Annotated in this window: 43 protein-coding genes and 1 pseudogene (1 of these 44 running past the window's edge); 23 read left to right on the top strand and 21 right to left on the bottom strand. The window is 36.9% G+C overall.

Annotated elements, in window-relative coordinates:
* The 8 genes from H1P_RS00230 to H1P_RS00190 all read left to right on the top strand — a co-directional run.
* Window positions 1-803, top strand: the final stretch of a protein-coding gene (locus H1P_RS00230) for a peptidoglycan D,D-transpeptidase FtsI family protein (protein ID WP_246141403.1). Its footprint begins 1135 nt before the window's first position; 803 of the gene's 1938 nt are visible here — the last part of the coding sequence; the start codon falls outside the window, past its left edge; its stop codon occupies window positions 801-803.
* A gap of 489 nt (window positions 804-1292) precedes the next feature.
* Window positions 1293-1859 carry an integrin alpha gene (locus tag H1P_RS00225; RefSeq protein WP_144862942.1) on the top strand — a complete coding sequence of 189 codons (567 nt, stop codon included), beginning with the start codon at window positions 1293-1295 and terminating at the stop codon, window positions 1857-1859.
* The gene (locus H1P_RS00220; protein WP_144862940.1) at window positions 1843-3849 is read left to right on the top strand and encodes an FG-GAP repeat protein; all 2007 of its coding nucleotides are present in this window, start codon (window positions 1843-1845) and stop codon (window positions 3847-3849) included. Before H1P_RS00225 ends, H1P_RS00220 begins: the two co-directional genes overlap by 17 nt.
* Window positions 3850-4587: 738 nt before the next feature.
* Complete coding sequence (locus tag H1P_RS00210) at window positions 4588-6069, top strand: MBOAT family O-acyltransferase (protein ID WP_144862936.1); 1482 nt, start codon at window positions 4588-4590, stop codon at window positions 6067-6069.
* 221 nt (window positions 6070-6290) lie between these two features.
* Window positions 6291-6548 (top strand): hypothetical protein, encoded by a 258-nt coding sequence (locus tag H1P_RS00205; RefSeq protein WP_144862934.1) that lies wholly within the window; start codon window positions 6291-6293, stop codon window positions 6546-6548.
* 175 nt (window positions 6549-6723) lie between these two features.
* Window positions 6724-7830, top strand: a complete 1107-nt coding sequence (locus tag H1P_RS00200; protein ID WP_222426879.1) for a DUF1574 domain-containing protein — start codon at window positions 6724-6726, stop codon at window positions 7828-7830.
* Entirely contained in the window at window positions 7823-8611 is a 789-nt protein-coding gene (locus H1P_RS00195) for an SGNH/GDSL hydrolase family protein (protein WP_144862932.1), read from the top strand. Before H1P_RS00200 ends, H1P_RS00195 begins: the two co-directional genes overlap by 8 nt.
* Window positions 8612-8653: 42 nt before the next feature.
* On the top strand, window positions 8654-10384 hold the full coding sequence (locus tag H1P_RS00190) for a TolC family protein (protein ID WP_246141402.1): 1731 nt from the start codon (window positions 8654-8656) through the stop codon (window positions 10382-10384).
* A gap of 335 nt (window positions 10385-10719) precedes the next feature.
* Here H1P_RS00190 and H1P_RS00185 read toward each other — a convergent pair whose 3' ends face one another.
* From H1P_RS00185 to rffA, 10 genes are all read right to left on the bottom strand, one after another.
* Window positions 10720-12567, bottom strand: a complete 1848-nt coding sequence (locus H1P_RS00185; RefSeq protein WP_144862930.1) for a glycosyltransferase family protein — start codon at window positions 12565-12567, stop codon at window positions 10720-10722.
* A gap of 197 nt (window positions 12568-12764) precedes the next feature.
* The gene (locus H1P_RS00180; protein WP_144862928.1) at window positions 12765-13127 is read right to left on the bottom strand and encodes a DMT family transporter; all 363 of its coding nucleotides are present in this window, start codon (window positions 13125-13127) and stop codon (window positions 12765-12767) included.
* Between the two features lie 39 nt (window positions 13128-13166).
* Window positions 13167-14087, bottom strand: a complete 921-nt coding sequence (locus H1P_RS00175; protein ID WP_144862926.1) for a glycoside hydrolase family protein — start codon at window positions 14085-14087, stop codon at window positions 13167-13169.
* A gap of 2 nt (window positions 14088-14089) precedes the next feature.
* Window positions 14090-14875, bottom strand: coding sequence for a hypothetical protein (locus H1P_RS00170; RefSeq protein WP_144862924.1), 786 nt, complete (start codon window positions 14873-14875; stop codon window positions 14090-14092).
* 150 nt (window positions 14876-15025) lie between these two features.
* Window positions 15026-15808 (bottom strand): phytanoyl-CoA dioxygenase family protein, encoded by a 783-nt coding sequence (locus H1P_RS00165; protein ID WP_144862921.1) that lies wholly within the window; start codon window positions 15806-15808, stop codon window positions 15026-15028.
* A gap of 51 nt (window positions 15809-15859) precedes the next feature.
* Window positions 15860-16651, bottom strand: coding sequence for an amidohydrolase family protein (locus tag H1P_RS00160; RefSeq protein WP_144862919.1), 792 nt, complete (start codon window positions 16649-16651; stop codon window positions 15860-15862).
* Entirely contained in the window at window positions 16648-17994 is a 1347-nt protein-coding gene (locus tag H1P_RS00155) for an ATP-grasp domain-containing protein (RefSeq protein WP_144862917.1), read from the bottom strand. Before H1P_RS00155 ends, H1P_RS00160 begins: the two co-directional genes overlap by 4 nt.
* Window positions 17995-19098: a serine hydrolase domain-containing protein gene (locus tag H1P_RS00150; RefSeq protein ID WP_144862915.1), complete on the bottom strand. Its 1104-nt coding sequence runs from the start codon at window positions 19096-19098 to the stop codon at window positions 17995-17997.
* A gap of 733 nt (window positions 19099-19831) precedes the next feature.
* On the bottom strand, window positions 19832-20794 hold the full coding sequence (locus H1P_RS00145; RefSeq protein WP_144862913.1) for a glycosyltransferase family 2 protein: 963 nt from the start codon (window positions 20792-20794) through the stop codon (window positions 19832-19834).
* Between the two features lie 63 nt (window positions 20795-20857).
* Entirely contained in the window at window positions 20858-22084 is a 1227-nt protein-coding gene (gene rffA, locus H1P_RS00140) for a dTDP-4-amino-4,6-dideoxygalactose transaminase (protein ID WP_144862911.1), read from the bottom strand.
* A 1112-nt stretch (window positions 22085-23196) separates the two neighbouring features.
* Here rffA and clpB point away from each other — a divergent pair.
* Window positions 23197-26073 carry an ATP-dependent chaperone ClpB gene (gene clpB, locus H1P_RS00135; protein WP_144862909.1) on the top strand — a complete coding sequence of 959 codons (2877 nt, stop codon included), beginning with the start codon at window positions 23197-23199 and terminating at the stop codon, window positions 26071-26073.
* 175 nt (window positions 26074-26248) lie between these two features.
* On the opposite strand, the gene H1P_RS00130 is transcribed toward clpB, so the two are convergent.
* Window positions 26249-27817: a cation:proton antiporter gene (locus tag H1P_RS00130; RefSeq protein WP_144862907.1), complete on the bottom strand. Its 1569-nt coding sequence runs from the start codon at window positions 27815-27817 to the stop codon at window positions 26249-26251.
* Between the two features lie 203 nt (window positions 27818-28020).
* On the opposite strand from H1P_RS00130, the gene H1P_RS00125 reads away from it, so the two are divergent.
* Window positions 28021-28992, top strand: coding sequence for a calcium-binding protein (locus tag H1P_RS00125; protein WP_144862905.1), 972 nt, complete (start codon window positions 28021-28023; stop codon window positions 28990-28992).
* Between the two features lie 599 nt (window positions 28993-29591).
* Here H1P_RS00125 and H1P_RS00120 read toward each other — a convergent pair.
* Window positions 29592-30140, bottom strand: coding sequence for a pyridoxamine 5'-phosphate oxidase family protein (locus H1P_RS00120; RefSeq protein WP_144862903.1), 549 nt, complete (start codon window positions 30138-30140; stop codon window positions 29592-29594).
* Window positions 30141-30394: 254 nt separating this feature from the next.
* Between H1P_RS00120 and H1P_RS00115 the strand changes: the two genes are divergently transcribed.
* Both H1P_RS00115 and H1P_RS40090 read left to right on the top strand, forming a co-directional pair.
* Window positions 30395-31999, top strand: coding sequence for a B12-binding domain-containing radical SAM protein (locus tag H1P_RS00115; RefSeq protein WP_144862901.1), 1605 nt, complete (start codon window positions 30395-30397; stop codon window positions 31997-31999).
* Window positions 32000-32311: 312 nt separating this feature from the next.
* Window positions 32312-32611 (top strand): magnetosome magnetite crystal formation protein family, encoded by a 300-nt coding sequence (locus H1P_RS40090; RefSeq protein WP_144862899.1) that lies wholly within the window; start codon window positions 32312-32314, stop codon window positions 32609-32611.
* A gap of 407 nt (window positions 32612-33018) precedes the next feature.
* Here H1P_RS40090 and H1P_RS00100 read toward each other — a convergent pair whose 3' ends face one another.
* Window positions 33019-34467, bottom strand: a complete 1449-nt coding sequence (locus tag H1P_RS00100; RefSeq protein ID WP_144862897.1) for an SGNH/GDSL hydrolase family protein — start codon at window positions 34465-34467, stop codon at window positions 33019-33021.
* Between the two features lie 303 nt (window positions 34468-34770).
* Here H1P_RS00100 and H1P_RS00095 point away from each other — a divergent pair, with 303 nt between their 5' ends.
* Both H1P_RS00095 and H1P_RS00090 read left to right on the top strand, forming a co-directional pair.
* Window positions 34771-35247: a low molecular weight protein-tyrosine-phosphatase gene (locus H1P_RS00095; RefSeq protein ID WP_144862895.1), complete on the top strand. Its 477-nt coding sequence runs from the start codon at window positions 34771-34773 to the stop codon at window positions 35245-35247.
* A gap of 51 nt (window positions 35248-35298) precedes the next feature.
* A complete protein-coding gene (locus H1P_RS00090; RefSeq protein WP_144862893.1) occupies window positions 35299-37017 on the top strand; it encodes an ABC transporter ATP-binding protein/permease in 1719 nt (572 codons plus the stop codon).
* Window positions 37018-37062: 45 nt separating this feature from the next.
* Here H1P_RS00090 and H1P_RS00085 read toward each other — a convergent pair whose 3' ends face one another.
* Both H1P_RS00085 and H1P_RS00080 read right to left on the bottom strand, forming a co-directional pair.
* Entirely contained in the window at window positions 37063-38289 is a 1227-nt protein-coding gene (locus H1P_RS00085) for an FHA domain-containing serine/threonine-protein kinase (protein WP_144862891.1), read from the bottom strand.
* 62 nt (window positions 38290-38351) lie between these two features.
* Complete coding sequence (locus H1P_RS00080; RefSeq protein ID WP_144862889.1) at window positions 38352-40361, bottom strand: serine/threonine phosphatase; 2010 nt, start codon at window positions 40359-40361, stop codon at window positions 38352-38354.
* Between the two features lie 984 nt (window positions 40362-41345).
* Here H1P_RS00080 and H1P_RS00075 point away from each other — a divergent pair.
* Window positions 41346-42329, top strand: coding sequence for an NmrA family NAD(P)-binding protein (locus H1P_RS00075; RefSeq protein WP_144862887.1), 984 nt, complete (start codon window positions 41346-41348; stop codon window positions 42327-42329).
* 112 nt (window positions 42330-42441) lie between these two features.
* Here H1P_RS00075 and yddG read toward each other — a convergent pair whose 3' ends face one another.
* From yddG to H1P_RS00055, 4 genes are all read right to left on the bottom strand, one after another.
* Window positions 42442-43356 carry an aromatic amino acid exporter YddG gene (gene yddG / locus H1P_RS00070; protein ID WP_222426878.1) on the bottom strand — a complete coding sequence of 305 codons (915 nt, stop codon included), beginning with the start codon at window positions 43354-43356 and terminating at the stop codon, window positions 42442-42444.
* A gap of 135 nt (window positions 43357-43491) precedes the next feature.
* Entirely contained in the window at window positions 43492-44223 is a 732-nt protein-coding gene (locus H1P_RS00065; protein ID WP_144862883.1) for an AraC family transcriptional regulator, read from the bottom strand.
* 18 nt (window positions 44224-44241) lie between these two features.
* Window positions 44242-45459, bottom strand: coding sequence for a DUF790 family protein (locus H1P_RS00060; RefSeq protein ID WP_144862881.1), 1218 nt, complete (start codon window positions 45457-45459; stop codon window positions 44242-44244).
* A 224-nt stretch (window positions 45460-45683) separates the two neighbouring features.
* The gene (locus H1P_RS00055) at window positions 45684-46709 is read right to left on the bottom strand and encodes a hypothetical protein (protein ID WP_144862879.1); all 1026 of its coding nucleotides are present in this window, start codon (window positions 46707-46709) and stop codon (window positions 45684-45686) included.
* 249 nt (window positions 46710-46958) lie between these two features.
* On the opposite strand from H1P_RS00055, the gene H1P_RS00050 reads away from it, so the two are divergent.
* The 3 genes from H1P_RS00050 to H1P_RS00040 all read left to right on the top strand — a co-directional run bounded on the left by H1P_RS00050 (window position 46959) and on the right by H1P_RS00040 (window position 51153).
* Window positions 46959-47816, top strand: coding sequence for a tetratricopeptide repeat protein (locus H1P_RS00050; RefSeq protein ID WP_144862877.1), 858 nt, complete (start codon window positions 46959-46961; stop codon window positions 47814-47816).
* A gap of 379 nt (window positions 47817-48195) precedes the next feature.
* On the top strand, window positions 48196-49818 hold the full coding sequence (gene prfC, locus H1P_RS00045) for a peptide chain release factor 3 (protein WP_144862875.1): 1623 nt from the start codon (window positions 48196-48198) through the stop codon (window positions 49816-49818).
* 93 nt (window positions 49819-49911) lie between these two features.
* Window positions 49912-51153, top strand: coding sequence for an FAD-dependent hydroxylase (locus H1P_RS00040; protein ID WP_144862873.1), 1242 nt, complete (start codon window positions 49912-49914; stop codon window positions 51151-51153).
* 216 nt (window positions 51154-51369) lie between these two features.
* Here H1P_RS00040 and H1P_RS00035 read toward each other — a convergent pair whose 3' ends face one another.
* Complete coding sequence (locus tag H1P_RS00035) at window positions 51370-52167, bottom strand: FkbM family methyltransferase (protein WP_222426877.1); 798 nt, start codon at window positions 52165-52167, stop codon at window positions 51370-51372.
* Complete coding sequence (locus H1P_RS00030; protein WP_144862871.1) at window positions 52168-52995, bottom strand: FkbM family methyltransferase; 828 nt, start codon at window positions 52993-52995, stop codon at window positions 52168-52170.
* A gap of 425 nt (window positions 52996-53420) precedes the next feature.
* On the opposite strand from H1P_RS00030, the gene H1P_RS00025 reads away from it, so the two are divergent.
* From H1P_RS00025 to H1P_RS00005, 5 genes and pseudogenes are all read left to right on the top strand, one after another.
* The gene (locus H1P_RS00025) at window positions 53421-53693 is read left to right on the top strand and encodes a transposase family protein (protein WP_144862869.1); all 273 of its coding nucleotides are present in this window, start codon (window positions 53421-53423) and stop codon (window positions 53691-53693) included.
* 114 nt (window positions 53694-53807) lie between these two features.
* Entirely contained in the window at window positions 53808-54953 is a 1146-nt protein-coding gene (gene gshA / locus H1P_RS00020; RefSeq protein WP_144862867.1) for a glutamate--cysteine ligase, read from the top strand.
* Between the two features lie 68 nt (window positions 54954-55021).
* Entirely contained in the window at window positions 55022-55495 is a 474-nt protein-coding gene (locus H1P_RS00015; RefSeq protein WP_144862865.1) for a tRNA (cytidine(34)-2'-O)-methyltransferase, read from the top strand.
* Window positions 55496-56957: 1462 nt separating this feature from the next.
* Window positions 56958-57395, top strand: a pseudogene (locus H1P_RS39755) (M23 family metallopeptidase); the annotation flags it as partial.
* Between the two features lie 107 nt (window positions 57396-57502).
* Window positions 57503-57671, top strand: a 169-nt coding sequence (locus tag H1P_RS00005; RefSeq protein ID WP_144862861.1) for a MerR family transcriptional regulator, incomplete at its 3' end; no start/stop codon positions are given.

Below are 57671 nucleotides of genomic sequence, written 5' to 3'. Positions count from 1 at the left end.
CAAAAGAGACTATTGAAGATACAGGAAAAATTAAAATCGGTACAGATACCGTTCGTAACCATGACTATTATGACAAGGGTGCAAGGGGAGAAATGACGATTCCTGAGATATTACAGCAATCTAGCAATGTCGGAATGATTAAAATTATGGAACGTATCGCCCCCGAAAAATATTATCAACGATTAAAAGAATTAGGTATTGAGGATAAATTAGAATTAGAAATTCCTGGCTCTACTGCGGGAACACTCAAAGATGAAATTGAATTTACCGTACGAGAGATAGAACCCGCTACTGCTTCTTTTGGTCAAGGATTTTCTTTAACTCCTCTGAAATTGTTACAGATTCATGCAGCGATCGCAAATAACGGAAAAATAGTTACACCTCATGTAGTAAGAGGTTTATCTGACTTTGACGGTTATCTGCATTATTCTCTTCCCAAACAAGAAACAGAGATTTTTTCGGAGAAAACCACTCGTACTGTTTTAGAGATGATGGAAACAGTAGTGCAAGATGGTAGTGGTAAAGCAGCAAAAATTGCTAATTATCGCATAGCAGGAAAAACAGGAACATCACAAAAAAGCGATCTTACTACAGGATATTATGCAGAAAATGCCAAAATAACCAGCTTTGTTGGTATTTTTCCCGTTGAAAAGCCCCGTTATGCCGTTTTAGCTGTGGTAGATGAGCCTCAAGGAAGGTATACTTTTGGTTCTAATGTTGCTGCACCAGTAGTCGGCGAAGTAATTAAAGCAATTATTGCCCATAAAGGAATTGAACCTGTAGAAAGTGAGAGCAAAAGATAAAAAGCAGATGTTCAGTAGTGAAATTGCTAAAGGCTGACTAGAAGAGATTTAGAGACGCAAAGAGAGAAGCCGACCGATAGCAGAAATATATTGAGGATAGTAAGTAGTAAAACGTTTACACATTTAATTCTGTTTATAGTACTTAATTATTTGACAAATTTATTGACACCTCAAAAACTTTGATGTCTTGAAACTTACAAAAATAACCGTTTTTATCAATCACTTTACAAATGAGCGGTGAAATATCTAATTTACAATAAAGATTTCATCAAAGCCTAAGCAATATTACTCAAATTTTTTAGAGAAAGCGTAAGGTTGAGAATAAAACTTTAAAGAATTGTGCTAATAACTTCTGTAAAAATACTTACTTTGAAGAAAGTAATCGATCACAAAAACACATACGAGGTTTTTTCATCTGAAGTTATTTTTAATTGGCATCGGTAGATAAATCATCAAACTTAACATCAAATTAATTTGAGGTAAAGCAAAATGGCTCTTGATAGATTAAATCTGGCGGAATTGGATGGTGATAGCGGTTTCGTTATTGTTGGTGAAGAAGGCGAATTAGGAAATATCACCGTTAGCAATGCAGGAGATATCAACAGTGATGGTATTGACGATTTAATTGTTGGCGCACCTGGGGCTGAAGAAGCTTATATTGTTTTTGGTAGTACTGAAGATTTTGATAGAGAATTAAATGTTAGCGATCTTGATGGTAGTAATGGCTTTAAGCTAAGTGGTATCGAGGCTTCTGGCGATCAATTAGGAAGCTCAGTTAGCAATGCAGGAGATGTTAACGGTGATGGAATAGATGATGTAATTATTGGTGCATCCAGAGCCGATTCTGAAGATTCTAGTAATGACCAAGGAGAAGCTTATGTCATTTTCGGTCGTAGTAATGGCTTTGACTCTGAGTTAAATGTCAACGCACTTGATGGCAGTAATGGTTTTACTATTCCTGGTATTGATGACGAAGGTGATTTGGGAAGTTCTGTCAGCAGTGCAGGAGACATCAATGGAGATGGTATTGAAGACTTAATTGTTTGGCGCACCTAGAGTTGGAGAAGAAGTTAGTTCTTCTTTCGAGGGCTACGAGTTCACTTATTCCGATCCTAGGGGAGAAGCATACATTATTTTTGGTAGTAGTGAAGGTTTTGACAAAGAATTCGATCTTACTACTCTTGACGGTAATAATGGCTTCAAACTCGGTGGTGTCCGTCGCTTTGATTTCTTTGGTAGCTCTGTGAGCAGTGCAGGAGACATTGATGGAGATGGTATTGAAGACTTAATTGTCGGCGCACCTGGCGCAGGAGAAGAAGTGATTTTCTCTGGATATGGCAGATACTATAGCTATTCCGATAGCCGAGGCGAAGCTTACATTGTTTTTGGTAGCACTGAGGGTTTTGATGCTGAATTAGACCCATCTGATCTAGATGGTAATAATGGTTTTACTATTTCTGGGATTTCAGTAATCAATAATTTAGGTAACTCTGTGAGCAGTGCAGGAGACATTAATGGAGATGGTATTGAAGACTTAATTGTCGGCGCACCTGGCGCAGGAGAAATTGGGTATGAAGGGTATTCAGCTTATAGTAATAATCGAGGAGAAGCATATATTATTTTTGGTCGTACTGAAGGTTTTGATGCAAAATTAGATTTAACCACTCTTGATGGTAGCAATGGCTTTAGATTAACTGGCAACCCCAATAACCGATTAGGAAGCTCCGTAAGTAATGCAGGAGATTTTAATGGTGATGGTTTTGACGATATTCTTGTTAGTTTACCTAATGCCAACACTGGGCAAGTTTATTTAATATTTAGCAGTAGTGATAGTTTTGATGCTAACGTAGATTTAAATAATCTCGATCCAGATGATGGTCTTCTTATAAGCAATACTAACAGCCGTTTAGATAGCCCTGTTAGCGGTGCGGGAGATATTAATGGTGATGGTTTCGACGATATTCTTATTGGTAAGTATGTTGTTTTTGGCTCCGCCCCCATAGACTCAGAATTAAGTGGAACAACAGGCAATGATTCACTTACTGGTACTATTGTTTCAGACTCTTTTTCTGGCTTCGCAGGAAATGACACCCTTGATGGATTAGCAGGAAATGACACCCTCAAAGGTGGCATAGGTAACGATCTTTTACTAGGACGAAGTGGCAACGATTTTATCAACGGGGATGCCGACAATGATACTTTAGAAGGAGGTACAGGAGAAGACACCCTCAGAGGTGGTCGAGGTAGCGATCGCTTGCTAGGGCAAGAAGGGAAAGATACTCTTCGAGGAGGTGCGGGGAATGATACTCTTCAAGGCAATTCCGATAACGATCTCCTCAATGGTGATGAAGGAAATGATACTCTCTTTGGTCAGTATGGAAAAGATACCCTCAACGGTGGTGAAGGTAATGACCGACTTCTAGGACAATGGGGGGATGATACCATCAATGGCAATGAAGGGAATGATACTATTCAAGGTAATTCCAGTAACGATTTGCTCTTTGGTGGAGAAGGTAGCGATCGTATTTTTGGACAATGGGGTAATGATAGCATTAATGGAGGTTCAGGTAGAGATCGCCTGTTTGGACAATGGGGTAATGATACTCTCAATGCTGGAGTAGGAAATGACTATGTGACAGGAGGAAATGGGAACGATGCTCTTTCTGGCGCAGATGGCAATGATACTTTAATCGGGATTGAAACCAACAGTAGTGAATCTAACTTTGGGTTGGCAGAACTTGACACTCTTAGCGGTGGTGCGGGAGAAGATACTTTTGTCTTAGGCGATTCGGATCGGGTTTATTACTCTGATGGAGAATCTGATTTTGCTATGATTACAGATTTGAATACCAGTGAAGATACAATTCAGTTAACAGGTTCGGCAGATTTATATAGTCTCGATTTCGCCGATGATGGAGCAGTGACTACTGATGCGGAGCTAATTTACAATTCAGGAATGGAAACAGAGGGAGAAGTGATTGGTGTTTTGAAAGATGTTTCTTCTGAGTTGAGTCTGGATGATTCGGTATTTACTTTTACGGGTTAACAATTCGCCGAAAAAGATGATGAACACTTAGCAAAGTCAGAAAATGATTGCAAAAGGGGGTGGAAAGTTATAAACAAGAACCCTAATCAAAAAATATTATCGATTATCAAGTTTTTATAGCGTTGCTAATTTTAAATATGAAACGTAAATTGTAGTAAATACAGAAATTTGTCTTTCTTCCCTTGCTCCCCCTGCTCACATCAGGCTCAAACTAAAACCAAACTTAGATTGAGCAACGCTATTTTTATCTTCCTTGGCTATGTAACTTATTATGAAGTCATATACATAGTGGGATTGTGGTCAACTTTTGAACAGTAGAAAAAAGAAATTTTCAGTATCACTCCTGTATAGGATTTTTCTGGCTATGACAGTATTATTACTGAAATAATCTCTGAATCGATGGTAGGTTACATTAATAGTTATCACTATAATCAGGACACAGATAGTTAATGCTAAATTTCTATGATAAAGATATCTTTAAATTCTAATTATTGTCGATCGAGAACACTTCTACTTCCTGCCTCCTGCCTCGCTCAAAATTTAGGTAACCTACGCAAACAGGATTTAGTATTAACTGTAAATAAGATATTCGATTACGATATTGATACTATATTGTCAGAATTATTAGATTTTGCCGTTTTATCTAATTGGAAAAATCTAGAAACTAATTTGTATTAATAGAATCATCAAAATAATCTATTAGTTTTAATTATCATCTGTAGTTTTCTTTTTAATAATATGCTTTTTAATTCTTATATTTTTATATTTTTATTTTTACCAGTTACTCTGATTGGTTATTTTACTTTAGGTAGGTTTCATTTAGTTAAAGCTGCAAGAATTTGGCTTTTAATTACCTCTTTATTCTTCTATGGTTATTGGAATCCTCCTTATCTTTTATTGATGGTAATTTCCATTGTTTTTAACCATCAAACAGGAAACGCGATCGCATCCGTTCAACTGAAGAGTCAAAGGGCTACACTACTATTATGGATTGGTATAATAGTCAATTTAGCTAGCATTTGTTATTACAAATATACTAATTTTTTCCTCTCTTCCGTTAATACACTTTTTGAAAGTAATCTGCCTCTCAATGAAATTTTTCTTCCCCTAGCTATTTCTTTTTATACTTTTACTCAAATTGCTTATCTAGTAGATGCTTATCGAGGAGAAACCCAAGAAAATAAGTATGATTTGATTACTTATAGTTTGTTTGTTGTCTTTTTTCCTCAATTAATTGCAGGGCCTATTTTAAGGCATGATGAACTTATTCCTCAATTAGGTAAGTTGAAAAGTTATTTATTTTCTCATAAAAACTTTGCTTATGGAGTAACACTTTTTAGTTTAGGCTTATCTAAAAAAGTTTTGATTGCCGATAATGTTTCTCCTTGGGTAGGAACAGCTTTTAGCAATATTAACGATCTGACTTTTCTAGAAGCCTGGGTAGGAGCATTGAGTTATACTTTTCAGCTTTATTTTGATTTTTCTGGCTATTCTGATATGGCAATTGGTTTAGGCTTAATGTTTAATATTAAGCTACCGATTAATTTTGATTCTCCCTATAAAGCAACCTCTATTAGTGATTTTTGGCGACGTTGGCATATTACCTTATCTAACTTTTTACGTGATTACTTATATATTCCTCTTGGAGGAAGTCGTCGTGGAGAATTACGTCGTTATACTAATCTAATTACTACTATGTTGTTAGGTGGTTTATGGCATGGTGCGGGATGGACATTTGTTTTATGGGGAGGCTTACACGGTATTTATCTCTCAATTAATCATTGGTGGCGTAAACTCAAAACGCCTTTCCCTGGTTGGTTTGCTTGGGCAATCACTTTTGTAGCAGTAATATTTAGTTGGGTTCTTTTTAGAGCAGCAACTTTACAAGATGGCTTAACAATGATTGCTACTATGACAGGTTTTAACGGTATTACTTTACCAGGAGAGCCTAGCGGAAAATTAGCTATTTTGTCTAATTTTGGCATTCAATTACAACGCTGGCAAAACTTAAAATATTTACCATTATTGGGTGGTAGTAGATTGCTAGCAATCTTATCTTTAATTGGTTTAATTTTTTGGGTAAAATTATTACCCAATACCCAAGAAGTAATGGCAAAAATGAAACCTACATGGTGGTGGGCGATAGCAGTAGGAATAATGACAAGTGTTTGTCTTTTGTCTTTAAATCGGGTATCTGAATTTCTTTATTTTCAATTTTAAAACTTAGTATGCCAATAAAGGATCAAAGATTTAGTTTTCTTTTAATTTTTGCTTCTTTAATTCCTTTAATATTAGATTTAAAGATTTTTATTTCTCCTTCCCATACTACCCAATATGAAACAATCGCAATCGCTGGATTATGAGCGACTGTTGAAGAATGGAAAAGAGAAGTAGTTAAAATTACTCCGATTTGGGATTTTGCCTATCATAACAGTATTTCTATGGAAATTATTGACGAACAGATGATTCACTATATTGATAGTTCCCATTATAGTCAGGATACAGGAAATTTAGTTTTAAACCGCATTTTAAATTATGAATTAGAAAAAGTACCTCAAGACTTTGGAGTGTTGATAACTTCAGAGAATATAGAGTCTCACTTGATAAATAATCGACTGAAAAAAGAGCAATGGCGCAATAATCGCGATCGAGAAGTTAAGCTAGTAGAACAAGTCAAAGTAAAACTAGAGTCAAAATAGATTAATGGACACTATTTTACAGTGAGCTTTCTCTACTAAAAAATACATTAATAGCAATTTGATAATGAGTAACTATCATTCAGCAAAATCTTTTTTCTTTAAAAGAAAAAAAAAGAAAGCAATCCCTCGCAAGAAAAATAAATTTGCTATTTATAACTATTATTTAATAGGTATCATGACAATCCCTGTTTTTTCAGTGGGATTATTTAATTGGTTAATCGATCCTCAAGATATTTTCAAGTCACCCAATTACTGGAAAATTAATCACGAAAAAATCAACAAAGATAACAACGATCGCTTGTTTAAAGCTGTTGATATTATCCGTCTACAACCTGAAAATATTATTATGGGTTCATCCCGTACTAAGCAAGGAATAGATCCTGAATCTTCTGCTTTAGGAAAAGAGCAAAATTTTTATAACTTAGCTATTAATGGTCCTAATTTTTATGAAGCAAGAAGATATATCGAACACGCTATTCACAATCAACCAGAACTCAAAGAAATTATTTTAGGGGTTGATTTTTTTATGTTTAATCAAGACTTAGAGAATCAGCCTACTTTTAATAGTTCTAGGCTAGAAAAAAACCATCTTATCTTTGATGATGCAGTAAAAAACTTGTTTTCTCTTGATGTTGTCAATAATAGCTTAGAAACTATCAAGGCAAGCCAAAATTCTCCTGATACTGTTGATGATGACTATGGCGATGATGGCTTTATGCCTAACCGCAATTTTAATAATGGACAGACTATTTGGCGGTTTAACCAATCAATTAAACTTTATTTCAGTCTTCACTCGAACTATCAATTTTCTGAATCTTATTGGAATGATTTTAAGCAGATAGTTCAATTATGCCGTGAAAATAATATTGAGCTAAAAGTATTTCTTTCTCCAGCCCATGCTACCCAGTGGGAATCTATTTACACGACAAAAAGATGGGATGTTTTTGAACAATGGAAAAGAGAATTAGTCAAAATAATACCTGTTTGGGATTTCTCTGGGTACAACAGCATTACCACAGAACCTATTGCTAAATATATGGACAACTATGTTGATAGTTCTCACTATACTCCAGAGATTGGCAACTTGATTTTGCAGCGTATGTTAGATAAACAAACAGATGAAATACCACAAGATTTTGGTACTATAATAAACCAGGAAAATATCGAACAACATTTAGCAAATATTAAAAGCGATCGCCAAAAATGGCTAAAAAATAATCCAGAAGAAGTAGATTTAGTACGTAAATTTTACGCTGAAATAAATCAAGATCGAAATGAATAAACTCCAGATATTTTGTGTTACTTTATTGCTCTTATTGCTGGCTTCTTTAAGCGCGAATTTAATACTATATCAAGAGCTTAAAAATACCTTTATTAACCTTTATCAAACCAGTCTCAATCCTTTAGGAATTAATAAATACAAAAATCAAGAGCTTCCTAATAATCAAGTTCCTAAAGTGGTATTTTTTGGTGATTCTAGAGCCAATGGTTGGAGATTTCCGCAAAATGAAAATTTTCAATTTATCAATCGAGGTATCAGTGGACAAACTTCTGCTCAAACTCTTTTACGTTTCGAGGAGCATATTGCACCTTTAAAACCGCAAATAATTGTTATTCAATTAGGAATTAACGATCTGAGAATGTTACCCTCAAATTCTAAAACTAGATCTGATATCGTTAATAATTGCCAACAGAATATAGCTCAGATTATTGAACTCTCTCAAAGAATTAACGCTACTGTGATCTTAACTACAGTCTTTCCTTTGGGTTCGGGAAATATTCCCCTAAAATATCGACCATTCTGGGCTAGCCTTAGTGAAATGGAACAAAGCATCAGTGAAGTAAACCAATATCTCAACTCTTTTCAAAACCAGGTAATACTTTTTGATGCTTATGCCTTGTTAAATAGCGAAGATCCAGGTAAGACAAAATACTACAGAGATCTATTACACATTAACCGTCAGGGTTACGAGCTACTTAATCAAGAGTTAAACAAAATACTTACGAAAATACACGCAAAATCGAATATCAAAGGATATATTGATTATGAGACAAATCAATAACGCACAGTTATTGTGATTTCCTATACAGTTGAGGAGTGAGGAGTGAGTAAGATTAATTCTATTTTTCAAATAGCTAGCATTACTACGGTAATTTTATCTGGTTCTCTGACATCTGCTATTGCCAGTAATCCATCGGAGCAACCACCGCAACAAACTGGTACTAATGAACTGGTTTTTCAGCCCAACACTTTATTAAGAGCGAGTTTGAACTCGGACAATTTTGCCAAACAAGTGAAGCGCAATGGGTACAGCGAAGCTAGCGCGTACGAGATAGCAAGTACTAATGAATTACCAGTCAACTTGCTCAAACAGTCCCCCAGTTCATCAAAAATCTTAATCTCTCAGAATACCCCTGAAACAACAGAATCAGAAACTACCACGCCAGAAGCATCCGAACTAGATCTGCTAAATCCCGACCCCGATCAATTAGAAATTCCGACAACTCCTGAAGAAGTCAACATTGATATTAATCAGCCCATAACTCTAGAAGAAGCTGTGGAATTGGCTTTAACCAACAACACGGATTTACGAGAAGCCCAATTAAACTTAGACCGTTCCCGCAGAGAACTACAAGAAGCCAGAGCAGCTCTTTATCCTAGTTTAGCTGTGCAAAGTAATTTTAGTAACAGTGACAATGCCAGTAATAATAGATCGGCTGAGCAAGCTGGTGAAACTCAAACTCTAGATTCTCAATTAGGAGAGGATACAACTACTTTTGACGGTGATTTGACTCTTAACTACAATATTTATACAGGAGGAAGGCGAGGAGCAGATATTCGTCGTGCAAAAAGGCAATTCGAATTTAGCGAGCTAGGTGTAGAAACAGCTACCGAGCAAACTACTTTTGAAGCAAAAAGAGACTATTACAGTTTGCAAAATGCCGACTCTCAAGTAGAGATTGAACAAGGAGCCGTAGAAGATGCTAGTCAAACCCTTAACGATGCTCAACTACTAGAAGAAGCAGGTTTGGGGACAAGGTTCGATGTGTTAAGCGCAGAAGTAGAATTAGCTGATGCACAACAAAGATTAACCAGTGCTAGAGCAGCTCAAGATGTCGCTCGTAGAGTGTTGAGGGAAACTCTTAATTTAGGAGAACAAGTAGATGTACAAACTGCGGATGACATTGCCAAAGTCGGAATTTGGGAATTAGCTCTTGAAGATAGTATTGTTAATGCTTATGACAATCGTGTAGAACTAGAGCAATTTTTACTTCAAAGAGAAATTAACCAAGAACAAAGAAAAATTGCCTTAGCTGATATTCGCCCTCAACTGGGTATTTTTGGGACATTAGATTTTTTAGAAGTATCAGATGATGATATAGATATCCAGTCTGGTTATACAGTAGGCGCACAATTACAATGGACACTTTTTGATGGTGGTGCAGCTAAAGCTAGAGCTAGACAATCAGATGTTGATGTTTCTCTGACAGATAATGGCTTTGCCAATCAACGAAATCAAGTTCGCTTAGAAGTTGAACAAGCTTTTTTTAATCTTCAAGCCAATGAAGACAATATTAATACTACAGAAAAAGCAGTAGAGTTAGCAGAGGAAAGTTTACGTCTGGCTAGATTGCGTTTCCAAGCAGGTGTCGGAACACAAACGGATGTTATTCAAGCTCAATCTAGTTTAACCACCTCTAGAGGAAATTTTCTGGCAGCAATTATTCAATATAATCAATCTTTCAACGAACTACAGCGAGCTATATCTGGCGTCATAGACGATCAAATAAATACACCAAATGGTCAAACAAATACACCAAATGGTCAAAATTAAGCTGTAAGGTGGGCATTGCCCACCCTACCTATGTTTATTTCTTATCTTGTTCAAGATAGTTACTGCTTTTATAGACAAATATGCCTTAAGCATTTATCAGAAAAATCTGGAATGGACAAACTACGTGCCTCGATATTGACTGTCCGTGATGTGTTTCAACACTGGAATTATCAACTACTTTTTTAATGACGTTAACTATTGGAGAGGTACTACTTGAATAACAGAGGTTACGTACACAATAGGTTTCATTAAAGGTAATATAACATCTAAAAACCTAGTATTTCAAACGATATTTTGTCTTTAATTGTCTAAATTTGCCTATAAATTCGATAAAGTTAATCAATACTGTTTTCTTTAGAAGACCACACAGTAACAGTTTTTTTACTCAAAGGACGTATTGCATAAAAAGGATTCTCTACTTCTCCTACTTTATGATAATCTTGAGGAAAATTAATTCCTACCTTTTTCAAACAACCTAATACTAAAGGGTCAATATCATTATTAATTAAAAAAACAGCTTTTTTAGGATTAAAACTAGAATGCAGAATATTATTACAAGTTCGCACTGGTGACTCTGGAAAAACGCTAAAATACCAAGGCGCACCAGGAGAAAATCCCCCCAAAAGGTACACCAATCCAGGCATATCATGTAACGCAATAATCGGGTCACCTACTTGAAAGCCAGATTGATGGACAATATTATGAAGCTGTTCGATAAAATTTGCTGTTAAAGGATCGACTTTTAATCCTCTTGCATGGGGTTGAACAAATTCTAGTAACTCAGTCTGTTGCAGACGATTTTCTAATAGCTTATAAGGGTGGTAAATTTGACTATAACTAATTTTAATGCCCAGCCATACTATTATAGTTAAAGTAAAAAGATAGATAAAGTTTTTAGTTTTGTGGTTTTGATAAAGTAAAGTTAGCAAAATCAAAATTACTGCTAACCAAGGAATAATATTTCTCGCTGCTAATGCTCTAATGGATGTGTTAGTACCGAAAGCTGCACCAAAAGGAAGCAATAATAAAAAAGAACTAACTCCGATTATTTTTCTGAAAGAAATATAATTTTTGAACTTTAAAAAGTAATTATTGGAAGCAGCAAGTATAACCAATAAAAAAATAAAAATTAGTGGATAGTATACTGTAATATTTATTGCTTTAATTAGATGCCATTGTAAGGGTTGAATCAAAGCCAAAATGACAAATGTAGCAAATAGCCAAAGTAAGATACTAAGCAAACGAGTCTTTCGATAATGCTTCAAATAGCTAGAAGAAAAATAAACCTTGGTTAAGCCAAAAGTAGTTAAATAAACTCCGATAATCGTGATGATTATTTCCCATCTGATTATTTTAGAAGAATCCCGATCTTTGCTATAAATATTTTCGACGCTGTAGCTAGTATCAGATGCATCCCCGACCATTAAGGATAACTGTCTTGATAGTAGTTCTTGATACTGCCAAAAATTTTGAAATAAAACAAAGTATGTTAGCAAGCCTAAAAGTCCGCCAGATACAAAATAAATTACAATTCGCAGATAATATTGCCAATTGACATTTTTTGTGTCCAATATTAGTAAAACTCCTAAGAAAACTGTAAACATGACTGCGGATGGAGCTTTATTTAAAAATTGAAATGTTGCTAAAAACCCAACAGCTAGCCAACCTAGTTTAAATTTCCAAGACTTAAGAATTTTACTATCTTCTTGAGCAATTAATATCAATACTAAACTTGCTTGGGTTATGTTTAAAGCATTATTAATGACATCATAATTGAGAATATTATGACGGTCATAATCTAAAACAAAACCACCTAAAATCAAAAATAGAATAATGAAGCTAAGTTTAAAAGGTTGATTTTTCGGTTGATAGATTTTGTTTAGCCAGTAGTAAAAGCTAATAGCAAAAAAAGAAGCAGCCAAAGTAGTTGAAACTAAAGCGATCGCTCTATAAGCCATTAAACTAGGCTCTAACCAACCAAATAATTTATAAACAATTCTATGAAAAGCACTAACAACTTCTAACCTTTCTTGTAATGGTTCATAGCCCAAAACAGCATAAGCTTCATCGGTAATATTAAATCCTTTATCTAATACCCAAATTTTAACACTAGCAACTAAAATTACGGTGATTAATAACACTATGTATGTTATTTTTTCCAGACTTTGAGCAGACTTATACATTTTAAATAAACCAACATAATTAAACTGAAAATAAAATTCGTCGTTTCATCTCAAGTATTAAAAAAATAACTAGATAATAAGTAACAGTTATCTTAAAATATTAGATATTTAGGTAACTACTACCTATTACCTACTACCCATTACTCATTACTCAATGACGAGTTACTCATCACTCATTACTCATTACTCATTACTCATCATCCCTGACTAGCAATAATTACCCCTGCAACAATAAAACCAGTTCCAATTGCTTTGGGAATAGTAATAACTTCGTGAAAAAATAAGGAACTACCAATCAAAATTAAAATAAATGAAAGGCTAGTAAAGGGATAAGCATAATTGATCGGAAACTTAGTCATTGCTGCCATCCAAGTTAATCCAGATAAAAAAGTAGCAGTTAAACCACTGATTACCCAAGGTCGGAATAAAATCTGAATTAAAAAAGTAATTTTATCAATAATTCCTACTGGTAATTCTCCAGCCATTCCCACCTGCCATTTCATAACAAGTTGGCTATAAACGACGAGAATAACGGTTAGAAAAATATAAATGTGATACATAGTTTGTTATGAAATTTGTTATTAAATTAGTTCAAAAAATTATATTTTTAATCTGGCAAGCCCCAGTCCCTCGCGACCATATTCATTACCACAATAAAGTAAATAGAGATATTCTCCACAACGAAAAACATTAGGGTAACATTGAGATTGAGAATCCCATCCTGTATCAGATAAAGTAATTCTTATATCGCGATCGCTACGAGTCCAATTAATGCCATCTTCGGAAAAAGCATAGCCTAACTTATAATAATCACCTCGGTAGCAATACCACATATGATAAAGATTTTGATACTTAAAAATAGTAGGACGACAGATAGAATGTTCCTCTTTATTTTGGATATCAATACATACTTGATTATCTCTTATCCAATTAATACCATCTTCTGAAGTAGCATACTTGATAATGTAACGATGTTTTGCTGCATCTGGCTCATTTCCCCAATTAATAAAACTGGTATACCAAAGCTTCCAAATACCCTCATCAAACTGAACACAAACTGAACCAATAGAGAGGAAATCTTCATTAGTACGCTGCAAAATTGGGGCGCGAGAAAATCGTTGAAAAATATCACCTTGCTGTACTGCCATTCCCAAATGATTTTGAAATGGAGTTAAGACTGTAGGCATCCATCCCGTGTAATAAAGACGAAGTTTATCTTGATGTTTGACTAAACAAGGATAGGAAACACCATTTTCATCAAAAGCTCCCAAAGTACCACAAGATAGAACAGGTTGAGGATCGATATTAATTACTTTCGGATCATCTTGCAAATCCAATTGCACTCTACCAATTAAAGAGCGATTAGAACTATCTCTACCAGTAACATAAACATCAAATAGATATTCTTGCTCTGTAGCAACAGCATAAGAAGCCCCTGTAAAGGTACTCATCCACTCAATTTTGGAGTTTGGGGCTAAAATTCGTCCTAGCTTTTCCCAATTGTTGTTTACTCCTTTCATAATTAAGATTTTTCCTTGATTTCTAAATCCACCGAATCAGAAATAGTCTTATTACTACTGAGCTTGTTAACTGCAAACAGTAGCATCCAGCGACCTTGAAAAGATAGCCAATCAGGTTGAACATCAGGATCGATTCTTTCTACACCATGAAGAATTTGAGCATTAAAATAAACCACATCACCCCAACCACAGAAATCGTCTAGAAAAATGCGATCGCCATTTTCTGGTTCTACATAAGCTCCTCCTTGGTGAAAATCCACTCCTTTTTGCGACAGCATCATTGTGGGAACAGTAAGCTGATGGCTATCCACAGGATCGGTGTGTTTATTCAGTCCTCCTAACCCCGCAGGATAAAATTGAAAAGCTAGTCTTGCAGTACAATCATCTTCTGGAGTTTTACCCAAAAATTTATTAGCAGATAAACCACTAAGTAAATTTTTCATTTGATAAACGGGACGACAGAGATTAAACAAATCAAATACATCTTCATTCCAAGGAAAGAATACAAACTGATGAAAACATCCCTTAACATAGGCGCGGGAATCCCAACGGTTAAGGCGATGAAAATTAGGGCAATTGCGCTCTATTGCTCGATAGTTTGGTAGAGAATTACTACCTATTTGCGTTAAATAGTTTCTAATTTTGCTCAGAGTTTCTTGGGGAATGACCTGTTTAAAAATATAAGTATCCCCTGCTTTAATATCTGCTCTGATTTTGTCTATTTTATCTGGATCGTTTAACACCATCTCATGGTTATCAAGGGTATAAATATCTCTAGCGAATATCATTTTTTTGTTAATTGTTGGTTGCTGATGGCTCGTTGTTTTTTAGCTGTAAGCTATAAGCTCTAAGCTTTAAGTTATTACTTGCTACTTGTTACTTGCTATTCGCTACTTTGTATTTACTCATTACTTACAAAAATCCTCCTTCCTCATCCTTCATCCCTGTCCTGCTTTATACAATCTCTTTTCAGGAGGTAAGTAGAATTCTTTTAAATTCGTAGGGACGCGGACGTTATAGCCAAGGAAAGCTTTACCTCTTTCTCCTAGTTGAGACAAAATATCTTCATTTACCATGCGAGGAAAGTCGAATCTTTGACGCATCCAAGAGCGACAAGCATACACAGTGCAACCCGAACGAATATCCTCAGTTTTATTAGTACCTCCTGCGTGCCATACTCTAGGATGAAAGAAAGCTGCATCTCCTGCTTTGCGCTTTACGCGAACTGAATTGCCATAAAATTCTTCATCGGTAGGTCGTTCTATAGAGCGATGTGAACCTGGTAAATAGTAAGTTGCGCCGTTTTCTTCGGTAAAGTCATCCAGAGCCAAAGTCATTAACAATCCTAGATGGTATCCAGGGATTAACCGAGGCATATCAGTATGAATATTAGAGGTGTAGTGATGCTGATTGGGTATTAACACCGTAGAAGTAAAGGAATAAAGAATACAGCTATCTCCTAAAAAGTGAGAGAAAAAGTGATGCATCTTTTCATTTTCTAACAGGCGCAAAAAAGCCGAGCCTCTAGTTACCAAGTCCAAAACAATAAACTCTTCTTTCCCTGGTAAACCCATGTATTCTTCTGCATCAACTTTAATTGCATCTAAAACTTGGGATTTAAGTTCTGCTATTTCTGTCGTACGTTCGACGATATCGGGAACAATGGTAAAACCGTCGCGATCTAATTCATCAAAATGTTTTTGCCAATCAATTTTTTTCATAATTAAGTATTTTCCAAAAAAAGTTACTAGCTTCTGATAACTGATAACTGTTTACTGTCTAAACCCTTGCCAATCTTGAAATAGTTTTTCTAAATTGCGAAAACAAATATTTTCTAGTTTTTTTGAAGGTAAGTCGGGGGTTAGCTTGAGTAATTGCTGTTTTGCTTGCAATGGCGTGTATTCGGGAAAATCAGAACCTACTGTTAAACGTAAATCGAGGGTGCGACACAAAAAGCTGATATCTAAATCGATAGAGCTACCTGCATAACGCATCATCGTAAAAGAAACATCTAGCAGTAGTTTTTCACGCATTCTGACAATTTCGTAGATATCCAAAAGATGACCGCCTCCACCGTGTAATAAGACAATTTTGGTTTGAGGACATTTAATAGAGATCGCATCTATAACATCCGCAGGGTGACGGGTAATTACTTGTTTTTGGCGAAATAGGGTATCGAGGAAAATTACTAAGTTGTGCTTCCCCGCCATCGATATAGTGGCAATACACCTTTCATCCAACGGATCGTAAGAGTTCAGACGGGGATGGAGCTTAATTCCTGCAAAACCGCGATCGCTAAATGTCTTGATTTCTGACTCTATTTGAGCTAAATCTTTGTATTCTGAAGGGTCAAAGCCCGCAATTGGCACAAAAAGATCGGGATATTTACTGGCAAATTCTGCCAAGGTTTCGTTATCTTGATAACCAGCTATATTAACTAAACAAGCGCGATAGGCTTGCTGCTCCATTTCTCTTAATAAACGGTCTAAACTGGCATCGTATCTTGTTCCGCCTAGCCAAGTGCCATCGGCGGTAGCATGGGTTAGAGAATCAAAAAATTTCATAATTGGTTAGTGGTTAGTGGTTGATTGCTTGTTGTTGATTTTTCCCTATTTATTACATTCTTCATCTTCCTGACTTCTTGATTTTTCCAAGTATTGATTTGAATCAAATTTTTGGCAGTTTCGGCGTTTTGAATAGCTGCGATCGCATTTTTTCCTTTACTAATTACATAACCCACTCTGGCGGTAGCATCTCGTAAGGGTTTGATGAGCTTTCCTGGGGTGACTTCTACAACAACTTCTGTGATTTCTGCAACTTTTTGGGCTGCTGCAACTCCTTGAATATCAATTACTTGACCAGGATCGGGGCGCAAAAAACGAATTGCCGAGCCACAATCTTTAGTTGGTTGCAGATTAGGAGTTTCACCGATGGCTAGTTGTAATGTAGCTTTGACCAAATCCACTCCACAGGAAAGGGGTACAAGATGGGAAGTAATGTAACCACCCCCTAACCGCGCACCGATTTCAATTATGTAAGGGCGATCTCGGCTTCGCTGAGGTGCTAAGCGGTCAGCTTTGCTGGCTCGCTTTGCGAGATCGCCTGAAAAGCGAATTTCTGTGTGACTAGCAGTGTTATCGATTTCTAAAGCTGCAATTCCTGCGAGGGTTAATTGTGTAACCTGTTCTTTTTCCTTTGCTGATAGTTGGCTGGGTTGACTGTGACCGATTTCCACAAAGAAAGGAGCTTCAGTGGTTAGTTTATCGGTGATACGTACAATTTCTGTTTTACCCTTGATAGTAATGGCTTCTACCGAAATTTCTTTTCCTGCAATAAATTCTTCGACCATCACTTTACCCTGTTGACTAAAATTCAGGGCTTTGTAAAAGGCTTTAGATATAGTTTCATCTGTAGTATCACTCTCAATCAAAGTCACACCCCTCCCTCCCGAACTATCTGCGGGTTTGACAATGACCCCACCTTGGAAATTTCTTACTGCTTCTAGAGCTTGGTTAAGTGTTCTGGTTTCTCGCCATTGGGGAATTGTGATTCCTTTTGTTTGTAAAACCTTTCGCATTTGGGCTTTATTCGTAGAAACCATCGCAGCCGTTTTACTTAATCCTGGGATGTTAAGTTGCTGAGATACTTTCGCTACCATTGGTACTGGATAGTCCGCAGCTAAAGTTAAGATGCCATCGATAGAATGCTGCTTTGCCACAGTCAAAATGGCTGCTTCATCTGCTAGATCGTAGTTATAAGAACAATCTGCTAAAGTTAAACCCACAGCATGAGGTGAAGGGTCAATAGCAATTACAAACAAACCTAATTCTCTAGCAGCTTGAAAAGCTGGCAATTGCATCTGTCTTGCACCCAATATCAGTAGCTTTTGTTGGTGATGTTGTTGCATTTATTTGTTTCCCCACAAAAAGTTAGGTATCTCGATACCTTGAGTAGTAACTTGCGCCCAAACAAAATCATTTTTGACCAATAAATTGCTGTTATTACCTCCTCTATGTCCTGCTAAAAGTTCTGTATCGCTAATCAATCTTTCTCCGCGCCACATACCCCCAGTACTAATTAACAGTCCGACACGGGCTAAATCTTTGGGACTCATGACCACCCAACCGCCTCCACCGACACAGGGATTAGCAGCAATTTCGTAGGGAGGATCGATAAAAGCACCGTAATTGGGCATTTCGGGATAAAAATTAACGTTGTCGTGAACTTCTTTTCCTGATAGCCAATCCCATCTGTCCCCAGAAATGTCCATTTTGCTAAACAGTTTTTCATCCAAGACATCTTTGAGACTTCGACCCCAAATAGCAGTCAAAGCTTGGGTTAAACGCCAATAACCGCCACTAGCGTAGGAGTATTCTGTTCCAGGTTCGATATGAGCGTAGTTATCTTGAATTGGATCGCCTGTATAGTTTGCCCATTGGGGGATGTCTTGCTTGTTGAGCCAGTAATAACCATTGCTGATCGGAAAACCTCCTCGATGTTCCCAAAGATGCTTAAAAGTAAGGGAGCGATGATGACCTTGGTTGAGATACTGATGGCTAGCGGTAAGTTGCGTCTCTCCCGTCCAATAATCCCTTACCAGATCGTTTTCACTACCGATCAAACCTTCATCTACAGCTAACTGAAGAGCAATTTTAGTAAATGCTTTGCCCACAGAAGCACTTTGATATAAGTAGTCTGGATTGCCCCAAGTTTGAATTATGTAGCCATTTTTCGCTAAAACTACTCCCCATTGATTCTCATTATGTTGTTCGCCAAATTTACTAGAGCCTTGGGGTTTTTGAGTTTTATTCCACCATTTCCAACGAATAGAATCAATGCCAGCTTCTGCTGGTATCAAATATTGCCATTCTTGTTGGGGAAAATTAGTAGTAGATAACATAACATTACTGTTAGATGTCTGACTGGGATAAAACCGAATCAGAATAATTAAGGTAGCAACAAATAAAATTAATAAGTAGATTATTTGACTTATCGAACTGATTTTTTTCATTTTTCAATAATTAATTAACAACTTTTTAAACTCAATAAATCAGTTATTAAATCTCGACATCTGGCGTTAAATTATCATTTTTTTATATAATATTTAAATACATTTTAAGGTTAAATTATCTAAAGTTTTAGCTTCAGCTTTGGTTGCTAAAGTCATGATTTTATTGTTTTAATTACGATTAGTAAATTGGCTTTACTATTATTTATTTTTAAGGCGATCGCGATTATTTAAATTACTTTTATCTCACCTAATTTGCTTTTGAGCAGTTTGTCTTACTAATAATAAAAATATTGAGTTTATTTTGATAATCATAAAGAGCAAATTTTGATGGACTATAAGATTATTGATTGCTATAAAGTTTTTCTCTTTGGAAATACTTGAAGAAATTAATTAAGTAAGCTTAAGCAGTACTATGCTTAAAAAATATTAATTAAAAAAGAAAATATGATTTATTACAAACTTCAAAAAACAAGATAAATCATCCAACAAAAACTAATAATTCAGTTTACTGTGTTTAAAATTATCAAAACAATAAAAATCTTACAAAAGTCAATTTACAATTAAAACTTATCTTAGGTTATCTATATCCATCTGCGGATAATGTTGAGCTTAATCATTTATGCAAGAAGCCTGATAATTTTGTAATTGCTTCTTAACGTAATATAAAATAAGATAAATCTTGTATAGTAAACTTCAAAAGATATTACTGTTTTTGTGTTTTACTTATTGATTTTTAGTTGTTTGTATTAATACAGTAATCTTGCTCAATATTTGTCTCTTGGTATTCGTGTATTTCCCGAACAACAGTAAAAGGACGTTGTTTAGTTTCAGCAAAAACTTTAGACAAGTAAATCCCGATTAATCCCAAACAAAAAATAGTCAATCCGCCTAAAAACCAAATAGAAACAATCAAAGATGACCAGCCCACAAGAGCCTTATTCCAAATAAGTTTACGGACAATTAATGTTAAACCCGCAATAGTAGCAAAAAGGACAATTATTCCCCCCAAGTAAAAATTAAAAACCAGAGGAGTCGCACTAAAAGTAGTAATTGCATCAACAAATTGAGCAATTTTTTTCTTTAAAGTATAGGTTGAACTACCCTTACTATGTTTTTTCACCTTAACTGGAATCTGTTCAAAGCCCGTAATTGTCCACAAACCAGGAATAAACACTTCTCGATCTTTATGAGCCACCAAACTGCGAACATACCTTTGACTCATTAATCTAGTGACTAATTGATTACCAGGAACATAGTGACTAGATAAAGCATTAAACAATTTCCAGAAGATTGCGCCACTAAGACGTTCAAATAACTCACCTTTACGAGCAATCTGAACTCCGTAAACGACATCTGCGGTAGATTCTTGGAAAATTTGATGAAATTTGCCTAATAATTCTGGTTCTTCTTCTAAATCACAGTCTATAAGTAGTACTAACTTTCCTTTAGCATGGGCTAAACCAGTCATCATTGCTTTATGATGACCAAAGTTACGTGATAAGTCGATTACCTTGACTTTGGGAGCTTGACGATGAAAAGATAACACCAAATCCAAAGAATCATCTGGTGAGCCATCATTGACAAAAATAATTTCGTAGTTACTGGTTATTTTCTCGGCTTCAGCACTAATACGACTATAAAATTCCGTCAAATAAGGCTTTGAATAGTAAAGCGTCGTGACGATTGACAAATCCATTGCTCAAAATGTTACTTACTAAAATGCCTACTCTTTTATTACGTTGATTCATCTCAATCATGCTTATGCAACATCTACATTTAGATTATTTAGATTGTTGCTGTTAAAAATATTGCGATCGCTAGAAGTATGAGAGTAGGCTGCAAAAAACTCTTCAATAATGTTGCTAACACCATACATTTGACTTTCTCTGATGTCGGCAAACATCGGTAATCTTAGTAAGCGATCTGCAATATCATTGGTAACTTTCATCTCACCAACGACTCGTCCAAATTTTTGACCTGCTACAGAGTCATGGAGAGGCACATAATGAAAGACGGCACTAATTCCTTCTCGTTTGAGTTGTTCGATCAAAGCAGTGCGAGTTGCTAAATCTTCCAGTAACAGATAATACATATGACCGTTATGTTGACAATCGTCAGGAATAATCGGGCAATGCAAGATTTCTTCGTATTCTAATTTTTTAAATACCTGATGGTAATAACGCCAAGTACTTAACCTTTTACGGGTAATTCCTTCGGCAAGTTCTAACTGCGCCCACAAAAAAGCAGCATTAATCTCACTGGGTAAGTAAGACGAACCCACATCAACCCAACTATATTTATCCACTTCTCCACGGAAAAACTGACTGCGGTTAGTTCCCTTTTCCCAAATAATCTCGGCTCGCTCTATTAGCTCAGGATCGTTAATTAAAAGTGCGCCACCTTCTCCTGAGATGATGTTCTTAGTGTCGTGAAAACTGACTGCTGCGAGGTGTCCAATACTACCTAGTGGTTTGCCTTTATACCGAGAAACCATGCCTTGAGCAGCATCTTCAATTACTAATAAGTTATGCTTGCGAGCTATTTCCATTATGGTGTCCATCTCACAACTGACACCTGCATAGTGAACGGGAACAATCGCCCTAGTTCTCTCTGTAATTGCTTGTTCTATTTTTGTTTCATCCAGATTTAGGGTATCGGGGCGAATATCGACAAAAACAGGAACGCCACCACGCAACACAAAAGCATTGGCGGTAGACACAAAAGTATAAGAGGGCATAATCACCTCATCTCCTGGCTGAATATCAGCAAGTAGGGCTGTCATTTCCAAAGCAGCCGTACAAGAATGAGTTAATAATGCTTTTTGACAACCAATCCGAGATTCTAACCAGGCTTGACACTTCTTAGTAAATTTACCGTTACCTGACAGTTTTTCTGTGGCGATCGCTTGCTTAATATATTCCATTTCTTTCCCAGTAGTAAAGGGAAGATTAAAGGGAATGCGATCTATTTTGGGGTTTAAATTCATTTTCTTATCCAATCATTTTTAAATCCTGTTGAACCCTTACTATGATCCATGTTGGCTAGTGACTAGGCGTGATTTTTAATCGCGACATCAGAGAGAGCGAGTTTAACAAAACACTAGACACAATCAACAGACAAAAAAAGTCTATTGCTTTTGTATTACTTAGTTTTCTATTAGAGAGATTTTAAAGAGTTAGGTTTTATAAAAAAGAATTAGTGATAATAACTAAGTATTTTTTGATATTTTGATTTTTGTCGAACTTCTCAAGTGAGTAAAGTATTAGCTATTAACTTATTTATCACTTTTCGATTATTGACTATTACTTAGTTATTTCTAATATAAGTTGTTGATTCTTATAGCTTGTATATTCATGATATATTACAATATTATATTGTAACTGATTATACTTAAACTTCATCAAAACTTTAATAAGTTACCATGAAAACATCTACATTTAGTTGATATTACTTAGTTAATATTACTTAGTTGATATTACTAATATTTTCATTTGGAAGTCAACCGCTAGTATTAAAAGTCAACACTCATAGCGAATTTCAGCTTTATTACCTGAACTCCTAATTTTAAACCTTCTTTTGAAGGCTAAACTGCCTGTGCGAATCAAGAAAATGTCTATGAATATAAGACTTCTTGTATAAGTTCGATAAAATATAGTCGAGCAAACAAGAAGGGAAAAAGCGATGTCAACCAAGTGATTGAAAATCACTATGGTGAATGAGTATAAATAAAGACAAATTTGGTTGATTCAGATTTGAAATTTATTTTTGTGTAAGATCGATCTTGTATACGATTTCTCTCGCCAGATTATGCAATAGTGAACAGTACTTCGCCTTTTTACCATCGCGCTTGAATACTCAATTGAGTTATTTATGGATTCGTAACAAAAAGCGACTGCGCCCTACCCGAACTTATATTTGCCCATAACCTCAAGCAATAGAATATAACAGATAAAAGATCGCAAATTGATTTGAAAAAATTGTTTAATATTTTGCCTGTTGCCTATTTGAACTGGCTACTTAAATGTTCAATGATTCGTAACCTTGCTATACTTGGCACTACAATAATTCTATAAGAAGGAATTTATCATAACTTTTAGTATGCAGCCTACAGATTCTAGTAAATTTACCGAACAAGCCTGGGACGGAATTGTTAAGTCACAGGAGATAGCTAAGCAATTTCAAAACAAAGATTTAGAAGTAGAACACGTCATTATTGCTTTACTAGAAGAAGAAGGTTTAGCACAAACCATACTGAATAAGGCTAATGTGGATATTTCCCGTTTAAAACAACAAATTGAAGGTTTTACCAATCGTCAACCCAAGTTGGGTGGTTCACAGCTATATCTCGGTCAAGCATTAGATAGGATGTTAGATAGGGCAGAAGTTTATCGTAGTAATTGGGATGATAAATATATTTCTGTCGGACACATTTTAGTAGCTTTTGCTGAAGATGGACGTATTGGTAAGCGTACTTTAAGAGGCTTTAATGTTAACCCTCAGAGCTTAGAAGAAGCTATAAAATCTATTCGGGGTTCGCAAAAAGTTACCGAGCAAAACCAAGAAGAACAATACCAAGCTTTAGAAAAATACGGTAGAGATTTAACAGAAGAAGCTAAAGCAGGAAAGCTAGACCCCGTAATCGGCAGAGATGAAGAGATAAGAAGAGTAATTCAAGTACTTTCTCGCCGTTCTAAAAATAATCCTGTCTTAATTGGTGAACCTGGAGTAGGAAAGACCGCTATAGCCGAAGGATTAGCCCAACGCATTGTTAATAGCGATGTTCCTGAATCTCTGAAAAACCGTCAGTTAATTTCTCTTGATATGGGAAGTCTGATTGCAGGGGCGAAATACAGGGGCGAATTTGAAGATAGAATGCGAAATGTTTTAAAAGAAATTACCGAATCGGAAGGACAGATTGTACTCTTTATCGATGAAGTTCATACTATAGTAGGTGCTGGTGCAAGAGAAGGCGGTGGCGCGATGGATGCGGGTAATCTGCTTAAGCCGATGTTAGCTCGTGGTGAATTGCGTTGTATTGGTGCAACTACTCTCGATGAATATCGCAAGCATATCGAAAAAGACCCCGCTTTAGAAAGACGTTTTCAGCAAGTATACGTTAAACAGCCCAGTGTAGAAGATACTGTATCTATCTTACGAGGACTCAAAGAACGTTATGAAGTCCATCATGGGGTAAAGATTACCGATTCAGCTTTAGTCGCAGCAGCTAATTTATCCCATCGTTATATTACCGATAGATTTCTTCCTGATAAAGCGATCGATCTTGTGGATGAAGCAGCAGCTAAACTAAAAATGGAGATTACTTCTAAACCTGTCGAATTAGAAGCGATTGATCGCAGAGTAATGCAGCTACAAATGGAAAAGCTCTCTCTTGAAGGGGAAAACCAAAGTCAACGTCCTGGTATTGTGGTTTTAGACCCTGCATCCCGCGAAAGATTAGAACGCATTAAAACAGAAATCCAAAAATTAGAAGGCAAACAAAAAGAGCTATCTTCTCAATGGACATCGGAAAAAGAATTACTTGACGAAATTAACGCCCTGAAAGAAGAAGATGAAAAATTACGCCTCCAGGTAGAACAAGCAGAAAGAGCTTACGATCTCAATAAAGCAGCCCAGTTGAAATATGGTAAATTAGAAGCTCTACAAAGAGATTTAGAAGCTAAAGAAGCTAAGTTATTAGAAGTTCAAGCTCAAGAGACTGCTTTACTTCGAGAACAAGTAACCGAATCTGATATTGCAGAAATCGTTGCTAACTGGACAGGAGTACCCGTAAGTCGTCTTTTAGAATCCGAAAAACAAAAACTACTTCAATTAGAAGGACACCTCCACCAAAGAATTATTGGACAAGAAGAAGCTGTGGCGGTAGTTGCTGCTGCTATTCGTCGTGCTAGGGCTGGTCTAAAAAACCCAGGAAAACCCATTGGTTCATTTATGTTTATGGGTTCTACTGGTGTGGGTAAAACAGAACTTGCAAGGGCTTTAGCAGCCTTTTTATTTGATAGTGAAGATGCTATGGTACGCATCGATATGTCTGAGTACATGGAAAAACACGCCGTATCTCGTTTGGTGGGTGCGCCTCCTGGGTATATTGGTTACGAAGAAGGGGGACAACTATCCGAAGCAGTACGCCGTCGTCCTTACTCTGTTGTGTTATTGGATGAAGTAGAAAAAGCCCACAAAGATGTCTTTAATATCCTACTGCAAGTATTAGATGATGGACGGATTACTGATTCTCAAGGGCGAGTAGTAGATTTTCGCAACACTATTATTGTCATGACTAGCAACGTAGGTAGCGAACATATTCTGAATATATCAGGAGATGATGATACTAATTACGAAGAAGTAAAGAAAAGAGTTGAACAAGCTCTCATGAAACATTTTCGCCCCGAATTTATCAATCGTATTGATGAACAAATTATTTTCCATTCCCTAAAACGCGAACAATTACGAGACATTGTGAAGATTCAAATTAAGAGAGTAGAAAAGCTTTTAGCAGAACAAAAAATCTCTATTCAACTATCAGAAGCAGCTATCGATCGTATTGTAGAAGTTGGTTACGATCCTGCTTTTGGTGCGCGTCCTTTAAACAGAGCTATTCAAAGAGAATTAGAAAACCCAATTGCTACTAAAATTCTCGAAAATGCTTTTGCTGAAGGGAATACAATTTTTGTTGATTGTGTGGACGATCGATTAACTTTTTCTACTAAACAAAAACAAGTATTTGCAGCAAAGCAACCAATAAATCTGGAAGCAAAGAAACGAGAATCAATATCTGTAGAGAAACAACCAATACAAATTGAAGTCAAAGCACAATCACCATCTTCCGATCCAGAATTAGTGCAACCTATGATTGAAGAACCACAAATAGAAGTTACAAAAGATGATGAATATGACGAAGATGATGATTTTATTGAAGTTAAAGAAGTTACCGTAATTCCTCCTTATAGTATGTCTTAATATTCGTTATTACTTTTAGTGTATGCAACTACAGAAAGGGTATATTCACCGAGTATTTATTAAGAACACCTTTAAACTCTGTAGTGACGTTCCATGGAACGTCACTACAATAGTTATTTTATTCTGTTTAACACACAGTAGTCTAATGTCTATGAGATTCAACTAATACAAAAAATCAAGTAAGATCGGCTTCTACCATAATTTCTTGCAGCACTGGGGAAAGATTTTCATTTAATTGACCTGCGCGAATTAATTCTGCATAGGTATCTGCTTCAATATCTAATAATTGCTCTTTTAATTGTTCTCTACTGAGCGATCGCAGATTATCGTGTTCCCGTTTCATTTTGGAGATTCTATCTTCAATTGATTGTAACTCCCCTTTAACTAAACCCTTTTGATAGCGCAAAAATTCAGGATCGATATCATAAACATTATCTGTAATATCAAGATATTCTAGGACTCGTTTCAAGGCTGTCCTACGGGCTAATAATTCTGAGTATTCTTGTTTTAAGGCTTGATCTCCAATCAGATTCAAGGATTCTAACAGCCATTTAGTGCTTAAACCCTGCACTAAAAGAGTAAATAAGACTACTCCAAATACTGTATCGATAATCTCTTGTCTGCCAGTTAAAAAAGCGGGAACACTCAAAGCCAAGGCAATAGATACCGAACCCCGCAGCCCTCCCCACCATAATACAGTTTGTTCTCGCCAATTAGTTTTTACTCCACTAATGAGGTTACTAATATTGCCCAAGCCAAAAATAACGATCGCTCTGGTGATTAAAACTGCTGCGATCGCAACTAGAATAAGATCTAGGTTATTATTTAAACTGGCAAAATTGATCTGATCTCCAATGAGCAAAAAGACAATAGAATTGACAAAAAAGGCTAAAAATTCCCAAAATTCCGAAACCAGCAGCCTAGTACGGGGATTCATACCAATACGCGAGCCAAAATTGCCCAAGATCACCCCAACAGTGACCACCCCGATAACTCCTGAGCCTCCTAACTCTTCTGTTGCTAAATAAGTACCGTAAGCCGATACCAAGGTTAAAGATTGTTCTACCAAAGGAAGATCGAAACGTTGAGTAAGATAAGAAATACCAAAACCAATTACACTACCAATACCCAACCCAATACCGACAAAAGTTACGAATTTCACGATGGTGGTGGGTAAAGAAAACGCTTCAATACCCAAAGGAATTCCTACCAACAGCACAAAAGCAACTACTGCTACACCGTCATTAAATAAACTCTCTCCTTCCATCAGGATAGTTAACCGTTTACTAGCACCCAATTCCCGAAACAATGCCACTACAGAAACAGGATCGGTGGCGGATAAACTTGCTCCCACCAGTAAAGCAGTCGCTAAAGAAAGACTGGTAAAAGTGCTTAATGCCCAAGCCATTCCCAATACAGAAATAATTACTCCCACCACGGCAAATAGAGTAACTGGCACTAAACTATCTTTCAGGCTACGCCACCTAATATTCCAAGCAGCTTCAAACAAAAGGGGTGGTAGAAAAATTTCTAAAATCAATTCAGGGGAAAGATTGACTAGTCGAATGTCAACAAAAGCCAATCCCAAACCCACAATTACTAAGAGCAAGGTGTAAGGAATTTGCCGAAACCAGCTAAAAATACGGGAAACTGTAGCAACAGATAAAGACACAGATAAAACAATCAAAAATTGTTCTAAATTTCCCTTAATTGAAACTTCTGTAATACTCGATTCCAGGGTCATTAAGTTGCTCCCACACAGTCAAAAAAAGCTAAATTCCATCCTATCGTAGCTTCGTCACGAAAAATACTCATAAATTTTGTGTTTCCGAAAATTTTCTTTTTATTTAATATATTTGCCCTGGTTCTAGCTTTTTCGTCGTAATACAACGAGTTTTCCTAGAACTTCATCAATTTGAACCAAATACACTGAAGAGGTATTGCATAGTGGCAAATATTTTAGGAACAGACGGCAGCGATCTCGCCGTTGGCGAGGCGCGTTGCGATCGCTTATTCGGTCGTAACATCAACGATATCATCTTTGGTAGCGATGGTGATGACATTTTGACTAACAGTAATCAAGGAGGAACAATTATTGCTGAAGATGGAAACGATCGCTTAATTGGTCGTGCGGGGAATGATTCTTTGAACGGTGGTAATGGAAATGATTTTCTGACTGGTGGTGCAGGGAACGATACCATCGACGGAGAATCTCCCTTTTCTAATCAAATGGGTGAAGACACTATTTATGGTGATACTGGACAAGATTTGATTTATGGTTATTGGTGTGATGATACTATTTATGGTGGTGGCGATCGCGATAGTCTCTTAGGTGGTACGGGGGATGACTTACTTTTTGGAGAAGGAGGTAACGATCTTTTTTGGGGTGAAGAAGGAGACGATCTTGCCTATGGTGGAGAGGGTGAAGATAGTCTCTTTGGTAGCGATGGTAATGACTATCATGAGGGTCAAAATGGTGATGACTATCTCGAAGGCGGTGTTGGTAACGATACCTTAATTGGGGGTAGTGGTAATGACTTTCTTACTGGTGGTGCAGGAAACGATGTTTTAACGGGTGGTGCAGGCTCGGAGCGTTTTCTCCTAGTTGCTGAAACAGATAGTTTAGGCAATGGGGTAGATCGAGTTACAGATTACAATGTGGAGCAAGATCAAATTTTAGTTAATCGTAATGTTCTTGGTGATACTAATTTAACTAATAATCGCTTTCCCACGGGCGATCAATTCGTCCTTGGTAGTAGCGCGCAGGATGGAGAAGATCGCTTTATCTATAACCGCAGCAATGGTGATTTATTCTTCGATCCTGATGGTACTGGTTCTGCTGGACAAGTCAAGATTGCTCAATTTACCAATAAACCAAATCTAACTAATTCTGAAATTTTAGTTGTATCTAATATTTAGAAAGTATGAGAGAAGTATAGGCGATCTCTTTATTTAAAAAGCAAGTAGATTAACTCACCTAATCTACTATGGCAAAGACAAATTATACGAAATTTCCAATCTAGAGGATTGAATTTTCGCTTTTATTAAACTGATACATTTACCAAACAGAAGTTGAGTTTTCTGGTCTTACTCAATCTCCCAATAGCAATGCTCCCCTATCTACTCATCAATAAGTGGATAGCAGTGGTAACGATCTCAGTAGCTTACGCCCATAATTTGTTTAAATTGTTCTCCCCTATTCAGTCTTCATAGTGTGATAAGAGATGGCGAGTTCTTTTCGTCATTTCTTACACTTTACTTTGTGATTAAGGATACTTTGGAACAACGAATGTAGATTGCTTCGCTTGAGTCGTTTCGTTTGTAGTGTTTAGTCTTTACCAATCATGGAAAGCTTATACACTACTTTCTAATCTCCAGTTCCGATTTCTATTGATCGTATAACACAAGCCAGATTTTGCTATATAAGTTAGATAAAGATTCTGTATCCAAAATGTAAAACTTTGCCCGATAAACCCTGTCTCACACTCAAATCCGTATTTCAATTCAGCAAAGCCTAATTATCTGTAGCTCAATCCTGGTAAACCATCAATACTCAACTGATTTTTCTTTTGCCGATAAGCAACCAATTCTTCGGGGGTTTTCGTCTCTGTCCATTTATCTAAAACATCGCGCTGATCGACATAATCATATAAAGGAACAGAATAACCACAAGAAGTAGCAACTCTATGGACATCAATTTTGATAATAGCTCTTTCCCCTGGATGGGGTCGAAATAATTCTGCTAATTGACCGTAATCAGCAGAATCTTGAAAAATAGGGCTACCTTTGCCATATAAACGAATAATTTGCGGTGCGCCTTCAAAAGCACAAAACATAATGACAATTCTGCCATTTTCTTGCAAGTGGGCAATAGTTTCAATACCACTTCCTGTTAGATCTTGGTAAGCTACTGTGTGAGAATCAATTATACGAAAAGAATCAGCACCTTTAGGAGAACAATTAATATGACCATCAGCAGCTAGAGGCGCAGTCCCCACAAAAAACATTTTCTGCTTACTAATCCAAGATTGAATACTCCGATCTATTTCAGTAAATACTTGACCCATAGTTCCCGCTCTATTTTCACAATCGCACTAATTATAGAACTAATTACAAAAAGCGATCTCGAAGAAATCCGCTTTGCGACCATCGGTGAGTCCTTTAGGGTGGTGCGCCTTTATCTCAAAATCGATCCATAATCTATATGATCTGCATTCATCTGCGTCAAGGGTGTGGACACATTACTAACATTAATCACTTACAAGGTAAAAATTGGTCACAATGAAATAAGAATATTACTCAATATCTTCTCAATTAAAACATGACCGTATTTGACCGAGAACGCCTTTTATTCACTCCCGCTACAGCAGATAATAACGCTATTCCTTTGATCTTTGGCTTTCCCAACGAATACACTATTGGCATTACCAGCTTAGGCTATCAAATTGTGTGGGCGACTTTTGCAATGCGTTCTGATGTGCAGGTTAGTCGTTTGTTTACCGATATTCAAGAGCCTTTACCCAAAAATCCCGAATTGTTGGGTTTTTCTGTTTCTTGGGAGCTTGATTATATTAATATATTTAATTTACTAGAGTCTTTAAATATTCCCCTTCATAGCAAAGAAAGAGACGATAACCATCCTTTAGTATTTGGTGGCGGGCCTGTTTTGACTGCTAACCCCGAACCTTTTGCAGATTTTTTTGATGTGATTCTCTTAGGAGATGGGGAAAACTTGTTAGATAGTTTTATTGATGCTTATCAAGAAGTGCGCCATAGTAACCGCACTACTAAATTACGGCGTTTAGCTCAAGTTCCTGGCATTTATATTCCCAGTCTGTATCAGGTAACTTACCACAGTCGCGATGGCGAAATTGCTGCTATTACACCCATTGATGCAGAGATACCCCCAACAGTACAAAAACAGACCTATCGCGGGAATACTTTATCTGCTTCAACAGTAGTGACAGAAAAGGCTGCTTGGGAAAATATCTTTATGGTAGAAGTCGTGAGAAGTTGTCCTGAAATGTGTCGTTTCTGTTTGGCTAGTTATCTTACTTTACCTTTTCGCACTGCATCTATTACTGATTCTTTGATACCTGCTATCGAGAAAGGATTACAGGTAACTAACCGTTTGGGTTTATTGGGTGCTTCTGTTACCCAACATCCCGAATTTAATACTTTACTCGATTATATTTGCCAACCTAAATACGATGATGTGCGTCTTAGTATTGCTTCAGTGCGTACTAATACCGTAACCGAAAAATTAGCTACTACTTTAGCGCAAAGAGATACTCGCTCTTTAACTATTGCGGTGGAAAGTGGTTCTTCAAAAGTTAGACAAATTGTTAATAAAAAACTAACCAACGAAGAAATAGTCCAAGCTGCGATTAACGCTAAAGCTGGCGGTTTAAAAGCACTTAAATTTTACGGTATGGTAGGTATCCCTGGAGAAGAGATAGAAGATATAGAAGAAACTGTAACCATGATGGAAGCGGTTAAAAAAGCTGCTCCTGGTTTACGCCTTACTCTCGGTTGCAGCACCTTTGTTCCCAAATCCCATACACCTTTTCAATGGTTTGGTGTCAATAAAGATGCTAAAAAACGTTTAAAAAATCTCGAAAAACAACTCAGAAAGCGCGGTATTGATTTCCGTCCTGAAAGTTACAATTGGTCGGTAATACAGGCTTTAATTTCTAGAGGCGATCGCAGATTATCCAATCTGTTACTCTTAACAAGAGAGTATGGAGATTCTGTAGGTAGTTATAAAAGAGCCTTTAAACAATTAAAAGGAGATATCCCTACTTTGGATTATTACGTTCATGATACTTGGAATAATGAGCAAGTTTTACCTTGGCAACATCTCCACGGTGCGCTACCTGAAAAAACTTTAGTGAAGCATTTAGAAGAGGCTAAAGGGTATTTTTAATTCAAAATTAAATACGCCTGATGCTCATAACGCTGTGAGATCCCGCGTTATGCCCTAAAGGACTCACCGATGGTCGCGCGATGCAGAGCGAGTTGCGCAAGGGAATGCAAACCCTAACCCTTCGCTTTAGACTTATTAGTTCGTAGCTATAAGCTTTCTTGCTATAAGCTAAAGATAAATTCACCTTTAAAAAGTCTATAGGTATTATTCTCGCTCTTCTCGTCACTAGAAAAGCTTTCTTTTACGATGATTTAGGCTCTATCAAAAGTAATTTCAATTCACATTAGACGTTAACTAAAAAAGTTGATACTTATGACAAATTCTGAGAACAATCAACTAAATAATGAAACCAATGATTATTGGTGGGCTAATGTTTGTCATATTTCTAGTATAGCTGGATATATTATTGTGGCTAATCTATCCTTTACTCATATCTTTAATTTTAAATTTGCATTTAGTTTTTGGCATAGTATAACAACTAATCTTATTAACTTGCTGCTACCTATAATTATCTGGAAACACAAAAAAAGCTTATCTGACTTTGTTAATCAACAGGGAAAATCAGTTATTAACTTTCAACTATTTTTATTAGGATATAGGTCTTTATTTTGAATAATTTCTTATTTCATTAATTTAAAATATAGTTCTGATTTTATTGATGATGCTTTAAACTCTTTAGAAACCTTTTCTGATATTTTAAAATTGGATATTATTTTTCTGATTGAAATATCTTTTGTATCATTATCTGGGTTATTTTGTATATTACTATATCCATTACATTGGTTCTTCATGATACAAGCAATGCGTAAAATTAAAAATGGTCAATTATATAAATACCCATTATCTATCAATTTGCTTAAACCTTAAAAATTATAATTTCAATCAATACACACTACTCAATTATTTTCTCAATAAATTCAGTAACAATTTATCAAGAAAAACTGTAATTGAAGTTCAAATTAGTTTGCGAACAGCTTCGCTGGCGCAACGAGCGATCGCAATTTTCGTAAGAGGTCTAATTACTCATTACTACTTGATGATTTAATTGGTGTCACTTTTGGTTTTGGTTTTGGTTTTGGTTTTGGTGCCTCTTTAGGAATAACTTGCATTTTGGTCAAAGCAGCGATCGCATAGTAGAATTGTTCTGCTACCATTGCATTAGCAGCCTCAGTAAGATGAATGGCATCAATAAAGCTGGGGGAGGGATATCGATCGCTAAGGTTATATAGGTTTATAGCTTTGACATTTTTGGGGAACACTTTCGCTAAATACTGATTTGCGCCCACAAAACGAGGATAATTAGCTTTAATTGTTTTGATATAAGTTCTACCCAATTGAGTAACAATCTCCCCTTCTGTAGGAGTCAATTTGCTCGGATTGCGACCTGTAATTTCGGGTTGTGTGGCAACAATTACGCTGGCATTAGCACCAGTAGCGAGGGTAACAATTTGTTTATGATTTTGGAAATAGCGATCTATACGACGCTGCAACTCTGTTTGATCTTGAGGGGCAATTGTAGCTAACTCTTGACCAGTCTTGTGGCGGAAAACCAGGGTATCTTTAGTAATATCTTGGGGTTTTAAAACCGAATCCTGTAGTATTTTGACTAGATAGCTTTTATCTTCAATCGGCTTTAAAAATTGATTTGCCGAAGCTAATAAGTAACTAGGAGCATCATCAAGATATTCTTCTAATTGAGGAATTTGGGTGGCTGTTTCATCTCCAGCAAGCATCAAATCTTCATAACCATTGAGCATCAAGATTAAATCGGGTTTGTAGTTGATAATCTGTAATGCTAGTTGAGCTAACTGATTGCCTGAAGTATAACCAGGAACGGCTGCATTAATTACCCGATAAGTTCCTGATTTAAGTTTAGAAGGCTTTTTAAGGGCTTCTACTTTTGCTGTAGCATCTAGGGGTAAAACATCGGGTTTGTAGATTTGAGGGGCATTCTGTTGCTGTTGGAGACGCTCTTGCAAACGGAGTTCCAGCATTTCAGCGATCGCAGTTTGATTACTAGAGCTACCATAACCAAAAGCAGTGGAGCTACCAAGCAAAAAGATTCTCACTTCTCCTTCGGGCTTAGCTACAGGAAGTGGTTCAGTGTCGCGAAAACCTCTTTCGTTAATTTTCCAGTAGGGACTATTTTGATTGTTGACTAGCTTATAACCCACAGATAAACTACGTTGAGCGACTAAGCTACCCTTTTCTGATGAGCCTGGATAGCTTTCTCCTGCTTCATTTAAAAACTTGAGTTGATAAGCATCGTCAATGGTCTGTTCTTCTGTAGTTTGGGCAAATTCTCCTCGTTTTCCTGTAATATCAATAAAAATACGAGTAATCAACTCTAAAACAAGCAACGACAATACTCCAGAGACTAGCAGCCACAACCAGAAAAACTGTCTCTGACGACGTTTTTTTCGGCGAGTCTTAAAAAGATAGCGTTCTTTGGATTTCGATTTAAACATATCTATATTTTCTCTACTTTAATAATTAAGCACTGCTAGTATTGTCAACTAGTATTGTCAACCTCAATCAAGGAAAAAGGCTTGTATTCAGTTTTACTAGACATTTTCTCGCTCAACTTTAGGATTTGTGAATTTATAAACAACGAAACTTTTAACTATAAAAACAAAGTGTAGACTCAAACACAGAATCAAGAGCAAAAGGAAATCATTTCTCCTCGTTCTTCACGACTCTGTGATAAATTTACTCTGACTACCTAGAGTAGAAGAAATAATAAATCGTCAACATTATTTATTTAATTATCTATGGGTTATAAACTACTATTCGTCTGTTTGGGAAATATTTGTCGCTCCCCTTCTGCTGAAAATATTATGAATCATCTGATTGAGGAAGCTGGCTTATCAGATAAAATTACCTGTGATTCTGCGGGAACATCAGCTTATCATATTGGTTCGGCTCCAGATAGACGTATGAATGTAGCAGCAAGGGAAAGAGGAATTGAACTTGTTGGGCGTGCTAGAAAATTTCAACCTATTGATTTTGAACGTTTCGATCTTATTTTAGCCATGGATCGCTCAAACTATCAGGATATTATTTATTGCGATGGAGAAGGCAAATATCAGGATAAGGTCAAAATGATGTGTAGTTTTGCAACTAATCATAATGATACAGAAGTGCCCGATCCCTACTATGGGGGGGAAGATGGTTTCAAAGATGTTATTGATTTACTATTAGATTCTTGTGCTGGTTTACTAGACTATATTGTCAAAGATGAGTTATGACGGTTTAATTATGAGTTTTTTAACAGCATAATGTTGCATGATAAATAAATTATGAATCGATTTAATTTAAAAGTGTTTACAAGATTTTGGGCGATCGCTAAACTTTATTGGTGGGGAGACGAAAAAAAAGGAGCTTTCGCACTTTTAGGTTTATTGTTTGTTTTATTAATTGCCTATACACAGCTTAGTGTCGTTTTAACTCAACAACAAGGGGCAATTATTTCTTCTTTATCAGCTAAAGATGCCGCTCGATTTTGGCGCACTATTCAGATATTTTTAGGTGTCTTAGTGGTTTATGTGCCTCTATTCGCTGGTTTTAGCTATGTTCAAAGCAGACTGGGGATGTACTGGCGCAGGTGGCTCACTCATAATTTTTTGGGACGTTATTTTCAAAACAGAGGTTTTTACGAATTAGGTAACTTTAATACCGATATTGATAATCCAGACCAAAGGATTGCTGAAGATATTAAAGGTTTTACCCAGGATTCTTTACGGTTTATCCTGATTATTATTCAATCAATATTTCAGGTAGTGGCTTTTAGTTTTGTTCTTTGGAGTATATCCCCTAATCTAGTATTTCTCTTGGTTGGTTATTCTCTCTTAGGAACTGTAGTAGCTGTAATATTTTTCGGCAAAAAGTTAGTTGGTATCAGATTCGATCAGCTTAAAAAAGAAGCTAATTTCCGTTTCGGTCTAATTAGAGTTCGAGAAAATTCTGAATCTATTGCTTTTTATCAAGGTGAAGCACAAGAATCAGGAAAACTCAGACAAATTTTCGATACAGTATTTCGCAATTTTAATCTTTTAATTTTATGGCAAGAATTGTACTTTGGATTATTTACTAATGCCTATGAATTTTTACCCTATGTTATCCCTGCAATTATTGTCGCACCAGCAGTATTAGCAGGAGATTTTGAAGTGGGAAAAGTGACCGAAGCTCAAAGTGCTTTTGCACGAGTCTTTTTCTCCCTCAATATTATCGTGAGTAGTTTTGAATCTCTTACTGCCTTTGTAGCTAGTATCGATCGCTTAGACACTTTCGCGGAATATTTAGAATCTATAGATAAAGTTTCTGCTAATGGCGATCTAGAACGTCCTACCATTGACACTTCTAATAGCGATCGCCTTGGGGTTAAGCATCTTACTTTACAAACTCCCAATTATCAACAAACCCTGATAAAAAACCTATCCCTTAATGTAGAACCCCATACAGGGTTACTCATCATGGGACCTAGTGGCTGTGGTAAAAGTTCTTTTTTAAGAGCGATCGCTGGTTTATGGAATTCAGGTACAGGATCAATTACTCGTCCAGAATTGGAAGAGATGTTATTTTTACCCCAGAAACCCTACATGATATTGGGTACACTGCGTAATCAATTAACCTATCCCCACGACAGTTCAGAAATTAGCGATCCAGAATTAGAGAAAGTCTTAAAAAAAGTTAATCTTCCTGATTTAGCAGAGCGTTTTGGCGGTTTAGATGCCGAAAAAGACTGGGCAGATGTTTTGTCCCTCGGAGAGCAACAAAGACTAGCTTTCGCTCGCATTCTGATTAATAAACCCCGCTATGTAATTTTAGATGAAGCCACCAGTGCTTTAGATCTTGCCAACGAAGCAGGTTTATATAGTCATCTCAAGCAAGTAGAAGCTACTTTTGTCAGTGTGGGTCATCGTCCTACCCTAGCCCAATACCATCATCGAATATTACGTTTCTTAGATAAGGATAATTGGTCAATTGAAGATGCACCCCAGTTGAAGCAGAGTAAGTAGGGAGTTAGCGAAAGTTGTTAAAAACAAACTATTAACCACTAACCACTAGATACAACCTTCTAAAGCAATTAATAATTCCTCTGCTGTTTGATAGCGATCTCTAGGTTCTGGTTGACAGGTTTTTTTGAGTACTTTTCTCAATCTAGAGGAGAGATCGGGAATTTTGGCAATATCAAATTCATAGCGATTACTGTCATAGGCATAGTATTGCATTGGGGTTTTTCCTGTTACCAGAAAAATCAAAGTTGTTCCGACACCATAAATATCAGATTGGGTACAGGGTTTTCCTCGATACTGTTCTGGTGCGCTATAGCCTTCTACTCCAATGCGAGTACTCAGAGAAGTTCCTAACTCTTTGACTGCTCCAAAATCGAGCAACATGATACGACTGTCTAAATTGCGCAAAATCAAGTTAGCTGGCTTAATATCCCGATGTACTAGAGAAGGTTTTAAGCTATGGAGATAAGATAAAGTCTGACATACCTGGAGCATCCATTCCACTGCTCTTTTTTGATCGATCGATCCTCTAGAATTGGTAAACTGCTCAAGATTAGGACCGTGGATTAATTCCATAACCAGATACTTATGATTGTCTTCCACAAAAAAATCGTAATACTTAGGAATATTTGGATGAGTGAGGGATTTTAAAACTCTCGCTTCCCTTTCAAACAGTTCTCTTGCTTTAGGAATACGCGCCATATTAGCATTCATTTCTTTTAGTACCAGTAAAAAAGGCGCGCCTTTGATTGTTTTATTTTTATTCCATACTAGGTAGGTAGTTCCCATTCCTCCCTTACCTAAAATGCGCAGAATTTGATAAGGACCAATAAAGCGTTCTTCATCGACTAACGGTTGACCACAATGGATACAAAAAATACTCTCAGGAGGATTATTTTCGTGGGTACAAGATTGAATTACTGACACAGTTACAGGAGAATTTACTGCTGCTTGGCTAATTTCAGTTTCTGCCTCTTGTAACTCAAAGCGAAACAAAGGACCGTTTTCTGCCAATTGAATCAAATCTTGATCTTGAAGAGTTACTCGTTTGACAAAGGCATTATTTACAAATGTTCCGTTAGTACCACTACTAGATAAATGCCATTGATGATTTTTCACGCTAAGTTCTAGATGTTGGCGAGATACTTGAAAATATCCTTTCAAAACAATATCGTTATCTTGAGCGCGACCAATACGAATAGTAGATTGTTCGGGAAAATGCCAACTGTTTAAGGGTTGATTCGTTTGCGATTCTAAAAGAGTAAGAATGACCATAAGAAGATTTAGTTAGAACCAATGGCGCAACCAAGAACATAACAAAATTAAAGCAATCAATCTTAGGTTTCAAAATTAGGTTGTAACTTAATTCTAAGCAGAATGCCAGTTATGTTATCGTGACCATTATAGCGATCGGCGAAGTCTATTAGTTTAAATAATCCTGATTGTATATCTGCACTGGAGCTAATTAAAGGCTTAAGGTAAGTTTTCCAATGTTTTTCCAAAAGATTGTTGTCACATAAACCATCAGAACACAGCAAGATTAAACAATCTTCTTCAATATCAAACAACTCGATAGAAGGTTTAATGTATTTGTTTTCTCTAGGACCTAAAGCTTGAGTCAATTGATAAGCATCAGGACGACCATAGGCAATTTCTGGCTCTACGCCACGATTAATTTCTCTTTGACCTACTTCGTGATCTTGGGTGAGTTGTTCTAAACCTTGGGTGCGGGTTACACGATAAATGCGACTATCTCCGACATGAGCGATCGCTAATTGGGTGTCTTGTAATAAAGCCATAACCAGGGTTGTTCCCATCATGCCATGACCAGAACTTTGATTATCAATGTTTGTCTGATAAATAGTACGGTTTGTTAGTAAGATTCCTTCGTTAATGGTTTCTTCTTCAGGTAATTCATTTTGCCAGTAAGCGTAAAAATAATTTGTCAGAGTATCTACCGCCATTGCGCTGGCTACTTCCCCCGCAGAGTGTCCCCCCATACCATCACAAACTATATATAGCCCTCGAACACTCATAGTTTTATGACTGGGGTTTTCTTCTTGGGTCATGATGGTTTTAGTACCGAAGAAGTCTTCATTATGATCTCTTTGAGAACCAATATCCGTGCAACTAGCTTCTGTAACACTAGCTATTTCCATTCTTAGAGCAGCAGTGGGTTGATCTTCGTCTTTACTGGTATCAAACAGGCTATCTATTTCATTTTCATTTTGCTCTAATGCAAATAAATCCTCTTTTTCATCGCTATCATCTAGCCAATCTGATATCTCTTCTTCCAAGTCCTCGTAATCTATTAAATCTCGCTCTGATGTGGCTAAAGTATAGAGTTCTTGGCGCAATTCTTGAATATTGGTGATTTTTTCAGCGATCGCTTTTTGAATAATTTTCTCTAATGTTAAAGGGTATTTTTCTGGGCAGCGACTGAGCCATTCATGCCATTTTGCAGCTAAATCTAGCAAACTAGGAGGATTATCTTTGGGATCGAGATATAGTTGCTGAAAACCAAAAGACTCGTCTTCATCAATGCGTAGATTATCTTCTATCAGCAAAGTAGTTATACAACCTGTATGTACTAGGGGTATCCAAAATTTGAGCATCTCATTCAAAGACCACAAAATTTGCTCCCAAGGTACATCTCGATCCGACCAAAGAGTAGTTAATAACTGCCAATCAGAACGATCTGAAATTAATAATACACCTAGATTGCTATCCTGCCATGTGTCGTATATTTGAGGAATTACTGGAGCATAATTTTCCAGCATCAAGTAGGGTAAGGCAATGGTTGGAGCTTTAATCTTGTTTGGGTACTGAGCCAGGGATAAATCAGGGTTACTTAATCTTTGTTCTAATTCTGTAAATAATTCTTCCTGTTGTTTTTTGAGAATATCTAGATAGGTTTTTTTCAGAGGAAACTTATCTCTCACATGGGTTTGGACTACCGATGCTTGAGAGGCGAACGGAAATTTTGAGGCTAATTTGCGGTCGGACTCAGAAGAGAAGTAATATCTTTGTTGAGAATCAAGATATTGTTGGTTAATCTCCCAAGAGGATTCGCTATTATGAACCGTTTCTCGATTTTTGCGCTCGCTCTTACTAGGAGTTACCAGATTACTTGCTAATTCCAGCTGTTTGGTAGCTTGACCTTCTGAAACAATAAAAGCCTGAAGTTGTTTGGCATTAGGAGTACCACAGCGATCGCATATTTCAGCAATCAGAAAAATTTCTGCCCCACAATGTTGACAATTAGTATGAACTAAAGAATTCCCACAATGTTGACAAAATCTATTACTATCAGGGTTTTCTGACTGACATTCAGGACAGATTAACATTCTTTAACTTTCCTCTATCTTAGCTATTTGTAACATTTTGTTTCATTATTTTCTTACTGGCAGTTTGTCAGAGACAATTTGACTAAGAAGCTGGTCTGAATAATTAATTTCGAGGGGTTGATTTCCCAATGATTCAGACATTGTTGATTTCAAATATCGCAATTAAAGAATTTTATTAATTTAGCAATTTAGCTAAATTTATCAATAAATATAGATAATAAATAATAATTTTCAAAAATCACGAAGATACTTTTTTGTTAGACATTGTTTGATTATGATATGGCACTAACATAATTATCTCGATTATAAAATGACTTGTCCTTAATTAAAAACACAAATCAAACTCTGTAAATTTTCCTCCTCGTTGATAAAGCATAATAAAGATTTTAACTTAAGATATTTCTTTGACAATCGTTAATTACCAAGATTTTATCTTATATTTTTTACTCATAATTAATCTTAAGTAAAACCACTAACTTTCAATAATTGACTGTTCGATCTCAAAATATGGCTTGATTACTAATACTCAAAGCAATACTAGCTTCAAACAATAAATCTGACATTTTCTGAAATTAAGTAATTTTGCTCAGCAATTTATCCTAGAAAATACGGAAAAATTGATAGTAGTTTTGATTAGTACCTTTATTGGTTTCCAGAGCCAGTGACTTAATCCTGCTAAGCGAAGTATTTTTAGCTGTTCCGTAGCAGTCACCGTTACTCCGCCTTAAAAGCGACGAGACCCCGCTCCGCCTCTCTTCGACGGAATCAGCCCCGAACCGAATGCTCGTCAAGACACGACGGAGACGGCATGTGACCGTTGGTCATTATTCAATTTCAATTTCTGTTTCTTGCATACTTCGGAAGTAACAATTTTCAATAATATTATCTAGATAAGTAAACTTACTGATAAATCCGCCTTAACGAAACACCAGTTTTTGATAGAATCTTAAAAGAACGTTACAAAATATTAACTAAAATTGCTATATGAAACTATTAGTAGTTGGTGCGACTGGTACTTTGGGGAGACAAGTAGTCCGCCATGCTTTAGATAAAGGCTATGAAGTACGCTGCTTAACACGCAGTCTCAGTAGAGCATCTTTTTTAAGTGAATGGGGCGCAGAAGTTGTTAAGGGTGATATCTGCAATCAAGAAACTATTGCACCTGCGCTAGATGGAGTGGATGCAGTGATTGATGCAGCAACTACAAGAATTACTGATACTTTGAGCATTAAAACTGTAGATTGGTCAGGAAAAGTTAATCTAATTCAAGCAGTACAAAATTCTGATGTTGACAGATACATTTTTTTCTCTATTCTGAATGCAGAAAAATACCCTGATGTTCCTTTAATGGAAATCAAACACTGCACAGAGCTTTTCTTAAAAGAATCTGGCTTAAATTACACAATTTTACAGCTTGCTGGCTTCATGCAGGGTTTAATCGCTCAGTATGCTGTTCCCATCTTGGATAATGATGTAGTTTGGGTGAGTGGGGAAAACACTCCCATTGCTTACATAAATACCCAGGATATTGCTAAGTTTGCTATACGTGCTTTGGAAGTACCTGAAACAGAAAAACAAACCTTCCCTGTAGTTGGTACAAGAGCTTGGGGGGCTTATGAGATTATCAACCTTTGCGAGCGATTATCTGGTAAGGATGCCAAAATTTCCACGGTTTCTTTAGCTGTATTGCGTTTGATGCGTCGAGTAACTCGCTTTTTTGCTTGGGGACAAAATACCGCAGATCGTTTAACTTTTGCTGAAGTTCTAGCTAGTGGTAAGCCTCTGGATGCCAATATGGACGAAACGTATGAAACTTTTGGTATCGATCGCCAAGAGATTACTACTATGGAAGAATATATGGATGAGTATTTCACCCGCATCATGAAGAAGCTCAAAGAAATTGATTACCAGAAAAATAAAAATAAGAAGAAGAAAAAACCCACTGTTCCTTACAAGAATCAGTTTTAGTTAATTTTAGGGTGAGCATCAAGAGATGCTCATCTTATACTTTAATTTGTATTATCTCCGATAATGCGATCGCGCACGCGCCTCGCCAACGGCGAGATCGCTTGTTTCGGATTTATTTTTTGCGAGGGCGATCGAGAATATTGCTCTCTGTACCTTTTTTCAAGAAATCTCCTGCTGCGAGAATAGCACCGCCAACGATCAGCAAACAGGCGACTCCCAGCTTCCAACTAGCTTCAGAAAATCCAAAGGCAATTAGCAATAGAGTAGATAACAGGGGTGCTGCATAGGAAAGAGAACCCAAAGCTTTAATATTGCCATTTTTAACCCCATAATCCCAGGTAAAAAACGCCAATCCCACTGGTGCTAGTCCCAGGCAAACGATAGCAAGCCACTCTTTTCCTACAGGAATAACAGTCGGTTCAAACAGCCAATGACAAAGCCAGGCTAAAATTGCCGTAACAACGCAAAATCCAGCAACCGCATCTGTAGATACAAAACCAAAACATCTAGACAAAACCGAGTAACTAGACCAGGTTAAGGCACAAATTAGTGCGGTTAAATATCCTAAGCTATACTGAGCCTCAAATGTTACAGAACTTCCTGCCGTTACTAACAATCCAGCCCCTAAAAATCCAGAAATTGCACCGACAATATGAAACCATCGCAGTTTTTCATTGGGTAATAAAGCTGAAAATAGCACGATAAATAAGGGCCATAAATAGGCAATTAGGCTGGCTTCAACCGCAGGAGCATTTTTAAGGGCAATAAAGTAAAAGCAGTGATAGCCAAAAAGACCAAAAATCCCTAAACCCCATACTTTTTTGGGTAGCTTTAAGGCACAAAGAAAATTATTACCTTTTTTAATCCATAGTGCTAACCCAATCGAAGAAGCAACGGTAAAAGACATTGCCATAAGTTGAAAAGGGGGAACAGAACCGCTTAATTTTGTTAGCAGTGCTAAAGTTGCCCACATCAAGACGGCGGTAAAACCGATTAGTGTTGCTCTAAATCTAGTTTTGTAACTCACATTTTCACCTTTATCGCCTTTAAGAACTTTAATGAGGATGAACATCAAAATTATGGAAATATTTCATCTCTATTTATCTTTGAGATATCAAGATTCTAAAGTGAGGCTCAAGGATTGTGCTTAACGAAATTGTTGCTATTTCTTTGCCAAATTTCGGCTTTGCTGACGATAAATACGTGGTGTTACTTTTTCATGTTGTTGAAACAGACGAGTTAATGAAGCATGGTGTTCGTAACCAACTTGTTGAGCTATTCGGAGAATTGAAAAGTCTGTGTGAGCCAATAATTCTTTTGCCCTTTGCAAGCGAAGAGATTGAATATAAGCTTTAGGTGTCATTCCAGTGTTTTTTTTAAACCATTGGCAATAATAAGTTGGGTTGTATCCTTCCAAATTGGCTAACTTTTGCAGAGAAATTGATTCCTGAAAATTAGCGTTAATGTACTGAATAGATTGGGGAGTATAATTTTTTTGTAAAATACTGTAGGCGTAACGAAACAGATTAGTTAAGTTGTGACTATCTGCTGAAACATAGCCGATCTCTGACAACATTAATAAACGAATTGCTTGCCATCGTTCATCAAATACAATGCTTAAGCCTCCGCAAAGTTTTTCGGTTTCTTTTACCAACATAAAATTAGGAATATCAAGTACTAGGAACTCGTTCTGAGAATTGGCATAAAAAGTATGTTGACATTGAGGAGGAAGGAAAAAAAGCCGAGTTTCTCCTAGTTCAAGCTGATAAGATGCGGTTTTAATAAAGAGCGAGCCTTGAAGGGGCAAAATAAGTTGAGCAAAGGAATGATCGTGGGTATTAGCGAGATTGCTATAGGTTCTGCGCTCTCCTAAAATATTTTTGATATTATTCATACAACTACTAATCTTTGTCTAATCTAAAATTTCTAAAACAGCTTTCGCTTGCAGCTTATTTTTAAACCAAATTACTCTATTAGGTAGCTCAGTAAAATTAACTCCAGCCTTTTCTAAATTAAGTCTTTCTGAAACAGCCAAAATCAAATTAGTAGAGTCTGAATTGCGGACTTGATAAAACTTTTTCTTTAAGTATTCTGGTCGCCAATAACCGACAATTTCGAGTAGAAAATCTCGTCCATCAGGATGTACTAAACGAAAATCGGGAATCATGACACTACCAGGAAGAGGTACTAAATCCACTTCTCTTTCTAATCGCCATTCTGTTTTAGCTCTTGCCCAACTCTTGGCAAAAGATTGTTCTAACATACTGTCGTAAGGCTTTCCTGGGGGATAGTGGCTTACTAAATTACAGCGATCGCTTTCTAGAGTAAATCTTCCTGATTTAACACTACCTGTATAAGGGTCTTTTTGTTGTAATTTGGCTTGCAAACTCCACTTGGTTACATGAAGCAACGCAGGTATCATTTTGGCTAAAGATAAGCCGTAACGAGTACTAGCTTTAAACAAGCTGGTAGGACCATCTATAGTAATAGTAAAACCTGTATCGGAATCTCCTTCAATATATGCCATTAATTGAAATAATTTAAGATAGCGAAACAGTAATTTATATTCCCCTGGATCGTTGCGATGAGCATTAATAATTATGCTGCTAGCACGATAGAAAATACCCTGTACTTGCGACAGATTATAACGATGAATCAAACTATCAGGAATTGGCGCATCAAATTCTATTAAAATACGATTTTCTTGTAAGTCTGCATACAAACCTTTTTCGATTTCTTCAAGGGATACAGTACGCTTTAATTCTGCACCCAAACTTTGAGAAACGGCTTCTAAAGTATCACTACGACAATCAGGAATAGTTTTAGTTTTAGCTGCTTCTGCAAATACTTTTTGTCTTAAAATTTGTGGTTCAAGGGGGCTAACAATTTCAAAGGTAGAAAAACTACTTTTTAAAATATGAGCAAAACCTCGCTTAACCCGATAATCAGGGCTATCTCCCTCCATTTCTAGTAACTTTTGGTCTAACTCTCCCTGAGTTTTACCCTTATATTCCTGAAAACATTCAACGCGATCGCTTGCTATGCCGATAATTCTATCATCAATGGCTAATTTCTTGGGAACAACAGTTTCCCCATTTTGGCGATAAATTAAAAGGTCAGAAGGAAGCATTTTTTCAGTTATTAGTTATTAGCGATCGGTTAACAAGACAAAAGCGATCGCCTTAAGGTTTGTCATAATTATATTGATAAATAATAATTCTCATTTTATCTAACTTTGTCTTAATTTTTTTGATGCATTTCAATTCATGAAAAGTTAGCTTACATTTAATTATAAATATTTTATTTTGGTTTACTAAGGCAAATTTTATGTTACTTACAGAAAACTCTCTATAACTATGACATTTTATTTTTCATCAAATATTCTTGTTTTATTTTCTCAAGAGACTCTAAATCTTTTTCCCATTCTCTAATATGTTCTACATTTACAGAATCATTTTGATCGTGTTTACTATTAATTCCTCTTATTAGCGGATCGCTAAATATTTTTAGCAAATTGTTAATAGCTTCTTCTCTTGATACTAATAAATCATTGTTTTCCCTTTTTGTTAATTTTAAATGTCCTGCATAGCCTTTATATTGCCATTTTATTTGCCAATCCAACCAATAGCGATGAAGTTCATAAAATAGACAGTTATTAGATAAAGGATATCCCCAAAATACATGAATAGTTCTATCTATTTCATCGATATAAAGACATTTATTGATATAAACATAATTATTAACATGAGTACTATCGTCAAAATATATTTCACGAGGTAATGGAGAAGTTTCTTTATTTTGAAGAATTAAAAAGATATCTTTTCCTAGTCTTAAAGTGTCATCAATAAAGTTTACAGTAGTGTAATCTAAAAACTCTCCCTTTAAGTTTCTATGGGTAATAATTGTACCAAGTTCATTATAATAATTTTCACCTTTTAACCACCGATCGAGCCTGTTTTTTCTTCTTTCTTCACTACTTAGTTCTTCAGTGGAAAGTTGAAAAGGTTTACAGACAGACGATCTTGGTTTGCCAAGATATTCCGCCATACTTAACATTCCCCATTTAGCCCAGCGCACATCCCAACCAACCCATCGAGTAGTTTTCATTAAATCTAGTAAATAGGGGATTAGAGGAGTCTCAGACATTAAATAATCAGAACCCCAAAACAGGAGAACTTGGGCATCATAATCTAAAATTACTCCTGCTTCTCCCCAAACTTCATCCATGATGCTAATGACATCACTTCCCCAATCAATCATATTCATGGCACTATCTAAACCATGTAGCAAAGAAGATACTACATCTCCACCTGCATAGCGATCGACTAAAAACCGATCTTTGCCATTTTCCCGAATAACAAAACTTGCGCGACGACCCATATCATCTCAATATTCTTTTAACATTAGTAAAACCAATAATTTGAGTAATTATCTAGTGGTTATCTTTGTAACTTAACATCTTAATTAACTTAAATAATTCAACTCTGCGACTAATATCTGTTGAGACTTTTTCCAATTCTAAAAATCTTTTGTCAGGATTTAAAGAAAAAACTCTATACTGATAATAAATTTTTAATTAACTTGCGGGATAATAAAAGATAGAAACAACAGGAATAACAGGAAACCCTGATGTATAACACTTTAGAATGCAGACCCGACAGCTATCAAGGATGGTATGAGCAAGGAAATAGTTTCCGAAAAGAACATCGCTACGAAGAAGCTCTCGCAAGCTATAACAAAGCTATAGAGTATCATCCTCGTGACTATTGGGCATGGTATCGCAAAGCAGGGGTTCTAGAAATTTTAGGACGTTATAGGGAAGCAGTAGACCATTATCAGCAAGCTGCAACTATGAAACCCGAAAATTATTGGGCATGGTACGAGCAGGGCTGTATTTACCTAGATGAATTAGCACAGTATGAAAATGCGATCGCTTGTTTTACTCAGGCTTTGGCTAAAGAACCTAATGATTACTGGGTGACATACCGTCTCGGAGAGGCTTATCGTTATCATAGAGAATACGAGTTAGCTATTAATTATTACGAACAAGCTATCGAATTACGTCCCGATGATTTTTGGGCTTATTACCGTAAAGCAGAAACCTTACAAAACTGGGAAAAATGGAATTTAGCCCTAGATAGCTACGATAAAGCTATAGAATTACGTCCTCAAGATTTTTGGACTTACTATCAAAAAGGATTGATTTTAGAACAATTAGCTAACTACCAAACAGCTATTGATTGTTATCAAATTGCTTTAGAAATTGACTCGGAACAAGAAGTTTTGCTGTATCGTTTGGGCTGTTGTTATGCTCAACTTAATAAGCCTAATTGGGCAATTACTTATTTAGAAAAAGCCATTAATCATTATCCCTCAAAGTATTTAGCTTTAGCTACTCAAGAGCAAGTTTGGCAGGAATATCAACAAAAACCAGGCTTCCAAGCATTAATTACTAAAAAGAAACAACAGTACAGGGTTAGTGGGTAAGGGCAATTCGCCCTAAAGGACTAGCTTCGCGTCGTGAATCGCCCTTACAATATTTGATTGTTTGTTAGTAGCTGTTTGTCGAGCGTTTTGATGAACTGAGATGGGTTTTGATTTACTGGGTTCGTGTGCTGGTAGTTAGTGGCTCGTTGTTGCTGGTTGCTGGCAATTAGTTATTGGTGGCTAATTCTCATCTATTACCTCCTCATCCCTCATCCTTCATCCTTCATCCCTCATCTTTTATCCTTCATCCTTTATGCGAAGCGGTATCCGTGATAGGCATCCTTCATCCTTCATCCTTCATCCTTCATCCTTCATCCCTCATCTTTTATCCTTATATGTTCGATATAATAAGGCAGACACTACTCCTTAGTACCCTTGCATGAGCGCAGAAATCCTGATTGAATTAGAAAACGCTGTTGAAAGTCGCCGTAACTTTGCTATCATTTCTCACCCTGACGCGGGTAAAACAACCCTGACAGAAAAGCTATTGCTATATGGGGGTGCAATTCATGAAGCGGGTTCAGTAAAGGCGAGAAGAGCGCAACGTAAAGCTACTTCAGATTGGATGGAAATGGAGCAGCAAAGGGGTATTTCGATCACCTCTACAGTATTGCAGTTCAGTTACGATGATTTCCAGATTAACCTGTTAGATACCCCTGGACACCAAGACTTTAGTGAAGATACTTATCGCACTTTAGCAGCAGCCGATAATGCTGTCATGTTAATCGATGCAGCAAAAGGTTTAGAGCCTCAAACGCGTAAATTGTTTGAAGTTTGTCAGATGCGATCGCTGCCCATCTTTACATTTATTAATAAATTAGATCGTCCTGGAAGAGAAGCTTTAGAGTTATTGGACGAGATCGAGCAAGAGCTAGGGATGAAAACCTATGCGGTAAATTGGCCTGTTGGTATGGGCGATCGCTTTCAAGGGGTATTCGACCGAGTTAAAAAACAGATACATTTGTTTGAAAGACGCGCTCACGGAAGTAAAACAGCCCAAGACACAGTAATTGATTTAGGCGACTCCAGAATTGAAGAATTTCTCGACCAGGAGCTTTATTATCAGCTAAAAGAAGAATTAGAGATTTTAGACGAGATAGCCGAAGATTTCGATCTCGAACAAATTCATGCAGGAAAAATGACTCCTGTATTCTTTGGTAGTGCCATGACTAACTTTGGGGTAGAGTTGTTCTTAAAGTCCTTTTTAGACTATGCTCTCAAACCAGAAGGGCGTAACTCATCAGAAGGAGAAATCGAGCCTACTTATCCTGAATTTACAGGGTTTGTCTTTAAGTTACAGGCAAACATGGATCCCAAACATAGAGACAGAGTAGCATTTGTCAGGGTGTGTACTGGTAAGTTTGAAAAAGACATGACTGTCAAACACGCCCGTACAGGAAAAACTGTCAGGTTGTCTCGCCCTCAGAAACTATTTGCTCAAGGTAGAGAATCTTTAGATGTAGCATATCCAGGGGATGTTATAGGTTTAAATAATCCTGGGGTGTTTGCGATCGGCGATACTATTTACAATGGCAAAAAGATTGAGTATGAAGGGATACCTTGCTTTTCTCCTGAAATTTTTTCCTATCTGAAAAATCCCAACCCTTCTAAATTCAAACAATTCCAAAAAGGTATCACCGAATTACAAGAAGAAGGTGCAGTACAAATTATGTACTCTGCTGATGAGTTTAAACGCGAGCCTATCTTAGCAGCAGTGGGACAACTCCAGTTTGAAGTAGTGCAGTTTCGTTTGAAAAATGAATATAACGTAGAAACCAACTTAGAGCCTTTGCCCTATAGCGTTGCTCGTTGGATAGGCGGTGGTTGGGAAGCTCTCGAAAAAGCAGGACGAATTTTTAACACGATGACAGTTAAAGATAGCTGGAATAGACCAGTACTACTGATTAAAAATCAATGGAACGTAGCACAAATTGTCGGCGATTATCCCGATCTTAATTTAAAATCCACTGCACCTGTGGGTTCAGGAATTCAGCCCGATTAAATCATCGTTCATCCAACCAACCACAAATAAAACAACTTTACTGTTTTTGCCGATCGCGTCACAATATATATAAAGAGAAACAAATTTTCAAAAATGGCGTTAGAACAACAAAACCGTATTGTCGAAACTACTAAAAACAGCGTAGATTGTGATATCGTAATTGTCGGCGGGGGCATTGTTGGTACGACTCTCGCATCTGCTTTAAAAGATTCTGGACTAAAAATCACCATAGTTGAAGCAAAACCGTTGGAGGTGGCAGCAGCTAGAAGGCAAGCTTATGCTTTCTCGATTCTTTCGAGTCGTATTTATGAAGGTATTGGGGTTTGGCAACAGATATTACCCCACATCGGCAAATTTAAAAATATTCGTCTTTCTGATGCTGAGTTTCCTCAAGTAGTTACCTTTGAGGAACAAGATTTAAACACCGACTATCTTGGTTATGTGGCACAACATAATGTGGTTTTAACTGCTCTACAGCAACACATAACAAACTGCTCTAATATAAATTGGGTATGTCCCGCAGAAGTAACCAACGTTACCAACCATAGTAACTTTAGTACCGTAACTGTAAAAACCGCAGATGGCGATCGCAGTATTAGTGCCAAATTAGTGATTGGGGCTGATGGAGCTAGATCGCAAATTCGTAATTTGGCGAACATTACCACCCGTGGCTGGAAGTATTGGCAATCTTGTGTTGCTTTTACCATTAAACATACAGCACCGCAAAATGATACGGCTTTTGAAAGATTCTGGGCTACAGGTCCTATGGGTATTTTGCCTTTACCAGGGAATCGTTGTCAGATTGTTTGGACAAATCCCCACAAAAGAGCTAAAGACTTACAGAATTTAACTGAAGCAGAATTTTTACAGGAATTAGAACACTATACAGGCGGTTTATTGGGTGATTTAGAATTAGTCAGCGATCGCCTTATTTTTCCCGTACAATTAATGCAATGCGATCGCTATACCCAATCTAGGTTAGCATTAATTGGAGATGCAGCCCACTGTTGTCATCCTGTAGGTGGTCAAGGTTTAAATTTAGGTATTAGAGATGCTGCTACTTTGGCACAGATTTTAACAGAAGCTTTAAAACGCAAGGAGGATATTGGCTCGTTATCTGTACTTCAGCGTTATGAAAAATGGCGTAAACAAGAAAACTTAGCTATTTTGGGCTTTACTGATTTCTTAGATCGTTTCTTCTCTAATAATTGGCTACCAATTGTTGCTGTTCGCCGTTTGGGTTTATGGCTTATGGCACATATTAAACCTTTGAAAATGTTTGCTTTACGACTAATGACTGGCTTGAAAGGTAAAACTCCTGAGATAGCTCTTTAATTATGAGTAGGAAAGGTTGGGTAAGTTAGGTAGAAACTTCGTTTTTTTCTAACTTAAAACAGCAATTTTTGCTTTATGGGAATTTCTTGGCTCTTGGAATTGAACCTGTTTGATAATTTTTCTCCTTCTTTTCTTACCAAGCCCAACGGGGCTGAAGTAACTCGTCATTAAGTATTGAGTAATAAGTACTTTTTTATTTCCCGACAATTCTATGGACTAGGCACTAGTCCTTTTCTTCACATAAAAAGCATCTCCCCACGATGGATGAAATGGTGTTGTTGTTGCCACACGCTTAAAGCCTTTACTTGTCAAAAATTCGTCAATCTGGTCAATTATTGCACATCCCTCATACAGTTCTTGATAATTGACTTCCGTATTGATTGCTTCAATATGCTTTAAAGTATTTATTGCTCCCTGAAAAGCCATAAGTTCAGCACCTTGAATGTCAATATTTATAATATTAAAATCCGATGGATCTAGTTGCTGTTCTTGTAGTAGCCTATCCAGTGTCCTCGACTGAACTTTTACTTGATGGGACTCTGCAATAAATGGGTAAATTCGTTTGACTTCTTTCAACGGCAATACAGAACTACTCTGATCGTATGAAGTCACATGTAAAGTTGTTTCTCCATCTAAGTTGTTGATGGCGCAATTTACTGCTTTAACATTAGAAATACCTCTGATAGTTTCTTTCAATCTCTCAAATACAACTGGATTAGCTTCAATAAACAAAATGTTTTGAAACCCCATCTTTCGATATAAGCTAATTTCTCGACCTTCATGAGCACCAATATGAATGACACCACGTGGTTTCAAAGAGTGTTTTTTACAAAGAGCTTCAAGATCGAGCATCAGATTGTCTTTTGTTTGTAGTCCTATCCAGGAGCGAACCTGCCTATTGACAATCTTCAAAAGAGTGAAGCAAAACAGGAGTGGGAATAATAATAACCTAGCCATCTCTTCTGAGCGATCTTTACTAATTCTTTTCTCTATCATGATTATTTTGACCGCCATCTAGTTAGAAACATTTGACAAAAGTGCTTTCACCAATCGGCTAAGCAAGCCATCGTAGTAGGAAGCACATATTTTACTAATTTCAGCTTCTTCATATCGAAAATGGCGACAGCAAATAATATTCCCATAAATGGAATTTGCCTGAAAAATCGTGTTCAGGTTGAGATCGGATGCTTGTAAGTCAAAGATTAGCTCCTTAGCATCGGGGGCAAAGTCAATTATCACACTAAAGCCATAACCCCAATCCTTTAAGACAGAGAGACATTCCTTTGTTGCACTAACAAATTGGGATGACCATCCTGCCTTACGACTCTGCCTATTAGCTCCGCCTCCATACTCAAACATGATGACCTTTGGCAGCAAGGAATCTGGTAATTCTGGTAACTGCTTAATAACTACAGATTCCCAGCCTTCAATGTCTAGTTTAAGGCAGGTGATTTTTGGGGCTGCAAGTCTATCTAACAAATTAGGTAATGTCATTGATTGGACTGGTTTAGTATTATTTGAAGCCCCAAACCAGTTAGGGTCTAAGGAGCTAAAGTTACGGTTTGAAAAGCCAGCGAATGTGCCAATATGTAATTTTTGGATATCATTAGTATCGGAAAGGCAACATTCAATTAAGTGGATTTGATGACTTTGGCAAACCTTACGTAATTTCTGGGAAGGGAGAGGCTCTACGGCAATGGTCTGAAATCCGAGACGAGCAAATCGCTCGCAATAGAAAGCAAAAGTCCCTACACCAACGTCTATACAAATTCCTGTTTTCTCTTTATCTATCGCTAGCAGAATTTGATCGAGCAAAGCTTGACAACAGGTTTCAACATGCATGGTTTAATTTCTCTGGAGATGTTATGGTTACTTGAATTCAGCACTAACTTGTACTATATTTGAATTGATATTTTTATCTCGAAATCCTCCGATCTAACCGCTTCTACGCAGAGTGCCAACCTAATATAGATAACAGACTTTGAATTACGCCTGAGATGCCTTTGATTTGGTAGCCCAGGTATCCTCACATTAATTCTAAGCAACTTAGATTTTAAACCTAAACAAGTAAAGTTTGAGACTGTATTTGACATTAATCCTGGTCGTAAGTCAATTAACCTTTTTAAATGCTTACAAAGTAAGCAACAAAGAAGCTGAGTCTACCTTACTCACTAAAGAAATCAAATTTGGCTCGATCGACGCCAGGGCAAACGCATACTCAAAAATTGAGAGATACTGACAAATAGATTCTAAACTAATTGTCAGCCATGAATTCTTCTAACAAACAATCAGCATCACTTCTAATACATTTTGAAAGCTTAGAAGATCCGAGAACCGAGTATCTAATTGAACATCGTTTACTAGATATCGTCGGTAGGACAATTTGTGCCGTAATCTGTGGTGCAGATAGTTGGGTTGAGATTGAAGAATACGGAAACAGTAATATTGGAATGGCTCAAAGAGTTTTTAGAATTATCCTTTGTCTTATAATGTATTTGCGATCGCAATTTCCAGTTGTGATTGTTATCAACCATTATTAAGACAAGACGCGGTTTAAAACTGCTATTCTCTAAGATATTGAATTATTTTTTCCTTCATAATTCATAATTTTTGACTGATTACTAATTACTGATTACTGTTAGCGAGGCATTATAGTGTTACTTTCCAAGGGATTTGAAGTAGAAATGTATACTGGCACGCCTCAAGGTGATGTCATCGGACTATCAGATAAAATTGTCAAGCAATTAGATGGTTGTTTTGTCCGCGAACCAGACAGTAGAAATGTAGAATATACCACTGCGCCCTATACCAGCTATGCCCGCCTGTTGTGCGCTCTACTTAAACCACGACAAAAATTAAGAACCTATATCCGCAGCTTGGGCAATTATACTATTCTTCCTGGTAGTACTTTATCCCTGGGAGATAGCAGCCGTTTCTTTCGTTCCGATCCCCAAAATCCTTATCATGAGTATATTGAGCAAACCTATGGTACAGATGTTGTAACTGCCAGCATTCATATTAATGTAGGTATTAGCGATCCAGAAAAATTAATCCAAGCCTGTCGTTTAATTCGCTTAGAAGCACCTCTTTATTTAGCTTTAAGTGCCTCTTCTCCCTTTTTAGATGGCAAGGCTACAGGCTATCATTCTACTCGCTGGCAGATGTTTCCGAAAACTCCCCGTAATGTACCTTTGTTTAGCTCTCACAAACATTTTATAGATTGGACAGAAGAACAATTAGCTATTGGCACTATGGAAAATGTTCGTCATTTGTGGTCATCTGTCAGACCTAATGGCGATCGCAGACCTTATAATCTCAACCGTTTAGAATTGCGTATTTGTGATTTGGTAGTCGATCCGATTGCATTACTGGCAATTACTGCTTTACTCGAAGGTAGAATTAACCAGATGTTGCAATACCCAAATCTCGATCCACTACAGCAGAGTAAATTTACTCCAGAGGAATTAGTAACTATGGCAGATAACAATGAAACTGCGGTAGCCCACAATAGCTTAGATGCCCAACTGCAACATTGGCAAGATGGACGCACCATTACAGCTAAAGATTGGATTGGTGAGATTTACGAACAGATTTACCCGACAGTTAAGCCAAAAGGGTATAGTTGTTTCCTCTCCCCAGTGAAAAAAATTCTGCGATCGGGTAACATGGCTCAACAGTGGCTACAACAATATCAACAAGGTACAGCTATTCCCGCTATCATCGAACAAGCAATTCAAGAAATGGCTCAACAAGAAAAAGACTTAGAATATAATCTTTGTCAGCCAATTTTAGTCGCCTAATTAAGGACTAATGGCAAATGGTTAGTCAAAAAATGATAACTGGTCACTGATAACTGATTACTGAAAAAATGCCCCGTGTCGTCTTAGTTCATCCCGAAATTCCTCCCAATACGGGAAATATTGCTCGTACCTGCGCTGCTACCAAAACAGAATTACACTTAGTAGCACCATTAGGTTTTGAAATCAGCGATCGCTATTTGAAAAGAGCAGGTTTAGATTATTGGCCCTACGTAGACTTACATTATCATCAAGACCTGGAATACTTTTGGCAACATTATCGCGAGCGAGACGGCAATTTAATCGGCTTTACAGTGCGGGGTAGCGGTGACTATCTTGACTACCAATATCAAGCTAATGATTGGTTATTGTTTGGCTGTGAAACCAAAGGTTTACCCCCAGAAGTTTTAGATGCTTGTCACTATCGAGCCTATATTGAAATCGCTCAACCTCAAGTACGCAGTCTTAATCTTTCGGTGAGTGTTTCTATTGCTTTATTTGAAGCCATTAGGCAAGCAAAAATAACATCAAGGATTAATAGTTAGCGATCGCATAATATTTACTAAAAACTAACTAGATAGACACACAATATACATATTTTTAAGTCTTAAATCAAAAAAAAGTAAAAAGTATTTGAAACTACTTGTCTAAATACAAATTTCAGGTTAACCTTTCGTACAAATACGAAACTTTATAAAGGAAGTTTCAAGACTTAACGCAAGTTAAATATTGTGCTTCTTCTTAAATTGGGTTTAAAGAAACAAATTTAAAACACTAAAATGCTTTCGTTATGACAACTAACTAGATATCTAGGTGGTTACCCAAAGACTATTAAAAAAGAGATCCATGGCTATGCAAGAACAAAAATCACCTGTAAGCTCCCAATTACCAAACCCACTCCTTTTAGCTGATAAAAAGGAGCAAGCTATATCTACCAGTAACCACAAAAAACGAAACTTCTTGAAGACATGGGGATTGGGTTTAATTGCTTCAATCTCATCTTTGGGAGCAACGGTATTTTTTCATCAGCCAGCACAAGCAAAAGCGACTATCTTTGACCACAAAGGTCGGGCTTTGATTGCAGAATTACCTTCTCTCGATACTCGCGCAATACAGAGTATGCAGAGCAATCAAAAATCGGGTTCAATTGGTGGTGCTAATGCTAATCAAGAAGAAGCTACACCGACAATCTTAATTAAATCCGACCTAGTTCGAGAAACTACTACTGAAGGGATACCCCAATTACCTTCTTTGAAACTAGCCAAAATTGAGACGCAAGAAACATTTCAAAAAATTCATACTGTTAGAGCAGGGGATACTATTACAGAAATTGCTCGTCAGTATGGCATCTCCAGCAATCAAATTATTGAAGCTAATCAATTAACTAACCCCAACTTTCTGAACATAAATTATCAGTTGGTAATTCCCAGTCTGGAGTTAGCACAAGAACATAATTATCAAAGAATTGAAGTATCTGGCGATCTCGCAAAGCGAGCCAGCGAAGCTGACCACGAAGTGCCTCGGCTCCGCCAAGATCGCAGGTTTTCTTTGAGTAACAACTTTGCCAATTCAAGCTCTAAAAAGCCAGCCTCTCTATCTTCTCTAGTAGAGAAAAAAGCAGAATCTGGTAGTAAAAAGCAAAATTTAGAGTCTATAGCCACAAACCCTGTAGAAAAAGCCGAACAAACATCTGATGGTAATATATCTCAAGACTCAGATCCTTACATCAGCAGGCTGAGACAAGATATTATTCAACTACGGACGAGATATCAAGATCAAAACGGCAGTAATAAAACGACAGCAGTGGTACAACCCACTGAGTCTAATGAACGAGCTGGCTCTAAAGTATCTTCCGAAACAAACGCCTCAGTACTGACAAATGTTTCAGAAGAGAATGAGCAAGTAAGCAACGATGCCCAACCACGAAATCCGTCTTTAGCTTCTGCACCTACTCCAGCAGAAAACTTTAATACAGTTATCAGCCCTTCGGGAAACAATAGTATTGCACCCGATTTACCTCCTTTGGATTCTCCAGAAGAACATTTCCCAGATAACCCTGTTTTTGATGGTTATATGTGGCCCGCTCAAGGCACTCTCACCTCTGGTTGGGGCTGGCGTTGGGGAAGAATGCACAAGGGAATTGATATTGCTGCACCTATTGGCACTCCTATCATGGCAGCAGCCCCAGGAGAGGTGATTTTTGCTGGTTGGAATTCTGGTGGTTATGGCAACCTAGTTAAACTAAGACATTCTGATGGTAGCGTTACTTTTTATGCTCATAACAATCGTATTTTAGTGAACAGTGGTCAAAGAGTTACACAAGGACAATTAATTGCTGAAATGGGTACTACTGGTCGTAGCACTGGTCCTCACCTCCATTTTGAAATTCGCCCCAATGGCTCAACAGCGACTAATCCTATGGCTCTGTTACCCCAGGCTAGATAACAGGTTGTTTTGCCTATCGATTGAGACAATTAAAGAGAGCTTTAGTCTAGTAGCAATTTTGCTAGACAAAGCTGTACAATCTTAGACATTATGTCTAGGAAAAGTTAATGCGACCAGGAGAATTTGCTAAAAGAGTAGGAGTTAGCGTAAAAACTCTTCATAGATGGGATGAAACGGGAAAATTACCAGCGAAGAGAACCCCATCAGGGCATCGATATTACCTAGAATCTGATTTAGCTATTGCTCTAGGACTAGAAGTATCAAAACCCAAAAGAA

Source organism: Hyella patelloides LEGE 07179, assembly GCF_900659865.1.
GTDB lineage: Bacteria > Cyanobacteriota > Cyanobacteriia > Cyanobacteriales > Xenococcaceae > Hyella > Hyella patelloides.
This window is presented reverse-complemented; position numbering and strand designations above follow the sequence as displayed.

Coding starts and splice junctions, on each gene's coding strand:
- H1P_RS00030 (WP_144862871.1), bottom strand. CDS start 52,995: ATGCATGTTGAAACCTGTTGTCAAGCTTTGCTCGATCAAATTCTGCTA.
- H1P_RS00205 (WP_144862934.1), top strand. CDS start 6,291: ATGGAAATTATTGACGAACAGATGATTCACTATATTGATAGTTCCCAT.
- H1P_RS00040 (WP_144862873.1), top strand. CDS start 49,912: ATGGCGTTAGAACAACAAAACCGTATTGTCGAAACTACTAAAAACAGC.
- H1P_RS00195 (WP_144862932.1), top strand. CDS start 7,823: ATGAATAAACTCCAGATATTTTGTGTTACTTTATTGCTCTTATTGCTG.
- H1P_RS00180 (WP_144862928.1), bottom strand. CDS start 13,127: ATGTATCACATTTATATTTTTCTAACCGTTATTCTCGTCGTTTATAGC.
- H1P_RS00210 (WP_144862936.1), top strand. CDS start 4,588: ATGCTTTTTAATTCTTATATTTTTATATTTTTATTTTTACCAGTTACT.
- H1P_RS00200 (WP_222426879.1), top strand. CDS start 6,724: ATGACAATCCCTGTTTTTTCAGTGGGATTATTTAATTGGTTAATCGAT.
- H1P_RS40090 (WP_144862899.1), top strand. CDS start 32,312: ATGACAAATTCTGAGAACAATCAACTAAATAATGAAACCAATGATTAT.
- H1P_RS00185 (WP_144862930.1), bottom strand. CDS start 12,567: ATGTATAAGTCTGCTCAAAGTCTGGAAAAAATAACATACATAGTGTTA.
- H1P_RS00055 (WP_144862879.1), bottom strand. CDS start 46,709: ATGGGTCGTCGCGCAAGTTTTGTTATTCGGGAAAATGGCAAAGATCGG.
- H1P_RS00060 (WP_144862881.1), bottom strand. CDS start 45,459: ATGCTTCCTTCTGACCTTTTAATTTATCGCCAAAATGGGGAAACTGTT.
- H1P_RS00025 (WP_144862869.1), top strand. CDS start 53,421: ATGAATTCTTCTAACAAACAATCAGCATCACTTCTAATACATTTTGAA.
- H1P_RS00035 (WP_222426877.1), bottom strand. CDS start 52,167: ATGGCGGTCAAAATAATCATGATAGAGAAAAGAATTAGTAAAGATCGC.
- H1P_RS00095 (WP_144862895.1), top strand. CDS start 34,771: ATGGGTTATAAACTACTATTCGTCTGTTTGGGAAATATTTGTCGCTCC.
- H1P_RS00090 (WP_144862893.1), top strand. CDS start 35,299: ATGAATCGATTTAATTTAAAAGTGTTTACAAGATTTTGGGCGATCGCT.
- H1P_RS00170 (WP_144862924.1), bottom strand. CDS start 14,875: ATGATATTCGCTAGAGATATTTATACCCTTGATAACCATGAGATGGTG.
- prfC (WP_144862875.1), top strand. CDS start 48,196: ATGAGCGCAGAAATCCTGATTGAATTAGAAAACGCTGTTGAAAGTCGC.
- H1P_RS00085 (WP_144862891.1), bottom strand. CDS start 38,289: ATGGTCATTCTTACTCTTTTAGAATCGCAAACGAATCAACCCTTAAAC.
- H1P_RS00225 (WP_144862942.1), top strand. CDS start 1,293: ATGGCTCTTGATAGATTAAATCTGGCGGAATTGGATGGTGATAGCGGT.
- H1P_RS00165 (WP_144862921.1), bottom strand. CDS start 15,808: ATGAAAAAAATTGATTGGCAAAAACATTTTGATGAATTAGATCGCGAC.
- H1P_RS00120 (WP_144862903.1), bottom strand. CDS start 30,140: ATGGGTCAAGTATTTACTGAAATAGATCGGAGTATTCAATCTTGGATT.
- H1P_RS00150 (WP_144862915.1), bottom strand. CDS start 19,098: ATGAAAAAAATCAGTTCGATAAGTCAAATAATCTACTTATTAATTTTA.
- H1P_RS00075 (WP_144862887.1), top strand. CDS start 41,346: ATGAAACTATTAGTAGTTGGTGCGACTGGTACTTTGGGGAGACAAGTA.
- H1P_RS00130 (WP_144862907.1), bottom strand. CDS start 27,817: ATGACCCTGGAATCGAGTATTACAGAAGTTTCAATTAAGGGAAATTTA.
- H1P_RS00160 (WP_144862919.1), bottom strand. CDS start 16,651: ATGAAATTTTTTGATTCTCTAACCCATGCTACCGCCGATGGCACTTGG.
- H1P_RS00080 (WP_144862889.1), bottom strand. CDS start 40,361: ATGTTAATCTGTCCTGAATGTCAGTCAGAAAACCCTGATAGTAATAGA.
- H1P_RS00155 (WP_144862917.1), bottom strand. CDS start 17,994: ATGCAACAACATCACCAACAAAAGCTACTGATATTGGGTGCAAGACAG.
- H1P_RS00175 (WP_144862926.1), bottom strand. CDS start 14,087: ATGAAAGGAGTAAACAACAATTGGGAAAAGCTAGGACGAATTTTAGCC.
- H1P_RS00050 (WP_144862877.1), top strand. CDS start 46,959: ATGTATAACACTTTAGAATGCAGACCCGACAGCTATCAAGGATGGTAT.
- H1P_RS00015 (WP_144862865.1), top strand. CDS start 55,022: ATGCCCCGTGTCGTCTTAGTTCATCCCGAAATTCCTCCCAATACGGGA.
- H1P_RS00100 (WP_144862897.1), bottom strand. CDS start 34,467: ATGTTTAAATCGAAATCCAAAGAACGCTATCTTTTTAAGACTCGCCGA.
- H1P_RS00145 (WP_144862913.1), bottom strand. CDS start 20,794: ATGGATTTGTCAATCGTCACGACGCTTTACTATTCAAAGCCTTATTTG.
- H1P_RS00065 (WP_144862883.1), bottom strand. CDS start 44,223: ATGAATAATATCAAAAATATTTTAGGAGAGCGCAGAACCTATAGCAAT.
- H1P_RS00115 (WP_144862901.1), top strand. CDS start 30,395: ATGACCGTATTTGACCGAGAACGCCTTTTATTCACTCCCGCTACAGCA.
- rffA (WP_144862911.1), bottom strand. CDS start 22,084: ATGAATTTAAACCCCAAAATAGATCGCATTCCCTTTAATCTTCCCTTT.
- clpB (WP_144862909.1), top strand. CDS start 23,197: ATGCAGCCTACAGATTCTAGTAAATTTACCGAACAAGCCTGGGACGGA.